We start from the raw sequence: 54809 nt of genomic DNA, 5'->3' as shown, positions 1-54809 counted from the left end.
CGACGGCGAGCCCCCGGTGGTCGAGGTCGCGGCCGGCGAGGGCTGGGAACGGTGGACGGTCGTCGAGCACTTCGGCGAGTCCTCGCCCACCGACCGGCACGTGGTGCTGGACGCCACCACCGGCGAGTTCCTCTTCCCGCCCGCGGTCCGCGAACCGGACGGCAGCCTGCGCGCCTTCGGTGCCGTCCCGCCCAAGGGCGCCCACCTGCGCGTCCCGCGCTACCGCACCGGCGGCGGGATCGCGGGCAACGTCGCCCGCGGCACCATCACGGTGCTGCGCAGCTCCGTCCCGTACATCGCCCGGGTCGACAACCGGGAGGCGGCCCGCGGCGGGGTCGACGGCGAGACCGTCGAGAACGCCAAGGCCCGCGCCCCGCACCAGCTGCGCCTGCAGGAACGTGCCGTCACCGCCGGGGACTTCGAGCTGATCGCCCGGCAGGCCGCGCCGTCCGCCGCCCGGATCAGCTGCGTGCCCGCCACCGGCGGGGAGGCGGGCGCGGTGCGGGTGCTGGTCGTCCCCGACGCCGTCGCGGACGAGGGCGACCGGCTGCGCTTCGAGCAGCTGATCCCCGACGACCAGGTGCTGGCCGCCGTCGCGACCGCCCTCGACGAGCGGCGGCTGATCGGCACCCGGCTGGTCGTCCAGCCGCCCGCCTACCAGGGCGTGACGGTGGTCGCCCGGCTCACCACCCGCGCCGCCGACCCCGACCGGGTCCGCGAGGAGGTGCTCGCCGCGCTGTACCGGTACCTCAACCCGCTGCGCGGCGGCGCCGACGGCACGGGCTGGCCGTTCGGCCGGGCGGTGCAGTACGGGGAGGTGTTCGCGGTGCTCCAGCGGGTGGCCGCGGTCGCGGGCGTCGACGAGCTGCGGCTGTTCCCGGCCGACCCGATCACCGGACGCCGGGGCGCGCCGACCGAGCGGGTCGAGGTCCCGCCGGACGCCCTGGTCTTCTCCCACCAGCACCAGGTCGTGGTCACCGCGCAGGCCGAGGACGGGCGGTCATGACCAGAGCCGCCGTCCCCGGGCTGCCCAGCCCGCACCCGATCGGCGAACTGCTGCCCGCGATGTTCGCCGAGGACGACTTCGCCCAGCGGTTCACGTCCGGCCTGGACACCGTCCTCGCCCCGGTCTTCGCCACCCTGGACAACCTGCCCGCCTACTTCCAACCCGGCCTCGCGCCCGCCGACTTCCTCGACTGGCTGGCCTCCTGGGTCGCGGTCGAGGTCGATCCGGCCTGGCCGGTGGAGGTGCGCCGCGCCGTGGTCGGGCGCGCGGTGGAACTGCACCGCTGGCGCGGCACCCGGCGCGGCCTCACCGAACGGCTGCGGCTGGTGCTCGGCGTCGGCGCCGAGATCGTGGACGGCGGCGGCGCCTCCTGGTCCGCCGACCCGGACGCCCCGCTGCCGCCCGCGCCGAGCGGCGAGCTGCTGGTCCGGGTCTGGCCGCTGCGCGGAGCGGAACCGGACGAGGACCAGGTGCGGTCCGTCGTCAGGGCCGGCTGTCCGGTCCATCTGACCTGCCGGGTGGAGATCCTGCCCGGCCCACCCGGGCGAGCGGAGGACTGACGGATGCCGGTGTGCCCCGAATGCGGAACGGCCAACGGGGAGGGGGACGACTTCTGCGGCAACTGCGGCGCCTACCTCGGCTGGTCGCGCACCGCCGGCGCCGCGTCGGCCGCGCCCGCGCCCGCGCAGGCCGAGTCGGTGCCTGCTCCCGCGCCGAAGCCGACGCCCGCGCCGACGCCCGAGCCGACGCCCGCGCCCGAGCCGAAGCCCGCCTCCGCGCCTGCCGAACCCGTACGGCGAAGCGCCTCGCGCCGGACGGCGCGCGCTGAACCGGAAGCGAAGAACGAGGCGAAGCAGGAGGCGAAGGACCGGGTCGAAGCATCGCAACCGCCCGTCCCGGCCGCCGAACCCCCGGCCGCCGCCGACCCCCCGCGCCCCGCGACCGCCCCCGTACGGCCGACCCCCGTACGCCCGGCCCCCGCGCGGACCCCGGCCCCCGACCCCGCAGCGCAGGTCCCCGGTGCGCAGCCCCCCGCAGCCCCGGCCGACCCGGCGGCCGTCCAGCCCGCCAAGCCCGTCGCGCCCCGCCCCGTCAGCCGGGCGACCGAGGCCGTCGAGACCCAGGACGGCCCGCCCTGCCCCAGCTGCGGCACGCCCAACCTGCCCGGGCGGAAGTTCTGCCGCCGCTGCGCCGCACCGCTGACCCCCACCGAAGCCGTCGCCGAACTGCCCTGGTGGCGCACCCGCTGGCCGTTCCGGCGCCGGGTGCGGATCGGCGGCTCGGGCAACGCGCTGCGCCGCACCATCGCCCTGCTCGCGCTCGTCGCGGTGGTCGTGGCCGGGGTCCTGCTCTTCCCGGCCGGTCAGCGGGTCTTCCAGGACGTCCTGGACAAGGTCCGCGGCACCGCGCCGATCGCCCCCGCCGCCACCTCGGCGAGCGCCGCCGTCGAGGGCCACCCGGCCACCCTGGCCGACGACGGCCTCAGCAACACCTACTGGGGGGCGCCCGAGATCGGGGACTCCGTCACCTTCTCCTTCCGCGGCCCGTTCCGACTGGTGGACCTGATCGTCCACACCGGGGCCTCCCCGGATCCCCAGCAGTTCCAGCAGCAGGCCCGCCCCGTCGTCCTCACCCTGGAGGTCACCGGGAAGGACGGCGAGGTCCACACCCAGCAGGTCCCGCTCAACGACCAGCCGGGCCCGCAGACCGTCCAGACCGGGATCAGCGACGTCACCCAGGTGAAGCTCACCGTCCGGGAGGCCGCCGGGACCGGCGCCGGCCGCGCCATCGCGCTCGCGGAGGTGGAGTTCTTCAAACGCACCTGACCCCGTCGCCCGCCACCGGAGGGAACCCATGGTCTACCGGATCCACTTCACCTCCCAGGACCTGGCCAGGACCCGGCCGGCGGGTCCGATGCCCTTCGCCGAACTCCTGGCCGCGGCGCGGGCCCTACAGGACCGGAGCCGTGCGGCGCGGCTGGACCCGTGGCGGCGGAGCGTCCTGGGGCGGCTGCCCGAGCGGGCCCGGATGGCGCTCTCCCTGGCGCCGGCGGACGGCTGGGGGCCGACCTTCCTGATGCCCGCGGTGGCAGGCCGGCCGGAGGAGCTGCTGGAGCGGGTACGGGCGACCCCGGGCCGGCTCGTCGCGGCGGAGCTGGCCGCGATCGCCGAGCACCAGCCCGTCCCCGGGTGGGCCCGCCGCCTGGCCGAGGACGGCGCGCTGCGCGAGGAACTCGCCCAGAGCCTCGGCCTCCTCTACGAGCACCTGGTCGGCCGCTACTGGTCGCGGATCACCGACTGCTACGCCGCGGATCGGGCGGTGCGGATGCGCCAGTTCCTCGGCGGGGGCGTCGAGCTGCTGCTCGCCGGCGCCAGCCCCCGGTGGATGCGCTGGAAGCCGCCGGTGCTGGAGGTCCGCAGCAGGGTCGACCACGACCTGCGGCTCCAGGGGCAGGGCGTCCTGCTGGCCCCCTCGGTGTTCGCCAAGCGGGCCATGGTCAGCGACGACTCGCACGGCCTGCCCCAGCCCGCGGTCACCTTCCCGATCGACGACAGCCGCCCCGCGGGCTGGCCGGACCTGCTCGGCCCCGACCCGGCCCCGGCGGGGTCGGGGCCCACCGTGACCGCCCTGCTCGGGCGCACCCGGGCCGCCGTGTTGCGGGTGATCGCCGACCACCCGGGCTGCTCGACGAAGGAGCTCGCCGCCCTCGCCGGGATCACCCCCTCCAGCGCCAGCGAGCACGCCACCGTGCTGCGCGAGGCCAGGCTGATCGGCACGTCCCGGTACCGCAACACCGCGCTGCACAGCCCGACCGCGCTCGGCCTCGGACTGCTCGGCGACGGGCCCGACGTTCCCGATGTGCCCGGTTCGTAGGGGAGTTGAGCGGTGCGTCCGTGATTCGGGCCAGGCCGAAACACGTCGAGCGGCGGTGCCCCGGACTCCGAGACTGAGGTGCGGGCGCCGAGCCAGGCCGCCCGCACCACGACGTCACTGCTCCCAGGAGGTCCCCCATGCGCTTCGTCCACAAGGCCGGCATCGTCCTCGCGGCCGGATTCGCCGCCGCCGCCACGCTCCTCGCCCCCGTGGCGAACGCCCAGCCGGCCGTCTCGGCGGCCCCGGCCGACTGCCCCAAGGGCTACATCTGCGGCTACAAGTACAGCAACTACCAGCACCTCATGTTCCGCTTCAGCGACTGCGGCATCCTCCAGGAGATCCCCGACGGCCTGAACAGCGGCGGGTCCTGGTACAACAACCAGTCCGCCGGCCTCAAGGCGAAGATGTACGGCAAGTCCAAGAACCTCGTCTACACCACGCCCGGCGCTCCCTACGGCGACCCCACCGCAGACTGGGGCCCGGTCTGGTACGTCAAGGCCTGCTGACCCCGCCCCACGGGCCTGCCGCCGGGTGCGCCGTCCGCGCCCGGCGGCGGGCCGGGCTTCCAAGGAGTTCCTCATCTGCGCCGCGTACGGTCACGCGTCATGGCGGAACTGCGGGTGGTGGCGGGCATACGGAAGCTGGGACACGGGACGCGGCTGGTCGCGGTCAGCGTGGTCGCCGGGGTGGTGGCGGCGGGGATGGTGCTGCCCGCGGTGGCGGCGGTCGGGCTCGGCGCGCAGTCGGCGGCGGACGACTTCCAGAGCCTGCCCGACGACTTCAAGACCCCTCCGCTGTCCCAGGCCACGACGATCCTCGACGCCCAGGGCGGCACGATCGCCACCGTGTACGACCGGGACCGCACGGTCGTCCCGGCGGACCGGATCTCCCCGCTGGTGAAGACCGCGCTGGTGGACACCGAGGACAACCGCTTCTACGAGCACGGCGCGATCGACCTCAAGGGCGTGCTGCGCGCCCTGGACAAGAACGCCTCCTCGGGCACCACCGCCCAGGGCGCCTCCACCCTCACCCAGCAGTACGTGAAGAACGTCTTCGTCGAGGAGGCGGGCGACGACCCGCAGAAGGTCGCCGAGGCGCAGCGGCAGACCGTCGGCCGCAAGATCCAGGAGCTGAAGTACGCGATCAAGGTCGAGGAGACCCTGAGCAAGGACCAGATCCTCACCAACTACCTGAACATCACCTTCTTCGGTGAGCAGGCCTACGGCATCGAGGCGGCCTCCCAGCGCTACTTCGGCGTGCACGCCGCGGACCTCACCCTGCCGCAGGCCGCGCTGCTGGCGGGCCTGGTGCAGTCGCCGACCGGCTACGACCCGACGGTCAACCCGACGGCGGCGAAGGAGCGGCGCGACACCGTGCTGCGCAAGATGGCCGGGTACGGGCACATCACCCAGGAGGAGGCCCGGCAGGCGATCGCCGCCCCGCTCGGGCTGAACGTCCAGGCGCCGCAGCAGGGGTGCATCCTGGCCAAGCAGGGCGAGGGCTTCTTCTGCGACTACGTGCGCGAGACGGTGCTCACCGACCCGGCCTTCGGCGCGTCGGCCGCCGAGCGGCAGGCGGTCTGGAAGCGCGGCGGCCTGCAGATCCGCACCACGCTCGACCCGAAGGCCCAGGCGGCGCTCCAGGCCTCGGTCACCGGCCACGTCGACGCGGGCGACCAGGCGGCGACCGCGATGAGCATCGTCCAGCCGGGCACCGGGAAGATCCTGGCGATGGGCCAGAGCCGCCCGTACGGCGTCGACGGCAAGCAGCACCAGACCCAGATCAACTACAACGCCGACAAGGCCATGGGCGGCGGGCTCGGGTTCCCGACCGGCTCGACCTTCAAGCCGGTCGTCGCGGCGGCGGCCCTGGAGAGCGGCATCCCGGCCGACCAGGCCTACACCACGGACTACAGCATCCCGTGGCCGGCCATGACGGACTGCTCGGGCGGGAGGTTCCCGTCCTCCGGGCAGGTGCACAACGACAGCCAGAGCCTCACCGGCCGGTTCGACATGAAGTCGGCCATGGCGCAGTCCGTCAACACCTACTTCGCGAAGCTGGAGGCCGACACCGGCCTGTGTAACGTCGCGCGGATGACGAACAAGCTGGGCATCACCCAGCAGGCGGGCGGCGAGAAGCTCCAGGTGGTCCCGTCGATGACGCTCGGCAGCAACGACCTGACCCCGCTGACGATGGCGGCCGTCTACGCGGCCTTCGCCGCCCACGGCACCTACTGCGCGCCGACCGCCATCGCCTCGGTGACCGGCCCCGACGGCAAGCCGCTCGCGGTGCCGCAGGCGAACTGCTCGGCGGTGATGTCGGCCGGCACCGCCGACACGGTCAGCGCGATGCTCAAGGGCGTGGTCGAGGACGGCACCGGGCAGACGGCCGGCCTCACCGGCCGGGACAGCGCGGGCAAGACCGGCACCACCAACGACAGCCGCCAGGTGTGGTTCGTCGGCTACACCCCGGAGATGGCGGGCGCGACCGTGGTCAGCGACACCGACAACCCCAAGCCGCTGGACGGCCAGCGGATCGGCGGCCAGGTGGTCGGCCAGGCCTTCGGCGGCACCCTGGCCGGCCCGATCTGGCGCGACGCCATGGACGGCGCGCTGGCGGGCACCCCGGCCGGCACCTTCACGCCGGTGCAGCTGCCCTGAGCCACCGGTGACCCAGGGCGGCCGGTGACTCAGCGGTAGAGCGCCACCCGGGGCTCGACCGTGCCCTGGAGCGGCGCCTTCCCGACCACGGTGACCCGGTAGTGCGCGGTGAGGGTCTGGTGGCCGTGCAGGACGGTCTTGGCCGGGACGAGCCGGGTGTACAGCGTGCCGGTCTGGCTGCCGAGCGGAATGGCGCGCCAGTGGCCGTCGGGGGAGAGCACCTCGATCCGGATGCCCGCCGGGTTGAGGAAGGGCCCGTTGTCCGGCGACTCGACGAGGATCTGCGGGGCCACCGTCCGGTCGGCCGAGGTGTCGTTGCGGTACGTGACGGTGATCGGCCGGGTCGCGTGGTCACGCGGCAGCGCGGTCTCGGGGAGCTCCACGAAGGACACCGGCGGGGCGGCGGTCGCGGTCCGGGCACCGGTCGCGGCCTGGGCCGGGGCGACGAGCGCGGCGGTCGGCAGGGCGGCGAGGGCCGCGGCCAGGGCCAGGCTCCGACGGGGGATCTTCAGGGTGCGCATGGCGCCTCCTTCGGCCGGCCGCCGGGTCACCGGTGGCGCCGCGTGGTTCGGGCAGGTCCGTACGGGACCACCCTGCCCCCTCACTCGGAAAGCCGCACGCGGTGGAGCGGTGGCGGGCCGGGCGGGGTGTCGCGAGCGGTGCTCCGACTGGGCCGAACGTGCGACCGCCGGACCCACCACGCCGCCGCACCGCCGCTGCCGTGACCGGGCCCCGTACCTTGGGCGCAACCTCCGCCGGGCGGCTTCGCGCCGGGCGGGGCGCCCGAACAGCGGGGGACGTCGCGAGAACGGGAGGGACGGCTTGCGGGCGCGTTCCGTCGAGGAGCCGGGGCCGCGGCTGCCGGTGCTGATCCGGTACGGCCACTGGTCCTGGCTGGTGCCGCTGGCGGTGCTGGCGGCGGTGGTGGGCGTGGACGCGGCCACCCCCGTCACGTTCGCGTCCGTCAGCTGGCTGGCGATGGTCCCGGTGGTGACCGCAGGGCTCTGCGGCCCGGCGGCCACCACGCTGTTCGCCCTCCTCGCCGTCGTCGCCTACCCGGCCCTGGACAGCATCTGGAGCAAGTCCCAGGGGATCGAGGACTTCCTGCTGGTGATCGCGGGGGCCGCCGTCTCGGTGCCGATCAGCATCTTCCGCGCCCGGGCCGCCGCTTACGTCCACCACCTCCAGGGCACGGCCGAGACCACCCGGCAGGTGGTGCTGCGCCCGGTGCCGCCGGGCTGGGGCGGGGTGGACTCGGCGGCGCGCTACCTGGCCGCGGACGTCGAGGCCCGGGTGGGCGGCGACTTCTACGACGTGCTGGCCACCCCGTTCGGGGCGCGGGTCATCCTCGGCGACGTCCAGGGCAAGGGCCTGCCGGCCGTCTCCGCGGCGGCGGCCCTGGTGGGCTGCTTCCGGGAGGCCGCCTTCCACGAGGCGGACCTGGCCACCGTCGCGTCCTGGCTGGAGGAGCGGCTGCACCGGCAGAACCTGCTGGCGGAGCGGCTGGGGGAGCAGGAGGAGCGGTTCGCCACGGCGGTGGTCGTCTGGTTCCCGGCCGACGCGCCGGGGGAGGTGGAGGTGGTCAACTTCGGCCACGACAGCCCCCACGTCCTCGGCCCCGCGGGGGTGCGCCAGCTGCCGCCGGGCAACGGCGCACCGCTCGGGCTGGCCCAGCTGGCCGGCGGGCTGCCGGAGGTCCGGCGGCTGAGCCTGGGCCCGGAGGAGACGGTCCTGATCGTCTCGGACGGGGTGACCGAGGCCCGCGACCGGACGGGCGCCTTCTTCGCCCTGCGCGACCACCTGGAGCGCCTGGCCGCCCTCCCCGGGGTGGTCGACCCCGGGCGCCTGGTCGACGAGGTGGCGGCCGAGGTCCTCCGGCACACCGGCGGCCGGTTGACGGACGACACCGCCCTGCTCGCCGTCCGGACGCCCCCGGTGGCGCCGGCGGCGTCGGCCGGGTCGGCGGACTGAGCCGGCCTCAGTCCTCGGCGTGGCTGACCGCGCAGGTCAGGACGCCCGGGAGGCGGGCCAGTTCGGCGGTGAGGGCGGACAGGTCCCCGCGGCCGTGCACGGTGATGTGCACCTCCGCGATCCGCTCGTCGACCCCGCCGCCGCCCTCGCCGGGCGGCCCGGCCCGGTCCACGGTCGCCAGTTCGGCCACGGCGAACCCCGCGGCGGTGATCCGGGCGAGCAGCAGCCGCAGCAGGCCGTTGCCCTCGGTGTAGGTGACGTGGCAGCTGACCGGCCGGGTGCGCAGCCTCGGCAGCCGGTGGGTGAGCGGCCGCAGCACGTAGCCGACGAAGAAGTAGGCGGCGGTGGCCGCGGTGGCGAGCAGCGGCAGTCCGGCGGCCGCCGCCGTGCCGATGGCGGCGGTCAGCCAGACGGTGGCGGCCGTGGTCAGCCCCCGGATCGAGCCGCGCTGGACGAAGATCACCCCGGCGCCGATGAAGCCCAGTCCGGAGACGATCTGGGCGGCCATCCTGGACGGGTCCAGGGTGACCACGCCGGACTGGACCACGCCGCTGAAGCCGTACTTGCTCACCAGGGTGAAGAGCGCCGCCCCGAGACCGACGACGGTGTACGTGCGCAGTCCGGCGGCCTTCTGTCTGATCTCCCGTTCCAGGCCGATCGCGCTGGCCAGCACCAGGGCGATGGCGAAGTCGGTGAAGTGGACCCATCCTTGCCCGAAGGGCTCGACGAACGCTCCCAGCGTCCTCAACTCCTCCTGCCGTCTCAATCGTCCCGCCCGCCCCCGGGAGGGCGGGCACCGATCCCGGTTCGGCGAAGCGGGTGCCGTCGAGCCTACGGTTCATCAGACGATCGGACCGGCGCTCGGACGGGCCGACTTGACGGTCAGGGGGTCGAGCGGAGGCGAACCGACGGCGCGCCGGCTCGGCGGCCCCGCCCGGTGCGCACTCACCGCGCTCCGTCGGCGCCGACGGGCGGGCCGCTCTCCCCGACTGTCGGGGGTACGGGCCGCAGCCGGTAGGCCTCCCCGTCGGCGAGGACATGGCCGGCGGTGGGCGGGGCGAAGTGGGTGCCGAGCAGCAGGGTGTCCGTGCCGGCGAGGGAGGCGAGCAGCGCCCGGCGGGTGGCGGCGGACCGCCGGGGGTCGATGTCGACGCAGGCGCCGATGGCGGGGTGGGCGAGCTGCACGGGGTGGTGGAGGCAGTCGCCGGTGATCAGCGCCGTCCGGCCCCGGCTGGTCAGTTCGACGGCGACGTGCCCCGGGGTGTGGCCGGGGGTGGGGAGCAGGCGCAGGCCGGGGACGATCCGCAGGCCCTCGGCCGGGACGTCGGCCAGGTCCAGCAGGCCGGCCCGCTCGACCGGGAGCACCGAGTCGCGGAACAGCTGGGCGCGCGCCTCGTCCATGGGGTACCCGGCCCAGAACTCCCGCTCGGCGCGGGTGGTGAGGTAGCGCGCGCCGGGGAAGGTGGGCTCCCACGCGCCGTCCACCTGCCGGGTGTTCCAGCCGACGTGGTCGGCGTGCAGGTGGGTGAGGACCACCAGGTCGACGGAGTCCGGCGGGAAGCCGGCGGCGGCCAGGCGTTCGGGGTAGTCGGTGCGCAGGTCGTGCCAGGCCGGGTTGGCCCGCTGCTTGCCGTTGCCGATGCCGGTGTCGACGAGGACGCGCAGCCCGTCCACGACGACGGCGAAGCTGTGGCTGTCCAGGCGCAGCACGCCGTCGGCGTCGGCGAAGTCGGGGCGCAGCCAGTCCTGGCCGGCCACCAGTTCGGGGGTGGCGTCGGGCAGCAGCCACGGCCCGGTGGCGGGCGGCAGCGGGACTTCGTCGACGCGGTGGACGGTGAGGTCGCCGACCGTCCAGGAGGGGGTAGGGGTGTTGGGCATGGGGCGGTTCCTCCGCTGCAAAAGCCATTCGTTTGCGTTAACGCGACCATAGAACCTACAGTCTCGCTAACGCAAACCCTTAGCTTTTGGCGGGGATGCCTCGTGGTGCCTCGCACCACCCCCGCCTCGCCCACGATCAGGAGCGCATCCATGTCCAATGCGGAGCTCACCCCGCCCGAGGCGGCCCGCCGGGCCGCCCGGGCCGGGCTTGACCTGCCGGCCGACCGGCACGCCGCGGTGGCGGCCACCGCCGGGCACATCCGGTCCGTCGTCGCCGTCCTGCGGGAGCTGGACCTCGGGGACACCCCGCCCGCCGCCGCCTTCCGCGCGGAAGGGGGGCGCCCCGATGCAGCCGTATGAGCTGACCATCGCCGCCGCCTCGGCGCGGATCCGGGAGCGGCGGCTGTCCCCCGTCGAGCTGGTCGACTCCGTCCTCGGCCGCATCGACCGGGTCGAGCCGCACCTCGGCGCGTACGTCGCCGTCGCCGCCGAACAGGCCCGGGACGCGGCGCGCGAGGCCGAGCGGGAGATCGCCCGGGGCCGGTACCGGGGGCCGCTGCACGGCGTCCCGGTCGGGCTCAAGGACCTGATCGACGTCGCCGGATCGCCCACCACCGCGAGCTCCCGGGTCCGGGACGGCCACCGCGCGGCCGCCGACAGCACCGTCGCCGCCCGGCTGCGCGCCGCCGGCGCGGTCCTGGCCGGCAAGACCCACACCCACGAGTTCGCCTACGGCCTGACCACCCCGCAGACCGCCAACGCCTGGGACCGCGAGCGGGTCGCCGGCGGCTCCAGCGGCGGGTCCGCCGTCGCGGTGGCCGCCGGGGCGGCGACCTTCGCCCTCGGCACCGACACCGGCGGCTCGATCCGGGTGCCCGCCGCGCTGAACGGGGTGGTCGGCCTCAAACCGACCTACGGGCTGGTGCCCCGCCACGGCGTCACCCCGCTGTCCTGGTCGCTCGACCACGTCGGCCCGATCACCCGCACCGTGGAGGACGCGGCGCTGGTCCTGGCCGCCCTCGCCGGGCACGACCCGCGCGACCCCGCCTCGGTGGCCGCCCCCGCCGTCGACTACCGGCCGGAGCGGGAGCCGGACCTGACGGGCGTGCGGATCGGCGTGCCGGTCAACCACTACGTCGACCACGTCGACCCGGAGGTGGCGGCCGCCGTCCACCACGCCATCGCGCGGCTGGAGGCGCTCGGTGCCCGGCCCGTCGAGGTGGAGGTCCCGCTGGCCCGCTACCTCCTGCCCACCCTGTGGGGCCTGGTGGCGCCGGAGGCCTCCGCCTACCACGCCCGCACCCTGCGCACCGTCCCCGAGCTGTACCAGGCGGACGTCCGGGTCCTGCTGGAGGCCGGCGAGCTGATCGACGCGGGCGACCACCTGCGCGCCCAGCGGGCCCGGACGCTGATCCGCGACGCGTGGACACGGGTCCTGGAGGAGGTCGACGTGATCGCCGCCCCGACGGTGCCGACCACGGCGGTCCGGGCCGGCCAGGAGACGGTCACCTGGCCGGACGGCACCTCCGAGGGCGTCGCCGACGCCTACGTCCGGCTCTGCGCCCCGGCCAACGTCACCGGCCTGCCCGCCCTGACCGTCCCGGCCGGCCACGACGCGGCGGGCCTGCCGATCGGCCTGCAACTGCTCGGGCGGCCCTTCGACGAGCGCACGCTGCTGCGGGTGGGCCACGCCTACGAGCGCACGCAGCCCGCGCGGGCGCTCGCGCCGGTGGTCTGACCGGGCCCGGCCCGCCTTAACGCAAAGGCGACGCTTTAAGATGGCGGTATGAGTCCTCGCCAGATGGCCCGCCCGGGCGGGCGCAGCGCCCGCGTCCAGGAGGCGGTGCACACCGCGGTCCGCGAGCTGCTCGCGGAGGTGGGCCGCGAGGCGCTCACCGTACCGATGGTCGCCCAGCGGGCCGGTGTCACCCCGTCCACGGTCTACCGCCGCTGGGGCGACCTCGCCGAGCTGCTGTCGGACGTCGCGGTGGAGCGGCTGCGCCCGGACACCGAACCGGAGGACCGTGGCGGCCTGCGCGCCGACCTCACCGCCTGGGCCGAACAGTTCCTCGACGAGATGGCCTCCGCCTCCGGCCGCGCCTACGTCCGCGACGCCCTCCTCGGCGACCCGGACGGGGGCAACGCCGGCCAGTGCTCGGCCTACGCCGCCGACCAGCTCGGCCTCGTCCTCGCCCGGGCCCGCGCCCGCGGCGAGGACGCCCCCGAGGTCGAGACCGCCATGGACCGCCTCGTCGCCCCCCTGATGTACCGCATCCTCTTCCGCCCCTCCGGCCTCACCCCCGCCTACGCCCGCCACCTGGTCACCGACCTCCTCGGCACCCCGGACGGGGCGTAGGGCCCGCCGACGGGCAGAGTCCGGCGCGGTGTGCCCGGCCCGTCCGCTGTGCCCGCCGGGGCGCGGACGGGTCCGGGCGGCCGCCGCGATCCGTCACGCCGTCCTCGCACGCCTCCCGGGCGGCGGTGTTCCGTGGCACCGTCAGTGTGCAAAGCAATTCGGGGTTCCCTCGTCGGAGGTTCGCATGAACGCTGTTCCGTCCCGAGTCGTCTTCTCCCGCCTCGCCGCCGCGGCCGGGGCCGTGGCGCTGGCCGGCGGGCTCCTCCTCGTCCCGGCGAGCGCGCCGGCCCGTGCCCAGGGGGTGGTGGACGTGCAGTGCACCGGCACGTTCACCGACGAGTTCACCCCCGCGCTGACCAACCAGCCGCAGAACGTCACCATCGCCACCCAGAACTCCTACGCGACGTGCGTGACCGGCCTCCCCGGGTCGAGCTCGGTCACCAACAGCGAGCCCGGCGAGACCTGCCTCAACGTGCTCCACACCCTCACCCCGTTCGACGAGACCATCACCTGGAGCGACCAGACCACGAGCACCGTGCACTGGGCCTCCGTGGAGGACACCGGCGGAGCCGCCACCTTCACCGGCACCGTCACCGCCGGCCGCTACCTGGGCGATGCCGCCGTGAAGGCCACGGAGGCCGCCGACATCACCGGGACCAACCCCGAACTGTGCCCGGTCGGGGGCGGCACCATCACCGGAGCCAGCGGCCCCGCCGACCTGACCCTGACCTCGGTGTGACGAAGTCCGGACCCGTCCGGCCCGTGGTCCGTCGGAGGTGTCCGACGGGCCGCGGGCCGGGGAGCGTCGGCGGCAACGCGTCCGAAATTCTGAAATGACATCAAGTCGCCGATGCCATCGACAGGTTGGCCTCGACAGGGCTGCCCTGGTCCACCGAGGGCGATAGCCCGGTGACGGTTGGTCATGGCAGGATCGGCGCGGGTCGACACCGTGTCGACCGGAAGGAGGAGACATGGCCGAGGACAGCAAGACGAAGCCGTCCGGCTCGTACGCGGGCACCGAGGTCACGATCGAAGGCGAGGAGCACCTCATCCTTCGGGAGGACGAGATCCAGGTGGTCGCCGACTCCGAGTGACACGCCCACGCTTCGGTGCAGGGGAAGGGCCCCGCCGGTCGCCACCGGAAGGGCCCTTTCTGCTGCGCCGCCGCAGGACGTAGGCGCGCCCTCCGCCGTCTCCGGGCCGGATGAAACCGGCCCGGCGGACGGCCGAAGCGGCCGCCTACGGCTGCGGGGGCCCCGCGAGGATGATCGGCCAGTCGCCGTCGGGGCCGAGGAGGTCGTCGAGCGGGGCGTCCGGCGGGCCGAGGAGGACGGCGGCGCCTTCGGCGAGCCGCTCGGCCACGTCCGGGGCGACGGCGGTCTCGGCGCGCAGCACGAGGACGGCCGCCGGGTCGGCGGCCGAGCGGAGCGGGAAGCCGGCCGGGTCGATCTCCGCCCGTTCCAGGACGGCCGGGTGGACGGCGACGGCGACGGTCAGCAGGCCCCCGTCGTAGCTGTGTTCGGCCCAGCCGTCGGTCTGCACCAGGTAGAGGACCTCGTCGCCCTCGTAGCAGTGCCCGCCGAGGCGTTCCAGGGCCCGTTCCCCCGGGGTGCCGTCGGGGTCGACGACCAGGGCGGCCGCCGGGGTGTCCGGCTCGTCGGGGTCGAGGCCGGAACGGACGTGGAGTCGGGCCATCGGGGCACCTCCGGGGTCGTGCGGGCGGGCGGCGGGTCGGGCACCAGTACACACCGCGCCACCGACAGTCCGGGCCGTCGGGCCGTCAGCGCCCGCCCATCAGGCGGTACATGCCGATCGAGTCGTGGGCGGCGGTGTCCGCGAAGCCGAACTTCTCGTAGAGGAAGCGCGCGGGGCCGTCCGCGATCAGTGAGACGTACGCGGTGGCGGGTGCCCGGCGCTCCAGTTCCCCGGTGAGCGCGGCCATGATGCGCTTGCCGAGGCCGTGGCCCTGGTGCGCGGGGTGGACGCAGATGTCGGTGGCCTGGAACGCGGTGCCGCCGTCGCCGATGATCCGCCCCATGCCGACGGGCTCGCCCTCGTGGTGGAGCACCACGCCGTACCAGGTGTTGGGGAGGGCGAGCGCGACCGCCTCGGGGGCCTTGTCGGAGAGGCCGGCGTCGGTGCGCAGGCGGCGGAAGACCTCGACGGTGGGCACGCCGGGGCGGATCTCGTAAGGGTCACTGCTCGGAGTCATGCCTTACATGCTACCCGCTCGGCCCCGCCGCCCGGCTCCGGCCGCTCGGGTGAACGCGCGGCGCGACATACCGGACGGGACGGGGCGTCACGGGGGCGGAAGCGATGATCGCCGGGTTCCCGGAACCTCACCCCGTCGGAGTCGTACATGCGGATTCTTCTCCTCGCCAGCGCGTTCAACAGCCTCAGCCAGCGGCTGCACGCCGAACTGCGCGACCGGCTCCACACCGTGGACGTCCAACTGGCCGGTGACGACGAGGAGTTGCTCGACGCGGTGCACCGCCTGAAACCCGACCTGGTGCTCGCGCCGATGCTGCGCACGGCGATCCCGCGCGAGCTCTGGTCACAGCTCACCTGCCTGGTCGTCCACCCCGGTCCGCCGGGCGACCGCGGCCCGTCCTCCCTCGACCGGGCCGTCCAGGAGGGCCGCACCGACTGGGGCGTCACGGTGCTCCAGGCCGAGGCGGAGCTGGACGCCGGGCCGGTCTGGGCCTGGGCGCCCTGCCGGCTGCCCGGGTACGGCAAGAGCGACCTGTACCGCAACGAGGTCGCCGACGCGGCGGTGGCGGCCGCGCTGCTCGCCGTCGAACGCTTCGCCTCCGGCGGGTACGCGCCGGAGCCGCAGTCCGGCCCCGGCTGGAGCGGCACCGTACGGACCCGGCCCGCGCTGCGCCAGGAGGAGCGCCGGATCGACTGGGCGGCCGACCCCACCGAGGCGGTGCTGCGCAGGCTTCGCGCGGCGGACTCGCGCCCCGGGGTGCTCGACGAGCTGTGCGGCGGTGCCTGGTACCTGCACGGCGGGCACCGCGAGCCGGTGCTGCGCGGCCGCCCGGGCGAGCTGATCGCCACCCGGGCCGGCGCCGTCTGCCGGGCCACCTCGGACGGCGCGGTCTGGATCCCCGAGCTCCGCCGCCGCACCCCCGGCGGCCCGGCGGGCGTCAAGCTCCCGGCGGCCACGGCCCTCGGCGGGCTGCTGCCGGCGCTGCCGGAGGTGGCGGCGCCGCTGATGCCGGGGGAGGGGGACGGCCCGGTCTGGTCGGACCTGCGCTACCGCGAGGACGGCCCGGTGGGCTTCCTGCGCTTCTCCTTCCCGGGCGGCGCGATGTCCACCGGCCACTGCCGCCGGCTGCTGGCCGCGTACCGCTTCGCCGCGGCCCGTCCGACCTCGGTGCTGGTGCTCGGCGGCGGCCGGGACTTCTTCTCCAACGGCATCCACCTCAACGTGATCGAGGCCGCGCCGGACCCGGCCGTCGAGTCCTGGGACAACATCACCGCGATGGACGAGCTGGTCGACGCGGTGCTCACCACCACGGACCGGCTGGTGGTCGCCGCCGTCGGCGGCAACGCGGCGGCCGGCGGGGTGATGCTGGCCCTGGCGGCGGACGAGGTGTGGTGCCGCGCCGGCTCCGTCCTCAACCCCCACTACCGGCTGATGGGGCTGCACGGCTCGGAGTACTGGACGTACACCCTGCCGCGCAGGGTCGGCGCGGCGGCGGCCGAGCGGCTGACCCGCCAGGCGCTCCCGGTCTCCGCGGCGACGGCCGAGCGGATCGGCCTGGTCGACCGGGTGCTGGCCTGCGGGCCCGAGGAGTTCGGGCCGTCCGCGGCCCACCTGGCCGGGCTGCTCGCCGCCTCGCCCACCGCCCAGCAGCGGATCGCGGCGAAGAAGGCCGCGCGCGAGGCCGACGAGCGGACGAAGCCGCTCGACGCGTACCGGGAGGAGGAGCTCGCGGTGATGCACCGGCAGTTCTTCACACCCGAATCGCCGTATCACGCGCTGCGTTCCGCGTTCGTCCACAAGCGCCCGGTGCCGACGGGGCCCGCCGCGCGAGCGTGACCCGAACGGCCCCGCCGGGCTTGCCTCCCCGGGCGCCGGCTCCCGCCGCGCGGACCGGCGCCCGGCCCGGACCGTTGCTAAGACTGGCTTCGAGCCATTCCCTCCGGCTCCCATCCCCGAGGAGGCATCCTCATGGGTGCTGCAACAGCTCCAACCGCTTCGACGGCCGGGACGGCCGAGGCCGCCGCGAAGCCCGACGCCGACGCGGTGCACATCCTCTGGATCAACGCGGGCCTCAGCTGCGACGGCGACTCCGTCTCGCTGACCGCCGCGATGCAGCCGAGCATCGAGGAGATCGTCACCGGCGCGCTGCCCGGCCTGCCCAAGGTCGCCGTGCACTGGCCGCTGATCGACTTCGAGTGCGGCCCGGTCCAGGGCGCGGACAACTTCGTCGAGTGGTTCTTCAAGGCCGAGCGCGGCGAGATCGAGCCGTTCGTGCTGGTCGTCGAGGGGTCCATCCCCAACGAGAAGATCAAGAAGGAGGGCTACTGGTGCGGCTTCGGCGACGACCCCGCCACCGGCCAGCCCATCACCACCAGCGAGTGGCTGGACCGGCTCGCCCCGAAGGCGACCGCCGTGGTGGCGATCGGCACCTGTGCCACGTACGGCGGCATCCATGCGATGGCCGGCAACCCGACCGGCGCGATGGGCGTGCCGGACTACCTGGGCTGGGACTGGAAGTCCAAGGCCGGACTGCCGATCGTCTGCGTGCCCGGCTGCCCGATCCAGCCCGACAACTTCGCCGAGACGCTCACCTACCTGCTGTACCAGCTGGCCGGCTCCGCGCCGATGATCCCGCTCGACGACAAGCTGCGGCCCGCCTGGCTGTTCGGCGCCACCGTGCACGAGGGCTGCGACCGCGGCGGCTACTACGAGCAGGGGCAGTTCGCCACCGACTACGGCACGCCCGAGTGCCTCGTCCGGCTCGGCTGCTGGGGCCCGGTCGTCAAGTGCAACGTCACCAAGCGCGGCTGGACCAACGGCATCGGCGGCTGCCCGAACGTGGGCGGCATCTGCATCGCCTGCACCATGCCGGGCTTCCCGGACAAGTTCATGCCCTTCATGGACCCGCCGCCCGGCTCGCACGTCTCCACCGCCGCCAGCAGCGCGTACGGCTCGGTGATCCGCCGGCTGCGCGCGATCACCCAGAGCACCCTCGACAAGGAACCCAAGTGGCGCCGCACCGGCAGCCGCCTGACCACGGGCTACCGCCCGCCCTGGTGACGCCGCGGGGCCGCACACCGTTCGGTGTGCGGCCGCCGCCTTCCCCCGCCCCGTCCGCCGGGATCCCCTCCGCGGGGACCCCGCTCCCACGGCCCCCGTCCGCACGGCCCCCGCTCGCCGAGGCCCCGCTCCCAGAGACAAGGACACGACAGACACGATGGCAACACCGACCACCAGGGCGGCCGGCGACGGCAGCGGCCTGACCGAGATGTCCTGGGACCCGATCACCCGGATCGTGGGCAGCCTGGGCATCCACACGAAGATCGACTTCAAGCAGAAGCGGGTCGCGGAGTGCTACAGCACCTCCTCGGTCTTCCGCGGCTACAGCGTCTTCATGCGCGGCAAGGACCCGCGCGACGCCCACTTCATCACCAGCCGGATCTGCGGGATCTGCGGCGACAACCACGCCACCTGCTCCGTCTACACGCAGAACATGGCGTACGGGGTGAAGCCCCCGCACCTGGGCGAGTGGATCATCAACCTCGGTGAGGCCGCCGAGTACATGTTCGACCACAACATCTTCCAGGAGAACCTGGTCGGGGTCGACTACTGCGAGCGGATGGTCCGCGAGACCAACCCCGGCGTGCTGGAGCTCGCCGAGCGCACCGAGGCCCCGCACGCCGGGGACCACGGCTACAAGACGATCGCCGACATCATGCGCTCGCTCAACCCGATCGAGGGCGAGTTCTACCGCGAGGCGCTCCAGGTCAGCCGGTACACCCGGGAGATGTTCTGCCTGATGGAGGGCCGCCACGTGCACCCCTCCACGCTCTACCCGGGCGGCGTCGGCACCGTCGCGACGGTGCAGCTGTTCACCGACTACCTGACCCGGCTGATGCGCTACGTCGAGTTCATGAAGAAGGTCGTGCCGCTGCACGACGACCTCTTCGACTTCTTCTACCAGGCCCTGCCCGGCTACGAGGAGGTCGGCCGGCGCCGGGTCCTGCTCGGCTGCTGGGGCAGCCTCAACGACCCGGACCACTGCGACTTCACGTACCGCAACATGACGGACTGGGGCCGGCGGATGTTCGTCACCCCCGGTGTCGTGGTGGACGGCAAGCTCGTCACCAACGACCTCACCGAGATCAACCTCGGCATCCGCATCCTGCTCGGCAGCTCCTACTACGAGGACTGGCAGGGCAAGGAGCTGTTCGTCACCCACGACCCGCTCGGCAACCCCGTCGACCCCCGGCACCCCTGGAACCAGCACACCATCCCGCAGCCGCAGAAGCGGAACTTCGACGACAAGTACAGCTGGGTGATGTCCCCGCGCTGGTTCGACGGCAAGGACCACCTCGCCCTCGACACCGGCGGCGGCCCGATCGCCCGGCTGTGGTCCACCGCGCTGTCCGGGCTGGTCGACATCGGCTACGTCAAGGCCACCGGCCACAGCGTGCAGATCAACCTGCCCCGCTCGATGACCAAGCCCGAGGTCACCTTCGAGTGGAAGATCCCGCAGTGGAGCAACGCCATCGAGCGCAACCGCGCCCGCACCTACTTCCAGGCGTACGCGGCCGCCGCCGCCCTGCACTTCGCCGAGAAGGCGCTCGACGAGGTCCGCGCCGGGCGCAGCCAGACCTGGGAGCGCTTCGAGGTGCCGGACGAGTCGATCGGCTGCGGCTTCACCGAGGCCGTGCGCGGCGTGCTCTCGCACCACATGGTGATCCGCGACGGCAAGATCGCCAACTACCACCCGTACCCGCCCACCCCGTGGAACGCCAGCGTCCGGGACAGCTACGGCACGCCCGGCCCGTACGAGGACGCGGTGCAGAACACCCCGATCTTCGAGGAGAACCCGCCGGACACCTTCAAGGGCATCGACATCATGCGCGCGGTCCGCAGCTTCGACCCCTGTCTGCCCTGCGGCGTGCACATGTACGTCGGCGGCGGGCGCACCGTGCAGACCATGCACGTGCCCACCGGCCTGAGCGGGCTCACCGCATGACGGCCGAGCAGACCGGGCTGCGGATCCAGCAGGCCCTGGACGCGCTGGCCGACAGCGGCGCCGACGCCGAGCGGGCCGGCGAGCAACTGGTCCGCGACCTCATGGAGTTCTACGGCCAGGGCCTGGCCCGGCTGGTGCCGGCACTGCCCCCGCCCGCCCTGGACCGGATGCTGGACGACCCGGTCGTGGCCGGGCTGCTGCTCCTGCACGACCTGCACCCCGAGGACCTCCCCGCCCGGATCGAGCGGGCGCTCGCGGCCCTGCCCGAGCGGGTCGAGGCGGCCGGCTTCGACCCGGCCACCGGCGTCCTGCGGCTGCGCCGCACGGCCACCGGCTGCGGCTGCGGCGAACAGGAGGCGCAGGCCGTCCTCGCCTGCCACGCGCCCGAGGTGACGGCCGTGGAACTGGAACGCGCCCCGCAGCTGCTCCAGATCGGCACCCGCCCGCCGCAGCCCGCGGAGGCGCGATGAACACCCGCCGGATCTCCCGCGACGGGACCGCCCTGCTGCACCGGCTGCGCGAACCGGCGCCGCCGCGTCCCGAGCAGTGCGCGTTCTGCGGCCGGGACCTGCCCGGCGGCCACCGCCACCTGGTGGACGTCGAGGACCGCGCCCTGGCCTGCGCCTGCACCGCCTGCGGCCTGCTGTTCCAGCAGCCGGGCGCGGCCGGCGGCCGCTACCGCACCGTGCCGGACCGCTACCTCGCCGACCCGGAAAGGGAGTTGGACCAGCAGGCCTGGACGGTGCTGGGCATCCCGGTGGGCACCGCCTTCCTGTTCCGCAGCACCGTGATGGACCAGCTGCTGGCCTTCTACCCCGGCCCGGCCGGCGCCACCGAGAGCGAACTGGACGAGCAGGCCTGGCACCGCGCCCTCGGCGGCAGCCGGCTGGCCGCCGCCCTGGAACCCGACGTGGAGGCGCTGCTGGTGCGCCGCACCGAGGAGCGCGTGGCGTGCTTCCTGGTGCCGATCGACATCTGCTACGAGCTGGTCGGCCGGCTGCGGCGGTGCTGGCACGGCTTCGACGGCGGTGCCGAGGCGCGGGCCGAACTCGACGCGTTCTTCGCGCGCCTGGCCGACCGGGCCCGCCCGCTGCCCGCGGAGGTGACGGCGTGACGGCGCTTGGCTTCGCCTGCACCGGCGTGCGGTCCGACCCGTACGCGGCCGGTCCGACCCTGGTGTTCCGGCTGCGGATCACGGCCCCGGCCGACACCCGGGTGCACGCCCTCGCCCTCCAGTGCCAGCTGCGGATCGAACCGGTCCGCCGGCCGTACGGCGAGGCCGAGGGCGGGCGGCTGGCCGACCTGTTCGGCGGACGGGAGCGCTGGGCGACCACGCTCAACCCGATCCAGTTCGCCACCGTGCCGCTGCTCGTGCCCGGCTTCACCGGCGGGACCGAGATCGACCTCGCGGTGCCCTGCACCTACGACCAGGACGTCGCCTCGGCCCGCTACTTCCGGGCACTGGACGGCGGCGAGGTCCCGCTGCTGCTGCTCTTCTCCGGCACCGCCTTCGCCGGCCCCGGCGGCTTCCAGGTCAGCCCGGTGCCGTGGGACCGGGAGGCCCGGGTGCGGATGCCGGTGCGGGTCTGGCGGGAGGCGATCGACCGGCACTTCCCCGGCAGCGGCTGGCTGCGGCTGCCGGAGGACGCCATGGCCGAGCTGCTGGCCTACCGCTCGCGGCGGGCCCTGCCCTCCTGGGAGGCGACGGTGCGCGAGCTGCTCACGGCCGCGGCGATCGGGGAGGGGGCCCGGTGAGCGGCCTCCCGGAGCGGATCGAACGCGGCTTCGCGGCCGCCCGGCAGATCGCCGACGCGGTGCTGCTGGAGGGCTACGTCCTCTACCCGTACCGCGCCTCGGCGGCCAAGAACCGGCTGCGCTGGCAGTTCGGCGTCCTGGTGCCGCCCGAGTACACCGCGCAGGGCGGCGAGCACTCCCACCAGCGCACCGAGTGCCTGATGGAGGCGCGCGACGGGGACCGGCTGGCGGTCGAGCTGCGCTTCCTGCGGGTCCAGCGGCGCACCGTCGAACAGGCCACCGCCGCCGGCTTCGAGTCCGTGGAACGGCTGGAGCTGGCCGACCGGGACCTCGTCGAATGGGACGAGGGCGTCGAGGAACGGATCGAACTCCTGGTACCGGTCGAGGAGTTGGCCGACGAGGGGGTGCAGCGGCCGTTCCGGCTGCCGGGCGTCGGCGAGACCGGGCTGGTGCACGAGCGGGACGCCGTCGTCGGCCGGGTGATACGGCGCCGCGAGCAGGTCGACGGGCTGCTCTGGCTGCGGGCTGAGGAGCTGCCCGGCCCGTACCGGGCGCAGCGGCTGACCGTGGAGGTGGAGAACAGCTCCGCCTGGCGGCCGTCCCGGCACGCCACCCGCGACCAGGCGCTGCCGCGCTCGCTGGTCTCCGCGCACCTGCTGCTCGGCCTGGAGCACGGCCGCTTCCTGTCCGTCACCGACCCGCCCGAGTGGGCCCGCCCGGCCGTCGAGCGGTGCCGCAACGAGCGCACCTGGCCGGTGCTGGCCGGGCCAGAGGGCGAGCGCGGGGTGGTGCTGTCCTCGCCGATCATCCTGGAGGACCACCCGCGGATCGCCCCGGAGAGCCTCGGCACCCTGTACGACGCCACCGAGATCGACGAGATCCTGGCGCTGCGGACGGCGGCCCTGACCGAGGAGGAGAAACGCGAGGCCCGGGGCACCGACGACCGGGCCGGCGCGGTGATCGACCTGGCCGACTCCATGCCGCCCGAGGTGCTGGACCGGCTGCACGGCGCGATCCGCGGGCTGCGCGAGGCCACCGGCGGCACCGCCCTCGACCGTCCCGAGCAGCCCTGGTGGGACCCGGGCGACGACCCCGGGGTCGACCCGGAGCGGGACCGGGTCCTGGTCGACGGCCACCAGGTGGGCGCCGGCAGCCGGGTGCTGCTGCGGCCCGGACGGCGGCGCACCGACGCCCAGGACCTCTTCCTGGACGGGCGGACCGGCATCGTGGAGGCGGTGCTGCACGACCTCGACGGCTCGGTGCACCTGGCCGTCACGGTGGAGGACGACCCGGGCGCCGACCTGTGGCGGGCCCAGGGGCGCTTCCGCTACTTCCAGCCCGACGAGGTCACGCCGCTGGACGGGACCGCCCCGGTGGACGGGACCGCTGCGCTGGACGGAGCCGCTCCGGTGGAGGGGCCATGACGGACCGCACGGTGCTGGTCGCCGGGGTGGGCAACATCTTCCTCGGCGACGACGGCTTCGGGGTCGAGACCGTACGGCGGCTGTCCGCCCACCCGCTGCCGGCGGGCGTCGAGGTGGTCGACGTCGGAGTGCGCGGCGTCGACCTGGCCTACCGGCTGCTCGACGGCCACCGCACCGCCGTCCTGGTGGACGCCGTCCACCGGGGCGGGGCGCCCGGCACCCTCTACCTGATCGAGGCGGCCGCCGAACAGCCGCCGGAACCGCCCGCCCTCGACGGGCACCGGATGGGGCCCGACGCCGTACTGGCCCTGCTCGCCACGCTCGCCGCCGGCACCGGCGGCGAGCCGCCCGAACGCGTCCTGGTGGTCGGCTGCGAGCCGGCCTCGCTGGAGGAGGGCATCGGGCTCAGCGAGCCCGTCGCCGCCGCCGTGGCGGAGGCGGTGCGAATGGTCCTGCGGGTCGTGGACGAGGCCACGCAGCCGGAGAAGCAGCCGGAGAAGGAGACAACACCATGCTGAGGAAACTGTTCTGCGCGGCCCTGCTGGCCGGGATCGGCGCACTGGTCTGGCAGAACCTGCCGGACCTCAAGCGGTACGTGCGCATCTCCCGGATGTGAGGCGCGCACTGCTGCGAACGGCGCAGCCCCGCGGACGGTGGCGGCGCGGCTGCGGGCCGCCGCCGCCACCGAGCCCTGTAATGGGGCGCGTTGCCGCCCGCTCCGGGAAGGGACCCATGCACGAGATGTCGATCGCCGAAGCCGTCGTCGAGCAGGTGGACACGGCCGCGCGCGAACACGGGGCCCCCGGGGTGGTACGGGTGCGGCTGCGGGTCGGCGAGCTGGCCGGCGTGGTGCCCGAGGCCCTCGACTTCTGCTTCGAACTCGCCTGCGCCGGAACGCTGGTGGCGGGCGCGGCGCTGGACACCGAGTCCGTCGCGGCCCGGGCCCGCTGCGCCCCCTGCGCGGTCGAGTGGGCGGTCGGCATGCCGCCGGACCTCGGCTGCCCGAGCTGCTCCGGCGGTGGCGGCGTGGAGCTGCTGTCCGGCCGCGAGCTGCAGATCCTCGACGTCGAGTGGGCCCAGGAGCTTTGACGTCCGGGCCGAACCAGAAAGGCTGATGCCGATGTGCCGCACGGTCGACCTCCGTCAGGCGGTCCTCGCCCGCAACGACGACAGCGCCCGCGGACTGCGGGCGGCGCTGGCCGCGCGGGGGACGGTCGCGGTGAACCTGCTGTCCAGCCCCGGCAGCGGCAAGACCGCGCTGCTGGAGGCCGAGTTGGGGCTCGCCCGGCGACGCGGGGTGCCCGTCGCCGCGCTGACCGCCGACCTCGCCACCGAGAACGACGCGCGCCGGCTGGCCCGCTCGGGCGCCCCGGTGAAGCAGGTGCTCACCGACGGGCTCTGCCACCTGGAGGCGCGGATGCTCGCCGGGCACCTGGACGGCTGGCTGCCGGACGACTGCCGGCTGCTGTTCGTGGAGAACGTCGGCAACCTGGTCTGCCCGGCCTCCTACGACCTAGGCGAGACGCTGCGGGTGGTGCTGGCCTCGGTGACCGAGGGCGAGGACAAGCCGCTCAAGTACCCGACGGCCTTCGGGCTGGCCAACCTGGTGCTGGTGACGAAGACGGACCTCGCGGCGGCGGCCGAGTTCGACGAGGCGGCGTTCCTGGCCAACGTCCAGCGGGTCAACCCCGGGGTGGAGGTGCTGAACACCTCGGCCCGGACGGGCGAGGGCGTCGGGGCGCTGCTGGACCGGGCGCTCGGCCTCCTGGCCGGGGCGCGGCCGCACCGGCCGGTGATGGCCGCGGCGGCGCCGCACGACCACGGGCACTCTCAGGATCACGACCATGGGCACTCTCAGGATCACGACCACGGCCACGACCACGGCCGCTCCGCCGTGGGGGAGCACGCGTGACGGCCGCCCACCCCGGGCTCGACCGCGAGCGGCGGCGGGTCGCCGTCCGCGGCCTGGTGCAGGGGGTCGGCTTCCGGCCGTTCGTCCACACCCTGGCCGGTGAACTCGGACTGGCCGGCACCGTCACCAACACCGGCGAGGGCGTCCTGGTCGAGGTCGAGGGCAGCCCGGACGCGCTGGACGCCTTCTGCCGGCGGGTGGCCGGCGACGCGCCGCCGCTCGCCCAGGTGCACGCGGTGGAGCACGCGCCGCTCGCCGCCACCGGCGCCACCGGCTTCCGCATCGTCCCCTCCCGCCCCGACGGCGCCCGCGCCACCCTGATCCCGCCCGACACCGCCGTCTGCGCCGACTGCCTGGCCGAACTCGCCGACCCGGCCGACCGCCGCCACCGGCACCCGTTCATCAGCTGCACCAACTGCGGCCCCCGGCACACCATCGTCACCGGCCTGCCGTACGACCGGGCCAACACCACCATGGCCGGCTTCCCGCTGTGCCCGGACTGCGCCCGCGAGTACGCGGACCCCGCCGACCGCCGCTTCCACGCCCAACCCGTCGCCTGCCACGCCTGCGGGCCCAGGCTCGCGCTGACCGTGCCCGGACGCCCCGACCTCGGCGGGGAGCAGGCCCTGGCGGAGGCCCGGCGGCTGCTGGCCGACGGCGCGGTCCTCGCCGTCAAGGGCATCGGCGGCTACCACCTCGCCTGCGACGCGCGCGACGCCGCGGCCGTCGCCCTGCTGCGCCGGCGCAAGCGGCGCGGCCGCAAGCCCTTCGCCCTGATGGCCCGCGACCTCGCCACCGTCGAGGGCCTGCTGCCCGTCGACCCGGTCGAGCGGGAACTGCTCACCGGGCCGGTCCGGCCGATCGTCCTGCTGCGCCGCACCGGCCTGCCGGTGCCCGAGGGCGTGGCCCCGGGCAGCCCCGACCTCGGGGTGATGCTCCCGTACACGCCGCTGCACCACCTGCTGCTCGCCGCCCCCGGGCCGGACCTGCTGGTGATGACCAGCGCCAACCTCTCCGGCGAGCCGATCGTGACCGAGGACCGGGAGGCGCTGGAGCGGCTCGCCCCGCTGGTCGACGGCTGGCTCGGCCACGACCGGCCGATCCACGTGCCCTGCGAGGACTCGGTGGTGCGGGTGGTGGACGGCGAGCAGCTGCCGCTGCGCCGCTCGCGCGGGTACGCGCCGCTGCCGATCCCGCTGCCGGTGCCCGTGCGCCCGGCGCTGGCGGTCGGTGGCGACCTGAAGAACACCTTCGCGCTGGCCCGGGACGGCTACGCCTGGCTGTCCGGCCACATCGGCGACATGGACGACCTGGCCACCCTGCGGGCCTTCGACCGGGCGGTCGAGCAGCTCGGCACGGTCAGCGGCGTACGGCCCGAACTGCTGGTCGCCGACCGGCACCCCGGCTACCGCTCGCTCCGGCACGCCGAACGGACCGCCGCCGGTCGGCCGGTGCACCGGGTCCAGCACCACCACGCCCACATCGCCGCGGTGATGGCCGAGCACGGACTGGACGGCAGCCGCCCGGTGCTCGGGGTGGCCTTCGACGGCACGGGCTACGGCGCGGACGGCGCGGTCTGGGGCGGCGAGGTGCTGCTGGCCGACTACGACGGGTTCCGCCGCCTCGCCCACCTCGGGTACGTGCCGCTGCCGGGCGGGGATGCGGCCGTCGAGCGCCCGTACCGGACGGCGCTCGCCCACCTGCGCGCGGCCGGGCTGCCCTGGCTGCCGGAGCTGCCGCCGGTCCGGGCCTGCGGAGCGGCGGAACGCGGGCTGCTGGACCGGCAGTTGGAGCGGCGACTGAACTGCCTGCCGAGCTCCAGCATGGGGCGGCTGTTCGACGCGGTCTCCTCGCTCGCCGGGGTCTGCCACCGAGCCGGGTACGAGGCCCAGGCGGCGATCGAACTGGAGGCGGCGGCCTGCGGGTCCGGCCGCGCGGACGGCCCCGGGGCCGGGTCGGCGGCGCGGGCGGACGAGGGCTACGCGTTCGGGTTGTCGGCGCGGGCCGGCGGCTGGACCGCCGACCCCGGGCCGGTGCTGGCCGCCGTGGTGGCCGACGTGACCGCGGGCGCCCCCGCGGGCCTGGTCGCCGTCCGCTTCCACCGCGCGGTGGCCGACCTGGTCCGGCGGAGCTGCGCGGCCGTCCGGGACCGGTACGGCATCACCACGGTGGCGCTCAGCGGCGGGGTCTTCGCCAACGCACTGCTCTCCTCGGCCTGCGCGAGCGGCCTCGGGGAGGACGGATTCACGGTACTGCGGCACCGCCGGGTGCCGCCCAACGACGGTGGTCTGGCGCTCGGCCAGCTGATGGTGGCCGCCCGGTCGACGGCCACCCGGGAGGAGTGAGAGCGGATGTGTCTGGCTGTGCCCGGCAGGGTGACGGAGATCGGGGAGCGGGACGGGGCGAGGATGGCGGTGATGGACTTCGGCGGAGTGGTCAAGGACGTGTGCCTGGAGTACCTGCCGGACCTGGCGGTGGGGGACTACGCGATCGTCCACGTGGGCTTCGCGCTGCAGCGCCTGGACGAGGAGTCGGCCCGGCGCACCCTCGCCCTCTTCGAGGAACTCGGGCTGTTGCAGGAGGAGTTCGGCGATCCCTGGGAGGCCGCCGGGGCGGCGGCGGGCTCTGGGACCGAGGCTGAGGAGGCCGGACGGTGAAGTACCTGGAGGAGTTCCGCAACCCCGAGCTGGCCGCCGGGCTGATCGCCGACATCAGGGCGACGGTCACCCGGCCGTGGGCGCTGATGGAGGTCTGCGGCGGCCAGACGCACAGCATCATCCGGCACGCCATCGACCAACTCCTGCCGGAGGAGGTCGAGTTGATCCACGGGCCGGGCTGCCCGGTGTGCGTCACCCCGCTGGAGACGATCGACCGGGCCCTGGTGATCGCGGCCCGGCCGGGGGTGGTCTTCTGCTCCTTCGGCGACATGCTGCGGGTGCCCGGCACCGACCGGGACCTGTTCCGGGTCCGCGGCGAGGGCGGCGACGTCCGGGTGGTGTACTCGCCGCTGGACGCCCTGCGGATCGCCCGGGAGAACCCGGACCGGGAGGTGGTCTTCTTCGGCATCGGCTTCGAGACCACCGCCCCGCCGAACGCCATGGCCGTCCACCTGGCCAGGAAGCAGGGGCTGCGCAACTTCAGCATGCTGGTCTCGCACGTCCGGGTGCCGCCCGCGATCGAGGCGATCATGGACTCGCCGGACTGCCGGGTCCAGGGCTTCCTCGCCGCCGGGCACGTGTGCAGCGTGATGGGCACCGCCGAGTACCCGGCGCTGGCCGAACGCCACCGGGTGCCGATCGTCGTCACCGGCTTCGAGCCGCTGGACATCCTGGAGGGAATCCGGCGCACCGTACGGCAGTTGGAGCGCGGCGAGCACACCGTCGACAACGCCTACCCGCGGGCCGTCCGCCCCGAGGGCAACCCGGCGGCCCGCGCCATGCTGGAGGACGTCTTCGAGGTCGCCGACCGTCCCTGGCGGGGCATCGGCGTGATCCCGCGCAGCGGGTGGCGGCTCTCCCCGCGCTACCGCGACCACGACGCCGAGCACCGCTTCGACGTCGGCGGGATCACCACCCGCGAACCCGCCGCCTGCCGCAGCGGCGAGGTGCTGCAGGGGCTGCTGAAGCCCCACCAGTGCGAGGCCTTCGGCACCGTCTGCACACCGCGCACGCCGCTCGGCGCCACGATGGTGTCCAGCGAGGGGGCGTGCGCGGCGTACTACCTGTACCGGCGGCTGGGTGTGCCGGGGACGTCCGTCCGGGCCCAGGAGCCGCAGGAACGTCGGGAGCTTCAGGCGCCTCAGGAGGCGGGTCGCGTTGGCTGACACCGAACTGCTCAGCGGGCCCGGCGCCGACCCGGGCACGGACCCGGGCACCGAGCGGCCCGACTTCTCCGGCTGGAGCTGCCCGCTGCCGCTGCGCGACCACCCCCGGGTGGTGATGGGCCACGGCGGCGGCGGGGTGATGTCCGCCGAGCTGGTGGATAACCTGTTCGCGCCGGCCTTCGGCGGCCCCGTGCTCGCCGGGCTCGGCGACTCCGCCGTGCTGGAGCTGGGCGGCGCCCGGCTCGCCTTCTCCACCGACTCCTACGTGGTGCGGCCGCTGTTCTTCCCCGGCGGCTGCATCGGCGACCTCGCCGTCAACGGCACGGTCAACGACCTCGCCATGAGCGGGGCCCGGGCGGCCTACCTGTCCTGCGGCTTCATCCTGGAGGAGGGGGTGGAGATGGCCGTGGTGGACCGGGTCGCCCGGGCGCTCGGCGCCGCCGCCCGTACCGCCGGGGTCGAGATCGCCACCGGGGACACCAAGGTGGTCGAGGCCGGGCACGGGGACGGTATCTACCTGAACACCGCCGGCATCGGGCTCGTCCCGGCCGGGGTCGACATCAGGCCGCAGCGCGCCCGCCCCGGCGACGTGGTGATCGTCAGCGGGCCGATCGGGCTGCACGGGGTCGCGATCATGAGCGTCCGGGAGGGCCTGGAGTTCGGGGTCGAGGTGCGCAGCGACAGCGCGGCGCTCGGCGGCCTGGTCGAGGCGATGCTCGCGGCCACCGCCGACCTGCACGTGCTGCGCGACCCCACCCGGGGCGGCCTGGCCGCGGCGCTCAACGAGATCGCCGTCGCGGCCGGGGTGGGCGTGGTGCTCAGCGAACGGGCCGTCCCCGTCCCGGAGCCGGTGGCCAACGCCTGCGCCGTGCTGGGACTGGACCCGATGTACATCGCCAACGAGGGCCGACTGGTCGCCTTCGTCCCGCGTCTCTCGGCGGACGTGGTGCTCGCCGCCATGCGCGCCCACCCGCTCGGCGCGGAGGCGGTGGTGATCGGCGAGTGCGTCGCGGAGCACCCGGGGATGGTCGTCGCCCGGACCGGCTTCGGCGGCACCCGGGTGGTCGACCTGCCGATGGGCGAGCAGCTGCCGCGGATCTGCTGAGGGCCCGACCGGTTACGCCGCCGCCCCGGGAGGCGATTCCCGGGGCGGCGGCGTACGCGGTCGGGGTCAGTCCAGGAAGCGGTGCAGCGAGTCCGCCATGGCCCGGACGAAGCCCTCCCGGACCTCCTCGGCGACCAGGTCGAGGGAGAGGTAGGGGTTGAGGTCCTCCAGCTCGACCAGGAGCAGGCGCCCGTCCGGCGCGCGGCAGGCGTCCACCCGCTGGATCCCGTGGGCGAGCGTGTTCCAGTCGACGAAGCCGCGGGCGAACGCGAGGTCGGCGGCGCTCGGCTCGTACGGCTCCAGGACCCAGCGCCGGGCCGGGTCGGGCGTGTGGAGGGCGTACTGGAAGGCGTCGTCCACGAAGTAGAACGAGACCTCGTACCGGAAGTCGATCCGCGGCTGGACCAGCACCTCGCCCCACTCGACGCCGTCCAGCTCCTCGCGGGTGAGGAAGCGCAGGCCTATGCTGTCGGCGCCCTCCTCGGGCTTGACCGCGTAGCGCTCGGCGGCGGGCAGCCGGTCGAGGTCCTGCGGCCGGTCGACGGTGGGGATGACCGGGTGGCCCGACGCGGTCAGGTCCAGCAGGTACCGCTTCCCGGCCATGTCGCCCCGCCCGGTCAGCGGGTTGTAGACGCGTACGCCGTCGGCCAGCGCCTGGGAGCGGAACCGGGCGTACTCCTCCCGGTAGTGCAGCACCGGGCCGCTGTTGCGCACCACGACCCCGTCGAAGCGGCCCATCAGGGACCGGGCGTCGAGCGGGTGGCACAGGGCCAGGTCGAAGTGCTCCCGCAGCCGGGAGGTGAGGAGGACGTCCTCGTCGCCGTAGCGCCGGCCGCGGGCGGGGTAGGCCAGGTCGGTCACGTACAGCAGGCTGGGCCGGTCGGGCACGGGGACTCCCTCGGTCGGTGGTGAGGGAGCGAATCTACCGGCCGACCGGAATCCCGCCGTCCCCGCCGCCTGTCCGTACGGCGTCCGCGCGTCGGCTCAGGCTTGGAAGGTCCATTCGTTCACCAGGTCGAGGTTGCGGAACACCGGCGGCCCGTCGCACAGGGCGGCGGCCCGCGCGGCGAACTCCGAGGTCTCAGGGCGGTCGGAGTTCCGCATCGCCGCCTCGTGCGAGGGGAACTCCACGATGTTCAGGTACACGTTCTCGCCGTCGCGGTCACGGGTCTGCAGCGAGCGGGTCGCCAGCCGGTGGCCCGCGTTCTTCTCGACCCAGCTGTCGAGCAGGGCGTTGAACTCGTCGATCCGACTCGTCCGGTACTCGATGATCTGGATGAACCTCACGGGTCAACCTCCTCGGCTCCGCGCGGGGCAGCCGGCCGCCCCCTCCAGGGTCCCCCCGGCGCGCGTGCCCTGTCACCTCCTGGGATGGACGGGCACCGGGGGAGCCGCTGGGACGAAGCCGCCGCTACAGGAGGGCCAGGTCGGGCTCGACGCCGGCCGCTTCGCAGCTGGCGTCCCACAGGCGTGCGGCGAGGGCCGGATCGGTCATGTGGGCGCGGACCGGCTCCAGCTCGGGTGCGCCGCGCAGGCCGAAGGCCCTGGGCCCCCACAGCTGTCCGCCCTGCACCCGCGGGTCCAGGACGGCCCGGACGATCGGCCAGGCCCCGCGGTCCTTGCCCTGGAGCAGCAGCCCGGCGGGCGCGCCCCGCAGCCGGCTGCCGCGGGTCGCCGCGTGCACCCCCGGGCGGGCCGGGGTCAGCGAGTCCAGGGCGCCGCCGGGATGCGCGACCAGGCTGAGCACGGTGCTGCCGCGGGCGTGCAGGCGGCGGTCGAGCTCGAAGGCGAAGGACATCTGCGCCAGCTTCGACCGGCCGTAGGCGCGCTTCGGGCGGTAGTCCCGGGCCGACTGGAGGTCGTCCGGGTCCAGCCGCTCGGAGCGCGCCGCGAAGCTGCCCACCGTCACGACCCGGGCGGCGGGCGCCGCGGACAGCAGCGGCGCCAGGGCCCGGGTCAGCGCGACGTGCCCCAGGTGGTTGACCCCGAACATCAGCTCGTGGCCGTCCTTCGTCGTGCACCGCGGCGGATCGTCGAGCGCTACACCGGCGTTGTGGACCACCGCGTCGAGGCGGTCGAGTCCGAGACCGTCCGCGGCGGTCCGCACGGACGCCAGGTCGGCGAGGTCCAGCCGGAGGTGGCGCAGCCGCGCGCCGGGGACGCGGGAGCGGATCGAGGCCATGGCGGCCGAGGCCTTCGCCCCGTCCCGGCTCCCGAGCACCACGACGGCCCCGGTCCCGGCGAGCTGCTCCGCGACGAAGTAGCCGATCCCGGCGTTGCCCCCGGTGACCAGGAAGGACCTGCCGGCGGCGGAGGGCAGCCGGTGGACGTCCCACGGCGGGCTGGGGTGGGTGGAGGACATGACGGGGGCTCCTTCGGCTCGGGCGGTGCGTCGTCGGCGACGCACCGCCCGGCCAATGAACAACGCGCCACCCACAGACCGCTGATGGATCACCGTCACCACCGGCAGACCGCCGGCACCGTGCCTAGTACAGGTCGGAGCTGCGGATCGTCGCCCAGCTGATGCTCCGGCCGCCGCTGGGGTTGACGAAGACGACCTTGAGGCCGCCGAGGGCGGAGACCGCGAGGCTGGCGTTCGCGAGGGAGCTGGGCTTGAAGGTGTCGGCGCTCCAGCAGGGGTGGCTGTTGACGTCGTAGACGACGAAGTTCCCGTCGCCCTGCATGATCGCCTTGTAGCCGCAGCCCCAGGTCTTGGGCGCCTGCCACACGGCGTGGACGAGACTCGGGTCCTGGTAGGCCCGGTAGAGGACGAGGTTGCCGTCGTTCTGCAGGACCAGCTGGGTGTCGCCCGCCTCGATGTGGCCGCCGCGGTAGAGGATGCCGGGCTCGTTCAGGTACGCGCTGGGCGGGCCGTCGGCGTGCGCGGTCCCCGCCGACGCCACCGTCCCGACCAGGGCCAGCATGCCGGCCGCGATCCCGAGCACGGTGTGCCGCAGCTTCTTCGTCGTCTTCATGTCCCCGTGTGCCTCTCTCGTCCGTTCGCGCCCGTGAGCGTGTGGGGCGCGCTCTGCGGGATCGATCGTGCGTGACGGCGGTAGACAGACGATCAACGCCCAGGTGGACCGGTGTCAGCCGAGGGCCCTGGGCGAGCGGATCCCGGCCATAGGCCTAAGCGGGTTCCACGTGGCTGTCCGCGGTGGGCGCGGTGGGGGTGGGGACCGTTCGGAGGGTGGGATCGCCGGGGCGGGACTGGGCGAGCAGCCAGTCGTAGACCTCGGGGTCGTCGTACGTCCGGGTCCAGGAGTCGTGGCCGACGCCCGGGTAGCGGGTGAACCGCACCGGGCCGCCCAGTGCGCGCAGCGCGTCGACCAGGCGCTCGGTGTGCGAGACCGGGATGACCTCGTCCTCCTCGCCGTGGAAGGTCCAGACGGGGACGGCGGTCAGGCGCGGTGCGGACTCCCGCAGCCAGGAGCCGCAGACCGGTACGGCGGCGGCGAACCGGCGCGGGTACCGGGCGGCGAGCGCCCACGAGCCGGTGCCGCCCATGCTGAGGCCGGTCACATACCGGCGGTCCGGATCGATCCGGACCTCCCGCTCCACCTCCGCCAGGAGGGCGGCGAGGCTGCTCAGCTCCGCCACCCAGGAACTGTGGGCCGGGCACTGGGGGGCCAGCACCACGAACGGCAGCCGCGCCCCCTCGGCGATCTGCCGGACCGGGCCGTGCGCGGCCAGGACCGCCGGGTCCTCGCCGCGCTCCAGGGCGCCGTGCAGGAAGAGCAGCAGCGGCCACTGCCCGGGCCCGTCCTGGTAACCGTCCGGCAGCGACAGCAGGTACCCCAGGTCGTTGCCGTCGTCGTCGACGGCGAACCGGCGGTGCTGGAACGGTGCGGACATGGGTTTCCTCCCGGACGCCGGGTCAGGGGCGGGGCCGCCCCCGTCACCTGTACCCGGTCGGCGCCCCGGTATCGCCCGGTGGCGGCCGCGTCAGGAGGTGGTCCGGGCGGTGCAGGTGCCGAGCTGGTCGCCGGGCCGGAGGGTGCCGTCGCCGAAGGTCTGGTTCATGACGGTGGCGAACTCGGGCAGGACGCTCATCCAGATGTCGGAGAGCGCGAGGTTGACGCGCGGCGGCAGGACGGACTGCACGTCCGGGCTGATCCGGGGCCGGGTGGGGATGTTGTACACCGGGAGGCGGGTGCCGGCGGGGTCGCTGCTGGTCTGCACGACGAAGGTGCTGTCGCCGGAGAGGCTGCCTTCGAGGTTCGAGACCTGCACGTAGCGGCCGGAGGCGTCGGTCAGGGTGAAGCCGCCCTTGGCCGCCGTCCGGATGTAGACGGAGTTCGCCAGGGTGACGGGGTTGCCGACGGAGGTGAGGTCGATGGTGACCGTCCCGGTTGCGTCGACGTCCCGGAAGGACGCGGCGTTGCCGCCGGGCGTCAGGGCCTTGAAGGTGATGCCGGGCTTCGCCCAGGTGAGCGTGCACTCGGCGCTGCCGGTGGCCATGTTCAGGGTGACGGGGGCGCCCGCGAAGGCGACGTGGGCGAGGGCTATGGTGCCGACGAGGCCCGCGGCGAGCGCGGCGACGGTTTTCGGGGACATCTGCGGGGACTCCTGGTGTGGCGGGTGGCTCCCCCCGGGCTCCCAGCGTTCCGGGCCCGCTGACGGGCGGCAAACCCGCTGCGCCGAGTAGCGTCATCACCCACCGTCACGGGTGGCGGGGTCCAGGAGCCCGGGGCGGGTGTCAGGCGACCAGGGCCGCCCGGTAGGCGGTGATCACCAGGTGGACGCGGTCGCGGGCGGCGAGCTTCGCCAGCAGGTGGCCGACGTGGGTCTTGACCGTGCCCGTGCTGACGCACAGCCGCTCGGCGATCTCGGTGTTGGTGAGCCCGCGGCCGATCAGCGTGAGCACCTCCAACTCCCGTCCGGTGACGGCCTGGAGGACCCGCTGCCGCTCGCCGTCGCGGTCCGCCGGCGGTTCGGCGGGGCCGGTGGAGGCGGCGGTGAACGCGCGGATCAGCCGGCGGGTGACGCTCGGGGCGAGCAGCGCCTCCCCGGCGGCGACCACCCGGATCGCGGTCAGCAGGTCCTCGGGCGGGGTGGACTTGAGCAGGAAGCCGGAGGCTCCGGCGCGCAGCGCGCCGTAGATGTACTCGTCCAGGTCGAAGGTGGTGAGGACGAGGATCCGTACGCCGCTCTCGGCGGTGATCCGCCGGGTGGCCGCGAGGCCGTCGGTGCCCGGCATCCGGATGTCCATCAGGGCCACGTCCGGGTGCTCGGTGCGGGCCAGCCGGACGGCCTGCGCGCCGTCGGCGGCCTCGCCCACCACGGTGAACCCGTCGGCGGCGGCCACGATCCCGGCCAGGCCGGCCCGGACCAGCGCCTGGTCGTCGGCGACCACGACCCGGACCGGCGGGGCGGGGCGCTCCCCGGCCGCCGTCATGACGCGGCCTCGACCGCGGCCTCGGCCAGCGGCAGGACGGCCCGGACCCGGAAGCCGCCGTCCGGGCCCGGCCCGGCCTCCAGGCGGCCCCGGTACAGGCCGACCCGTTCGGCGATCCCGGCCAGGCCGTGCCCCTCGCCTGTCCCGGCACCGTTCAGGGTGCCGCACCCGGGGTCGGTCACCTCCAGCACCAACCGGTCCTCCTCGTACGCCACGTCCACCCGGGCCGAGTCGGTGCCCGCGTGCCTCGCCACGTTGGTCAGCGCCTCCTGGACGATCCGGAACGCCGACAGCTCGACGCCGTCCGACAGCGTCCGGACCCGGCCGCCGACCCGCAGCTCGACCCGCACCCCGGCCTCCGCGCTGCTGGCCACCAGCCGTTCCAGGTCGGCGAGTCGGGGCGCGGGGGCGAACTCGGCGCCCGCTCCACGGTCGGCGCCTTCGGCCGGGGCCCCGCGCAGGACGGTGAGCAGACCGCGCATCTCCACCATCGCGTCCCGGCTCACCGCCTGGATGGCGTCCAGTGCCTGCTCGGCCTTCGCCGGATCCCGGCCGATCACGAAACGGCCGTACCCCGCCTGGACGTTGACCACGCTCATGCTGTGCGCGATCACGTCGTGCAGCTCCCGGGCCAGCCGGATCCGCTCCTCGGCGAGCTCCTCCGCGAGCTCGGCCCTGGCGAGGTCCAGCTGGTGGCGGCGCAGCTCCGCCCCGTACGCGCGGTAGCGGGCCGCCGCGCTGCCGAGCGCCCAGGCGGTGACGACCGCCAGCGCGGCGAACACCAGGTTGTTCCACAGCTCCCGCGAGCCGAACCCGCTCAGCCCGGCGCCCACCAGCCCGAACGCCAGCGCGGCCGCGCCGACCCGCGGCGCGCCGACCGCCGCGACCAGGTAGACCGTCATCGCGGCGGCGAGCACCACCTGGAACCCGGCCAGGTTGGCGATGGTCAGCCGTCCGGCCACCGCCACGACCACCACCCAGGCGGCGAACACCACCCCGGCGGCGGCCGCCGGCGCGAGCCGCCGCAGGCCCGCCGCCGCGCCGACGACGACCACGCACCCCAGCACCGTCACCAGCTCGGCCGTGGTCGGCTCGGCGTAGCCCCGGTGGTGCGGATCGAACACCCGGTAGGCGTCCAGCACCCGCAGCCAGGTGAGCACGGTCAGGGCCAGGGAGACCGCCAGGTCGACCAGAACCCAGTGGCCCGGGCGGAGCCTTCCGGTCACCGGCGGGCGCGGGATGTCGGACATCGCCCCAGGCTAGCGGCGGCCCGCCGCCGGGGCATCGCCCCCCAGGCCTACGACCACGGGCAGAGACCGGCCCCGTCCGATGCCGGGATTCCGCCCACGGTGGGAGGCCGGGCCCCCGGTGCGGACGGGAGCGTGGAGGCACGCCACAAGGAAAGGCAGCACGATGATCGAGGTACGCGACCTCAGCAAGCGCTACGGCGGCACCCTCGCCGTGGACGGACTCACCTTCACCGTCCGCCCCGGCCGGGTCACCGGCTTCCTCGGACCGAACGGCTCCGGCAAGTCCACCACCCTGCGGATGATCCTCGGCCTGGACGCCCCGACCGCGGGGCGGGCCACTGTCAACGGCCGCCCGTACGCCTCGCTGCGCCACCCGCTGCGCGAGGTCGGCGCGCTGCTGGACGCCGGTGCCGTCCACCCCGCCCGCTCCGCCCGCCACCACCTGCTCGGCCTCGCCGTCACCAACGGCATCGGCCCCCGCCGGGTCCGCGAGGTGCTGGAACTCACCGGTCTGGCGACGGCGGCCCGGCGCCGGGCCGGGCGCTTCTCGCTCGGCATGAAGCAGCGCCTGGGCATCGCCGCCGCCCTGCTCGGCGACCCGCCCGTCCTGCTGCTCGACGAACCCGTCAACGGACTGGACCCGGAAGGCGTCCAGTGGATCCGCACCCTCCTGCGCGACCTCGCCGCCGAAGGACGGACCGTCCTGCTCTCCTCGCACCTGATGAGCGAAACGGCCCTCACCGCCGACCACCTGGTGGTCATCGGGCGCGGACGGCTCGTCGCGGACCGCTCGACGGCCGACTTCCTCGCCGAGCACGCCCGCACCGACGTCCTGGTGCGCTGCGCCCGCCCGGCGGAGCTGGCCCGGCTGCTGCGCGCGGCCGGGGCGGCCTCCGTCGGCGAGGAGCCCGCCGGAGCGCTGGCCGTCGTCGGCCTGGAGCCGTCCGCCATCGGCGAGCTGGCCGCCGGGCACGGTATCGGTGTCCACGAACTCACCGTCCGGCAGGCCTCGTTGGAGCAGGCCTTCATGGACGCCGTCGGCGGCGCGGTCGACCACCGGGCCACCTCCACGTCTTCCGTCACGACTCCCGGAAAGAGGACCGCATGAGCACCGCACCGACCACCCGGGGCGCCCTGGCCGGGGAGTGGGTCAAGCTGCGCAGCGTCCGCGCGACCCGGCTCGCGGCGGCCGTGGCCCTGGCCGCCGCGCTGTTCATCGGCCTGATCGACTACGCGAGCGCGGCCGACAACTGGGCCTCCTGGAGCGCCGAGCAACGCGAGCGCTTCGACCCGGTCCGCTACGGCTTCTCCGGCGGCTTCTACGTCGCGGTGCTGGCCGTCGGCACCCTGGGCACGCTGGCCGCCTCCAGCGAGTACACCACCGGCCAGATCCGCACCACCCTCGCGGCCGTGCCCCGGCGCGGCCAGGTGCTCGTCGCCAAAGCCCTGGTGGTCGGCGGGGTTTCGGCGCTGCTCGGGCAGCTGCTCGCCTTCCTGACCTTCCTGCTCGGTCGGCGCGTCCTGAGCGGCCGGCACCTCGCCGTCCCGCTCGGCGCCCCCGGCGTGGCGCGCGCCGTGGTCGGCTGCGGCCTGTTCCTGTCCGCCTTCGCCCTGCTCGGCCTCGCGCTCGGCTTCGTCCTGCGCCACACGGCGGGCGCGGTCGCCGCCCTGTTCGGCCTGTTCTTCCTCTCCCCGATGCTGCTGGCACCGCTCGGCGACGGGGTGTCACGGTTCGGCCTGCAGAGCGTCTTCGAAGGCCTCGGCACCACGGTCGCGTCGGCGGGCGCCGACCGCCTCGGCCCGGTCGGCTGCTTCGCCGCCCTGGCCGGCTACCTCGCCGTCGCCTTCACCCTGGCCGCCCTCGGCCTGTCCCGCCGGGACGCCTGACGCCGGGGCCGGTACGGAGCGGGGGATCCGCCCGTACGCTGAACCCCGTCGTACGGTCGACAGCCTCACCCCGGACGGGCCGCCGTCCCGCCGGGCCGCCACCGACCCCGATCAGCAGGAGGCGACGTGAAAGCGTTCCACCCGACCTTCGGACAGCGGCCCTGGCCGGACGGCCTGCGCGCCCTCCAGGTGTACGCCCTGCCCGACCTGCCGGCGGGCTCGGCCCTGCACACGCTCCTCGCCGGCCTGCGCGAGGCCCTGGCCGGCTTTCCCGTCCTGCCGGTGCCGGACGAGCGGACGCACATCACCCTCGACATGCTCACCTCCGCCCCGGCGGACGCCGTCACCGACGCCGAACGCCGTGACCTCGCCGACCGGCTGCGGGCCGCGGTGGCCGGGAGCGGGCCGATCGCCCTCCAGGCCGGCTCGCCGCTCGCCTACCGCACCGGCGTCCGCCTCGACCTCCACCCCGACGGCGACCTCGCCGCCCTCCAGCACCGCGTCCGCGGCGCCGTCCACCGGGTCTTCGGCCCCGACTCCACCGCGTACCCGCTCGGCGTGCTCCACACCACCGCCGCCTACGCGGCCGCCGACACCGACAGCGACGAGCTGGCGCAGGCCATCCACCGGGTCCGGCCCGGCCACGCCCCGTTCACCGTGAACCGGATCATCGTCAACGAGGTGTTCTGGCGGCGCGTCCCGGTGCCCGGTACGGACCTGCCGGGGTGGCGGATCTGCTGGGACACCGTCGCCACCGTCCGGCTCGACCAGTAGGCCCTGGTGGTGCCGGCTCCCCTGTGCGGGGACGGGTGTCCTCGTACAGGGGAGCCGGTGGGGGCGGGCACCGTCAGGCGGCGGAGGGCGGGAGGAGGCCGGTGAGCAGCTCCCGCAGCTGCGCCGTCTCCTCCGGGGGCAGCGGCAGCAGCGGCGGCCGGGGCGGCCCGGCGGGGCGGTTCCGGATCTCCAGGCCCGCCTTGACGGTCCGGGGGAGGCCGTGCCGGACGATGAACCGCAGGAAGGGCAGCAGCTCCCGCAACAGCGCGTCCGCGCGCTCCTGCTGTCCGCCGACGGCCGCGGCGTGGAGCTCCAGCACCGGCTGCGGGACGAGGCAGGGGGCGGCCGTGCACCAGCCGGCGGCTCCGGCGCGGAAGGCGTCCAGGGCGAGCGGGTTGCTGCCGTTGTAGACGGACAGCTCTCCGTCGGACAGCTCCCGGATGGCGCGGAAGCGGGACACCTCGCCCGAACTCTCCTTGACCATGGTGAGGTTGGGGATCTTCCGGGCGAGCGCGACCACCGTCTCCGGACGCAGGTCCACGCCGCTGGTGCCGGGGTTGTTGTAGAGCATCATCGGCAGGTCGGTGGCGCGGGCCACCTCGTCGTAGTGCCGGGCGAGTTCGTCCTCGGTCAGCTTCCAGTACACCTGGGGCACCACCATGATCGCGGTGGCGCCGTGGCGGGCGGCCACCCGGGCGCGGCGGACGGTGCCCTCGGTGCTCCAGTGGGAGACGCCGACGAGGGTGGGCACCCGCCCGGCCACCGCGTCCAGGGTGGTCTCGCAGACCGCGTCCCACTCCTTCCCGGTCAGGTAGGCGCTCTCGCCGGTGCTGCCCAGCGGGGCGACGGCGTGGCTGCCGGCGGCGACCAGGTCGCCGGTGAGCCCGCGCAGTGCGGCCAGGTCGACCTCGCCGGTGGCGGCGTCGAAGGGGGTGACCGGGTAGGAGATGATGCCCTGCAGGGGCGGATTGGCCATCAGAGGTCCACCTGTCCGTTGACGCAGTCGGGGTGAGTGCGCAGTGCCTTGCGCGCGTAGTACGCGAAGTTCGCCCGGCTGCGCCGGTCGGTGGAGGTCCAGTCGTGGGCCTCGCGGGCGAGCGCCGGGTCCAGGGGCTGGATGGTCCCCGCCGACATCGCCAGCAGTTGCAGGCGGGCGGCCCGCTCGATGAGCAGCGCCAGGGTGCACGCCTCCTCGATCGTGGAGCCGGTCACCAGCTGGCCGTGGTGGGCCAGCAGGACGGCCCGCTTGTCGCCGAGGGCGGCGGTGATGATCTCGCCCTCCTCGTTGCCGACCGGCACGCCCGGCCAGTCCTTGAGGAAGGCGCAGTCGTCGTACAGCGGTGTGGTGTCCATGTGGGAGACCACCAGCGGGACTTCGAGCATGGCCAGTGCGGCGGTGTGCAGCGGGTGGGTGTGGATGACGCAGTTGACGTCCGGGCGCGCCCGGTAGATCCAGGAGTGGAAGCGGTTGGCGGGGTTGGGCATGCCCGTGCCCTCCAGGACCTCCAGGTCCTCGTTCACCAGGAGCAGGTTGTCCTCGGTGATCTCGTCGAAGCCCAGGCCCAGGCGCTGGGTGTAGTAGGTGCCCGGCTCGCGCCCGCGGGAGCTGATCTGCCCGGCGAGCCCCGAGTCGTGGCCGCCGTCGTACGCGATCCGGCAGGTGAGCGCCAGCTTCTGGCGCGTGGTCAGTGTCGAGTCCCCGAAGTGCCGGTCCATCTGCCGCGCGGCGCGGTCGACGAGGACGTCCTTCGAGTCCCGCAGGGTGTTCGCCATGTGTGTGCTCCGGTTCTCCGGCCTCGCCCCGGCGGCCAGGCCTGTGTCCGGAGCCGTGGCTCCGGAGGAAACATTGTTTACCATAGGACACAAGGTTTCCTGCGACAAGGGCGGCAAGGGCGACAGGGGCGGGGAGGGCGGCACGGGTCGCGAGGGTGGGCGGGGCGACGGCCGGCGGGCGGGGCCTCCCGGGCGCACCGGCGGCGCCGCGGCGTAGCATGGCCCGCCAGAGGACACGGTGTGTCATCGGAGGTGGATGGCACGGGAGAGGAAGAACTAGTGATCAACCGGGTGCGGCAGCTGCGCAAGGAACGGCTGATGACCCTGGAGGCGCTGGCCGAGCGGTCCGGCGTCACCAAGAGCTACCTGTCGAAGGTCGAACGCGGCCAGAGCGTTCCCTCGATCGCCGTGTGCGCCTCCCTCGCCAAGGCCCTCGAAGTCCCCCTGGACAGCCTCTTCGCCGAGGCCGAGGAGCTGAGCGAGGTCACCGTCACCCGGGCCGCGGAGCGCCAGGCCCTGACCGCCCCGGACGAGCCCGGCACCCGCTACGAGGGGATGGCGCTCGACGCCGGCGCCAAGGGCATGACCCCGTTCATGCTCTACCCGCCGCTCGACGACGGCCCCGCCCCGTTCCGGGACCACCCCGGCGAGGAGTTCGTCTTCGTCCACGAGGGACGGGTCGAACTGGTCCTCCCGTCGCGCGCGATCACGCTCGACCCGGGCGACTGCGTCTACCTCAAGGCCACCACGCCCCACCGGCTGCGCTCGCTGGGGGCCCGGCGCGCCACGGTGCTCCTGCTGGTCTCCAGCGACCACGGGGCTCCGGACGACGCCCGGCCCCCGTACTCCCGGCTGCCCTGAGCCGCGGCGGGCGCGCCTGTCCGGGCTCGCGCTCCGCCGCGGGCGGTGACGCCGAGGTCGCCGCCGGCGCCACCGCCCCGGGGGCTCGTCGTCCCGGGCGGGCGGGCCGACTACCCGGCGCTCATCCGACGCTCACCTGGCCGTCTTCGACAGCGGCATCGCCAGCTGCATGAGGTTGGGCAGCCGGCCGAGGATGTTGTCGCCGCTGAGGAACAGCAGCCGGTCGCCGAGCCGCGTCACCACGATCTCCTCGCTGTGGTACGGGCCTTGGGGCACCTTCCTGACGTCGACGGCCTCGTCGCCGAGCCCCGGCACCGGCTGCAGCGTCACGGTCAGCGGAATCGCCTTCCCGTCGATCCCCTTGCCGGTGAAGGACTTGCAGCGGTCCGCGTACGCCCGGATCTCGCCGAGCAGCTTGGCCGCGTCGCCGGCGTGGTAGGCGCCCAGGTAGACCTCGACCCTGTTCTCGCCGTCGTAGACCTCGTTCGTCGCGCCCGAGGCCCTGTAGTCCAGGGAGAGGACGCTTCCGGCGAGGCGCATCTGGGTGCACGGCTCCTGGGGCAGGACCGGCTTGGCCGGCTCCTCCAGGACGTAGGTGCCGGAGTCGTTCTCGCTGCCGTTGCCCTCGATCCGCCACCCGGCGGGCAGCGTGGCGGCGGTCGGCAGCAGCTCGCGCAGGGCGGCTCCGGTGGGGATCGGCGGGCCGGTCGGCGTACTGCTGGGCGAGCCGAACGCCGGGGCGCCGGACGCCTGGAGCGTCGGCGTGGACGTCGGGGCGGCACCCGGGGAGCCGGCGCCGCCCGAGGTCGCGGACGGTTTGTCGGGGACGGCTCCCGGGCCGGTTCCCGACCCCGCTCCGGGGTCGGAGGAGCACCCGGCGACGACGGCCGCGGCCATCGCGGCCGCGCCGACCACGAGGGGAATCCTGACGTTGTTTCGGACCATGGACACAAGAACCCTTCCGCACAAGCTCACTGACGGTGAGCATCGTGCCCGATCCAGTTGGCCCGGGACATGAGTATCCGTACTCAACTCCTGCCGCCCCACCCGCCTCAGGAGCCTGGCGGCGCGGCATCCCCTCGGGCGGCAGACCAGCCGAACGGGTGAATCCGGCGACGCCCGTCCGCCGCCCGTCCGCTTGGCATGTGCGCTGAACCATGCCCGGAACGTGCTCGAAAAGTCCCCGTTCGACCCGGGCTCGCCCGGAGGCGAATCCACTTGAACGCCGCGCTCGAACAGCACCATCATCGGACGCCCAGCCGCCCGTAACGACTCCGTCGGACCGGTCAACTCGGCCTGAGGAAAGGCCACTTGAGCTTTCCTGTCGGCCGGGACCGGTGAGTCCGCACGTCCGCGCACCGCTCCGCTCCTGGAGGATCTGTGGCCTGTTCCCCCGCCCCGTCGATCCACGTCCCACCCGTCCCCGGGGCCCTGGCGGCCCGCCTGCCGCTGGCCCCCGCCCCGCTCGAGGAGGCGAACGCTTGAGCACCACGACGGCGTCGGCCGAGGCCGCCGACGAGGAACTGCAGTGGCTCGCCGACGGACGCCGCATCGAGGCGATCGAGGCGATCAGCGTCAGCGCGATGGCCCGCCGCCTGCCCGCGCTCGTCGTCCGCGCCTTCCGCCTCGGCTGGCGCATCGACCGCACCTCCGTCGCGCTGCTCCTGACCTGCCAGGCCGTCTCCGCGGTGCTCGGCGCGGCCGGCCTGCTCGCGACCACCGGCACCATCTCGGCCCTGTTCGGCCCGGGGCAGGTCGGCGACAAGCTCACCCGCGCGGCGCCGTCGATCCTGGTCATCGCGGCGGCGGCCGGCGCCCGCTCCCTGCTGGGCATCACGATCCGGACCATCACCATCCACCTGTCGCCCCGCATCTCCCGGGAGGCGGAGGCCGCGGTGCTGCGCGCCACCGTGGCGGCCGAACTGACCGCCTACGACCACGCCGGCTACAACGACGAACTGGAGGCCGCCGACCGCGGCGCCGAGGTCTGCGTGGACATCGTCGGAGAGGCGCAGAACCTGCTCGCCTCCCTCGCCTCGCTCCTCGGCGCGGCCGGCGTGCTGACCGTGCTCCACCCCGCCCTCCTGCCGCTGCTGGTGCTGGCGGCGCTGCCCCAGGGCATCGCGTCGGTGCACGCCGCCCGGGTGCAGTTCCTGGCGAACCGGGCGGCCGTCGGCGACCGCCGGATCATGGCGAACCTGCGCTGGTACATCCACCTCAAGCGCAACGCCGACCAGGTCCGCTCCGACACCATGGGCGAGTTCCTGCTCGTCAAGTACGACCAGGTCGGCCGGCGGCTGGACGCCACGTCGCGCCGCGCGGCGATGCAGAGCGCCCGGGTGTCGGTGATCGGGGCCGCCGCCTCCGGCCTCGGCACCGCGGTGGTGTGGGCGGCGATGCTGTGGCTGGTCAGCACCGGCCGGATGAGCCTGCCGCGCGGCGGAGCGGCGGTGTTCGCCCTGACCGCTGTCAGTACCAGCCTGCGCGGCATCGTCGGCTACGGCGCGGACCTCTTCCGCACCGGCATGTACCTGGACGACTGGTCGAGCTTCCTCGACACCGCCGGCGGCCACCGGCCCAAGCGCGGCACCGGGACGCCCGAGGCCCCGCGCCGGATCGCGGTGGAGAACCTCGACTACGCCTACCCCGCCTCCGACCGCAAGGCGCTGGACGGGGTGAACCTGCACGTCGAACGCGGCGAGATCCTGGCCCTGGTGGGGGAGAACGGCTCCGGCAAGACCACCCTCTCCAAGCTCCTGGCAGGGCTCTACCTGCCCGACGCCGGAGCGGTGCGCTGGGACGCGGCCGACACCCGCGACCTCGACCCGCACGCCCTGTGGCGCCAGGTCGCCGTCGTCCCCCAGGACTACGCCCGCTGGCCGCTGACCTGCCGCGAGAACATCACCCTGGGCCAGCCCACCGCCGAGGGCGACGCGGCGGTGCTGCGCGCCGCCGACGCCTCCGGGGCGGCCGACGTCGTCGCCCGGCTCCGCCGGGGCCTGTCCACCCTGCTCGCGGTGGAGTGGATGGGCGGCGAGGAGCTGTCCGGCGGCCAGTGGCAGCGGCTGGCCATCGCCCGTGCGTTCCACCGCGAGGCCGGGCTGCTCGTCCTGGACGAGCCGACCGCCGCCCTCGACCCGCGCGCCGAGCACAGGATCTTCCAGAACCTGCGGGCGGTCGCGCGGGAGCGGGCGGTCGTCCTGGTCACCCACCGGCTCACCAACGTGGCCGTCGCCGACCGGATCGTCGTCCTGGAGGACGGAAAGGTCCTCCAGGAGGGCACGTTCGCGGAGCTGGTGGCCGAGGAGGGCGGCCGGTTCAGGGAACTGTGGGACCTGCAGAACGAGCGCACCGGCCTCCCAGCCCAGCGTGGAGGTGCCGCGGTCCGGTGCGCTGTGCCGGAGGAGGACGCGTCGTGAAGTCCCGCATCCGGTAACGGTAGTGGACCGACAGGCCCTGGACGTTCCGGCGGTGCCGAAACCGGGTTCAGCGGAACGCGGCGGCGTGCCGGGCGGCCCAGTCGGCGAAGCTGCGCGGGGCGGTGCCGAGGACCCGCCGCACGTCCGGGCTGACGCGCAGCTCGGCGGGGTTCGGAGAGCCGAGGATGTCCAGGGTGTCCTCGGCGAGCTCCACCGGCATGCTCCGGGCCATGGCGGCCCCGGCCTCCTCGCGGGTGAGGTCGTGGAACCGCACCGGCGTGCCCAGCGCGGCGGCGACGGCCTCCGCCTGCCGGCGCGGGGTGATCACCTCCGGACCGGTCAGCTCGTACACGGCGCCGGTGTGCCGGTCGTCCACCAGGCAGGCCGCCGCGACCTCGGCGATGTCCGCCGGGTCGACGATCGGCACACCGATGTCGCCGAAGGGGGCGGCGACGACCCGGTGCGCGCGGACGGACTCGGCCCACCACAGGGCGTTGGAGGCGAAGCCGCCCGGCCGCAGGATGCTCCAGTCCAGTCCGGAGTCCCGCAGCGCGTCCTCCACCGCGCGCATCGCGATCCGCGTCGGGCCGAAGGGCCTGGTCGCCACGCCCTGGGAGGAGAGCAGGACGATCCGGCGGACCCCGCCGGCCGCGGCTCGGCCGATGATGTCGGCCGGGCCGGCTCCGGCGGCGTGCAGGTCGCCGGACAGCAGCAGGAACAGCGCCTCCGCCCCGGCCAGCGCCGGTGCGAGGCCGGCCGGATCGGCCAGGTCGGCCGCCACGTGGCGGACACCGTCCGGCACGGGCGCCGCGTGCCGCGACACCGCCGTCACCGGCAGGCCCGCCTTCGCCAGCGCCCGCGTCAGCGGTCGGCCCACATTCCCGGTAGCCCCGGTCACCACGATCATGGTCAGCTCCTTTTGCCCGATGGACTCTGTGGCCTTCACGCTAGGAGCGGCGGCTAACCCTTGGTAAGGACGTACCTTGACGTAAGCTCAGGACATGGAGGTAGGTGCGCAGGACAAGCAGGCCGAAACCGGGCGGCGGTATGAGGTGTTTCACACCGACTGCCCCGCGCGCGACATGGTCGACCACGTGACCAGCAGGTGGGGCATCTGGGTGCTGATCTCCCTGCGGGCCAACGACCTCCGGTTCTACGAGCTGCGCGAGAGCATCCAGGGCATCAGCGAGAAGATGCTCGCCCAGACCCTGCGCGCGCTGGTCCAGGACGGCCTGGTCTGGCGGAAGGTCGAGCCGACGACGCCGCCCCAGGTCACCTACGGGCTGACCGAGTTCGGCCGGGACCTCGGCGAGCCGCTGGAGGACCTGTTCGGCCGGATCACCCGACGGCTGCCGCCGCGCGGCTGACGGTTCGCCCGGGTCGGGCTCGGCCGTCGGTGCTCGTCGGGACGGACGTGTTGCCCGTACGGGCAGTGCATCGTGCCCTCGCGCCCCTTACCCGCGACCGCCGCACCGGGTATGTAGGGGGAACACCACGAAACTGCCGTCCACACGAGCGGAGTTCCATGCACGCGCACGAGCCGACGAAGGACGAGAAGCAGCCGCAGCGCACCCCCAGGAGCGCGGCCACACGGTCCGGGGAGGCCCCGGGCAGCCAGGCGCCCGACGAGCTCCTCGGGCTGCAGCGCACCGTCGGCAACGCGGCCGTCGTCCGGATGCTCCAGCGGAGCGGGCACGGGCACCGGCACGGCGCGGGCTGCGGCCACCAGCCGCCCGTGGAGGAGCCGGTGCAGCGCTCCGCCGTGCACGACGTGCTGCGCATGCCGGGCAGGCCGCTGGACGAACCGCTGCGGCGGGACATGGAATCCCGCTTCGGCGCCGACTTCTCCGACGTCCGTCTGCACACCGGCTCCGCGGCCCGCGACTCCGCCGCCGAGGTGGGCGCCCGCGCCTACACCTCCGGCAGCCATGTCGTCATCGGCGACGGCGGCGCTGACAAGCACACCCTCGCCCATGAGTTGACGCACGTCATCCAGCAGCGCCAGGGTCCGGTGGCCGGTACGGACAACGGGTCCGGGCTGAGCGTCTCCGACCCCGGGGACCGCTTCGAGCGCGAGGCCGAGGCCAACGCGGTCCGGGTGATGAGCCGGATGCCCGAGCAGAGCGACCACGGCCTCGAAGAAGCCCCCCTCCAGCGGAAGGCGGACACCACGGCCAGGGGTACGGCGCGCGCCGCCGCCGGCGCGACGGCCGTCCAGCGCTACGCCCAGGTCACCACCGAGGAGTTGGGGCCCGCACGGGTCTCGCAGAACGGCCTCTACCTCCTGACCGCCGATCCCGGGGCGGACACCACCGTCATCTGGGTAGCGGAGGGCGCCCCGGCGCCCCGGTACTGCAAGGCCACCGGGCAGAGCGGGCAGATCGCGGGACGCACGTACGCGGAGTACGAGCCGAAGACGTCCTTCCTCGCGGACTGTGCCCACACCGCCGAGGAGATCATGCACCGGCAGCGGCTGGCCCTCGGGCAGGACGCCAGCGAATTCGCCCTGGGCGGCCACCAGTTCGGCCTGGGCGACGCGGAGAACGCGCAGGGAGCGACGGCCTACGCGAACGCCCGGCCCGGCGGCCCGAACGCGAACGGCGAGGAACGGCCGGGCACCGGCCAGGCGTTCGCCATCGTGGAGACCGCGTGGGACGAGGACTTCGAGCACCCCGACAACACCAGCGGGTGGCCCTACCACGTGGCGGCGGTCGTCGCCGAGGACGGCGACGACCGGATCACCGTGGAGCAGGCCGCAGACGGCAACGACGCCAAGGCCCGGCAAGGGTACGAGGGCATCGTCGACATGTATACGGCGGGCACGGACCCGACCAACGGGCAGGCGCTGCCGCACAGTTTCCATGGGCGGAACACCGGCGGCCCGGTGCAGCACTTCTCGGCCGGCGCGATCACCGTCATCCTCCAGCCGATCAACGTGGGTGCTCTGAACAAGGAGGGCGGCAGCCGGAAGCTCATGTGATCCGGCCTGTCTGCCCTGATCCTGATGGCGAACTCGCCTGCTGTTACAAGGAAGTGACGTTCCGTCCACAACCGACGTGCCGAGCGGGGCGTCCCTATAGGTGACAGAGCCCGAGTCACGTCGATCGCATCGATCGGGCCTCGGGCCGAACCCTCCTGTGAAAGGAGTGCACCCGTGATCATCTCCAAGCGGAACTCCCTGCGCCTGGCCGCCGTGGCCACCCTCAGCGCGCTCACCGTCGGGCTGGCGGGCACCGCCATGGCGGCCACCCCGGCCGTCCAGCCCGTGTCCGCCGCCCAGTCGGCCGCCGCGCAGGCCGGCATCACCGCCAAGCCGTCGGTCTCCTCCGTCCAGGCGTGGCAGCTCTTCCGGGTCACCGGCACGACCACCGGCCTCAAGGCCGGAAGCACGGTGACCCTCCAGCAGAAGCAGCACGGCGCGTGGGTCACCCTGCCCGCCTCCGTCCACACCAACAGCAAGGGTTCCTACTCGCTCGGCGTGAAGCTCGGCATCAAGGGCCTGAACGAGCTGCGCATCGTCAGCGGCAGCACCGCCTCGCCCGTGTTCACCGTCACGGTGCGCTGACCCGCACTCCACGACGCCGACCCGCACGGCGTGCCGAGGCGGCCCGGCCCTGAGGCCGGGTAGCCGGATCGGTGCCGTGCGGGTCCTGGCGTGCTCGTACGGCCCGGTATCGGGGGATGCCCGGGCCGTACAAGGCGGACGCCGCTCGAGCGGGAGGCGGTGGTGCCGCGCTGTCGCAGGTCCTCTGGATGGGTGTACCGAGTGCGTCGAACAGGCCGAGGGCCAGGCGCAGTTCGTTTCCGGCCCGGGGCGGGTGGCTCCTGGTGTGCCGCCCGTCCCGGGCCGCGAGTCGCGGAGAAGAGGGCCGTGACCGGTGTCAGCGCACGGTGACGGTGAAGACCGGGGAGGCGGCGTCCCCGCTGACGATGCGCAGCTCGTTCAGGCCCGTGATGCCGAGCTTCACACCGAGCGAGTAGGCGCCGCTGCTGGTCGTGGGCACCGAGGCGGGCAGGGTGACCCACGCGCCGTTCTGCTTCTGCTGCAGGGTCACCGTGCTCCCCGCCTTGAGCCCGGTGGTCGTGCCGGTGACCCGGAACAGTTCCCACGCCTGGACCGTGGTGACCGACGGCTTGGCGGTGATGGTGGCCTGCGTGGCCGCCGCCTGCGGGGTGGCGGGCTGGGGCGTGGCGGGCGGCGCGGTGACGGACGGCCCGGCGGGCGAGGGGTCGGTGGCGGTGGGGCCGGCCGCCAGGGCGGTGCCCGCCAGGCCGAGGGCGAGGGTGCTGAGGGTGGCCACGGCGGCCAGGCGCAGGCGGTTCCGCTTGGAGACGATCACGGGTACCCCTTTCCGGGGGAGGTGGTTGCTCGCCCGAAGGCGTGGATGCCGCGATTCGGGCTCTGCCATCTGTGGGGACGTCCTGGGCCGCCCATCGATCATGGGCGAATTGTCACCGGATAGTAACAGTCAGCGATCAAACCGGGTCGGAAGGCGACCGGGGCGCGCTCACTTCACAACAGTACGGAGCGCGGTCGGCGGCCATGACCGAAAGGTCGGAACTGCCCCGTAGTGAACCGCTGTTGACCACTTCTGATTGCTGATGGCCATGAATGCGCCGATCCGCCCGGAATCCCCGCAGGTGCCCCCGACGGCCCGGTCCACAGCGGGTCCGGTTCCCGTCCGGGTGAGCGGAGCCGCCCCTCCGAGGTTGCGCGGCCCGGGTGAACATCGCGTACGGGAGGCGCGGGCCGCCGTCCGGCAGGGCACGGGTGGGGGACCGAGACTCCCGTGAGAAAGGCCTGTGCCGTGGGGCGTGCACTGATCGTCGTCGATGTGCAGAAGGACTTCTGCGAGGGTGGGGCCGTTCCGGTCGGAGGCGGTGCCGGGCGGGCCCGCGCCATCGCCGAGCTCGTCGAACGCACCGCCGGCCGCGAGTACACGCACGTCGTCGCCACCCGCGACCACCACCTCGACCCGGGCGGCCACTTCTCCGACCACCCGGACTTCAAGGACTCCTTCCCCGTGCACTGCGTCGTCGGCACCGAAGGGGGCGAGTTCCACCCCGACTTCGCGCCCACGGCCGAGACGATCGTGGACGAGGTCTTCTACAAGGGCGCGCACTCCGCCTCCAAGAGCGGTTTCGAGGGCTTCACCTCGGACGGGACCGCCCTCGCGGACTGGCTGCGCGCACGGAACGTCACCGAGGTGGACGTGGTCGGCATCGCCACCGACCACTGCGTGAAGGCCACCGCGCTCGACGGCGTACGGGCCGACTTCGCCGTCCGGGTCCTGCTCGACTACACCGCGGGCGTCGCCGCCGACACCACCGCCCGGGCCGTCGCCGAACTCGGCCGGTCCGGTGTCGAGTTGACCGGTGAGCCGGTCGTCGTCGGCTGACGGTGGGGAGGCGGGTCCGCCGTGGAGCGCGCCCGCCCGATCCACGCGGACCGGGACGCCTGAAGGCGTCCACCAAAGCCGCTGACACGCCCTCGATCGGGTGAGTTGCGGTACCCCCGGGGCAGCGGGCGGCCAGGGTAACGGCCGTGATCAACATTCGAATCCGCACGGCCGCCGGCGCGGTCGCCCTCGCCTGCGCCGTCGTGCTCACCCCCGAGAGCCTGGCCGCCGCCGCCCCCGCTGCCCAGGCCGACGCCGCCCCGTTCCGCTGTCTCGACCCCAGCGGGGAGGCGCTCTGGAGCGGCCCCCAGTGCGACGGCGTCATCGTCCGTGAACTCGGCACCGAAGCCGTCGCCATCGTCCTGGACGGCCGGCGCATCGACTTCGCCGACGAAGCCGAACTGCGCGCCGACGACTGCGCCGACCGGCCCGCCGTCACCCTCCCCGCCAGCACCTTCGAGAGCATCCCGGAGGGCCCGGACCCGCTGTACGCCGCCGTGGACCGCCGGGTGGACGTACCCCGGATCACCCCCACACCGCACTGGCGCAAGAACTGCCACCCGCTCTTCCGCTCGGACGGCCGCGACCCGTCCGTCATCTTCGAGCAGGGCTTCGCGCCGAAGGACACCGTCAACGGCCAGTACGACATCACCAGTTACGTCCTGCAGAACCAGCCCTCGCCGTTCGTCAGCACCACCTACGACCCCGAGCTGTACAAGAAGTGGAAGAAGGTGCCCTGGGACTACTTCATCGACGCCCCCGGCGGCATCGACGTCAACGCGACCATCGGCGACCAGCACCAGTACGCCGACCAGGTGGAGGTCGCGTTCCCCGGCGGCGTGGACCGGCACTTCATCAGCCGGGCCTGCCCGGTCGACCGGGCCACCGCCTCCCTGGTCGAGTCCGGCTGCGTGGACAACCCGAACTACCAGCCCTGGCTGCACTGACCCGCCCGCAGTCCGCCGCCGACCGGCCGCCCGAGGGGTGTGGCGCGCCGCCACGGTACTCCCGGAAGTGGCCCCGGTGTCCCAGCTCGGACACCAGCCGCAAAGTAGCGGGGTGATCACATGCTCGCCGCCGTGGCGGCCTGCTCGTCGTGTTCGCGGAGCATCCGCATGACGGTGGCGGGTGAGGGGTGCCGGCCCTTCTTCGCCCCGATGGTGATGACGAGCCGCTTGGCGATATCGCGCAGGCTCATGTCCTGGTCGCGGAGGTGGAGGGCCATGGACAGTATGGAGCCGTCGGTGACGCCCGCACCGCCGATGGTCTTGCCGCGCTTGCGGGCGGACTCGTGGCCTTCGAGGGTGCGGTCGCGGATGTACTCGCGCTCCATGCCGGACATGGCCGCGAGCACGGTGAACACGATGCCGGAGGGGTCGTGTGAGCCCTTCAACTCCCCGGTGAGGAACTCCAGGCCGACGTTGCTGGCCTTGAGCTCTTCGGCGAGCATGGCGAGTTCGATGCCGCGGCCGAGCCGCTTGTGCTCGTGGACGACGAGGGTCACGGCGACGCCGGAGGAGCGGATCTCTCCGGCGAGCTTCACGGCGGCCTCCAGCTCGGGCCGGCGGGTGGCGCGGGTGGAGATCTTCTCCGAGAAGACCCGGGTCACCCCGGCCTCGGCGAGGGAGTCGAGCTGTGCGTCGAGGGACTGCCGGGCGGCGCGGTGTTTCACGAGCGACCACCTATGAAACACGCCCTGGCCACGGCCGCTGGCCTCCTCTGTGGAGCGCCGTGCGGTAGGCGGCTGGGGTGACGCCGTAGGTGCGGGTGAACCATCGGGTGAGGTGGGCCTGGTCCGCGAAGCCGGCCTCGGCGGCCACCGTCGCCGGCGCCGTGCCCTCGGCCAGGAGCGCACGGGCTCGGCGCAATCGCAGATCGCGCTGGTAGTCGCTGGGTGCGAAGCCGTACGCCGTGCGGAAGCCCCGGTAGAGCGCGAAACGGCTGCACCCGGCCGCCCGGGCCAGCTCGTCGGCGCCGACGTTCTCGGCGAAGCGCTGCCGCAGCAGATCGCGGGCCCGTGCCATCGCGGCCAGGTCCACCCGGCCCCGCTGGTCCGGAACCGGCGCGGACCGCGTCGCGGCACGGCGGGTCAGAGCCAGCACGGAGGCAGCGAGGCGTTCCTCGACGATCAGCCGGGATGCGTTCTCGGCGACCGCGGTATGGAGGCGGGCCACCGCTCGGGCGAGGGCCGGGTCGTCCACCACCGGAGTGTCGAAGAGTGGCAGCCCGGCGTCGCCGGGCGCCGCGTCGGCGAGGACCTCCCGGACAAGACCTTCGCCGAGGTGCAGCATCCGGTAGCGGTAGCCGTGCTGGACCGCCGACCGCCCGTCGTGGGGATCGTCCGGATTGAACGCCATGACCAGCCCGGCCGCGCTGACGTGCCGCCCTCCCCTGCACACGAACGACTGCGCGCCGTCGTCGGTGACGCCGAACGAGTACGTGTCGTGGGCGTGCATCGGATACGCGTACCGCTCGAAGCGGGCGTCCATGGCCTCCAGCGCAAGCCCGGGAACCCGCCAGTAGGCGGCGCGCTCCCCGGCAGACGTCATGTCCCCAGTGTGCCGCACGAGCGTTCAAGCCCCCGCGCGCTTCCACGGCGCACGCTGGACACCAGCACCTCGACCAGCGAAGGAACCAGGGGAATGACCGAGAACGCCTCAGCAGCACCGACGAGCCTTCACGCCACGGAGCGGGTCCGCCTGGCCGTCTACCACGGATTCGCCCGCACCGGACACGCTCCGAGCGTGCCGGAACTCGCCGCACTCACCGGAGTCGCCCCCGATCAGGTGCGCCAGGAACTGCGCGCCCTTCACGCAAGCCACGACGTGGTCCTGGACCCGCAGGACGACGACCAGGTCGTGATGGCCCACCCCTTCGCGTCCGTGCCGCTCGGCTTCTCCGTCATGGGGACACACACCCTGTGGTGGGGCGGCTGCGCCTGGGACTCGTTCGCCATGCCCCACCTGCTCAAGGACGAGCCCGACGTCCTGGTCGCCACGCGCTGCCCGGCCTGCGACACCCCGCACGCCTGGGTGGTCGGCCGGGAGGCACCCCCGAAGGGCGATCAGGTCGCCCATTTCCTCACCCCCATGCACCGGGCCTGGGACGACGTCGTGCACACCTGCGGCAACCAGCGCCTGTTCTGCTCCACCGACTGCGTCGACACCTGGCTGCGGAAGACGGGCCAGGAACGCGGCTATGTCATGGATCTGGGCACCCTGTGGCGCTTCGCCGGCGACTGGTACACCGGACGCCTGGACCCGGGCTACACCCGCCGCGACCCTGCTGCCGCCAGCGCCTACTTCGCCGAGGTCGGCCTGCACGGCTCCTTCTGGGGACTGCCCGACTGAGGCCTGGCTCCTCCTGCCGCCCCCCTGAAACGGGGCGACGAGCTGTGTGACCTCTCGCCGCCCGGTCCGACTCTGCTCGACACGGCTGCGTGCGGCGTCCGCACCCGTCGGATCGGTCAACCCGACAAGTGTGTCCGGGCGACCGATTGGTCGGCGGTGCCGGCCGGCAGGCGTTGTTCCGCTCGACGTGCCAGTAGATCATCACGCCGTCGCCGCCGTAGCGGGCGTGGTACTCGGTCATGAAGTTCGAGGACCAGGACCCGAACTTCTTCGAGTCCGACGCGCACGCGGTGCCTTGCCCCCACCATGCGGTGTCGCGGGCGGCGAAGGTGGAGTTCACCAGCCTGGTGACGGCGGCCCGCAGGTTGTCGACGGTGATGAAGTGCCGCAGTGCGGCCTCGCTCTCGCCATGCTCGCCGGTCGCCACGATCGCCCGGATGCCCATGTTCGTGCCCAGCGCGAAGAGGGCCAGCAGGAGGCGGCGCTGGAGGACGTCACGCTCGATGCGCTCGTACGCGGCTACCGAGGAAAACTCCTCGGTGAAACCGGTCAGGAAGTCGGCGCTCTTCAGCACGTCCAGCACGTCCAGGACGCCCCAGCGGCGTGCGAGCTCCTCCTTGAGGGCCGCCAGGCCGGTGGGCTCGGCCAGCGGCTCTCGTCCCGCTACCCACGACCTACTTCGCGGCTGGTGTCTGAGCTAGGGCCTGTGTGATGTTG

Annotated in this window: 58 protein-coding genes and 1 pseudogene (1 of these 59 running past the window's edge); 38 read left to right on the top strand and 21 right to left on the bottom strand. The window is 74.2% G+C overall.

What is annotated here, in order from left to right; all coding sequences use genetic code 11:
• The 6 genes from AMK13_RS15510 to AMK13_RS15485 form a co-directional block, all read left to right on the top strand.
• Window positions 1-1006, top strand: partial view of a putative baseplate assembly protein gene (locus AMK13_RS15510; protein WP_074002697.1) — the 3' portion only. Its footprint begins 956 nt before the window's first position; the window shows 1006 of its 1962 coding nt (coding positions 957-1962); its start codon lies off the left edge, out of view; it ends in the stop codon at window positions 1004-1006.
• Entirely contained in the window at window positions 1003-1566 is a 564-nt protein-coding gene (locus tag AMK13_RS15505) for a phage tail protein (protein ID WP_074002696.1), read from the top strand. The genes AMK13_RS15510 and AMK13_RS15505 overlap by 4 nt, the downstream gene beginning before the upstream one ends.
• Window positions 1567-1569: 3 nt before the next feature.
• On the top strand, window positions 1570-2832 hold the full coding sequence (locus tag AMK13_RS15500; protein WP_074002695.1) for an NADase-type glycan-binding domain-containing protein: 1263 nt from the start codon (window positions 1570-1572) through the stop codon (window positions 2830-2832).
• Between the two features lie 28 nt (window positions 2833-2860).
• On the top strand, window positions 2861-3880 hold the full coding sequence (locus AMK13_RS15495; protein WP_074002694.1) for a winged helix-turn-helix domain-containing protein: 1020 nt from the start codon (window positions 2861-2863) through the stop codon (window positions 3878-3880).
• A 137-nt stretch (window positions 3881-4017) separates the two neighbouring features.
• Window positions 4018-4386 carry a hypothetical protein gene (locus tag AMK13_RS15490; RefSeq protein ID WP_074002693.1) on the top strand — a complete coding sequence of 123 codons (369 nt, stop codon included), beginning with the start codon at window positions 4018-4020 and terminating at the stop codon, window positions 4384-4386.
• 99 nt (window positions 4387-4485) lie between these two features.
• Window positions 4486-6540, top strand: a complete 2055-nt coding sequence (locus AMK13_RS15485) for a transglycosylase domain-containing protein (protein WP_074002692.1) — start codon at window positions 4486-4488, stop codon at window positions 6538-6540.
• A 29-nt stretch (window positions 6541-6569) separates the two neighbouring features.
• Here the strand turns inward: AMK13_RS15485 and AMK13_RS15480 are convergent, their stop codons facing one another.
• The gene (locus AMK13_RS15480) at window positions 6570-7061 is read right to left on the bottom strand and encodes a hypothetical protein (RefSeq protein WP_158077704.1); all 492 of its coding nucleotides are present in this window, start codon (window positions 7059-7061) and stop codon (window positions 6570-6572) included.
• A 301-nt stretch (window positions 7062-7362) separates the two neighbouring features.
• Here AMK13_RS15480 and AMK13_RS15475 point away from each other — a divergent pair, with 301 nt between their 5' ends.
• The gene (locus AMK13_RS15475) at window positions 7363-8511 is read left to right on the top strand and encodes a PP2C family protein-serine/threonine phosphatase (protein ID WP_074002691.1); all 1149 of its coding nucleotides are present in this window, start codon (window positions 7363-7365) and stop codon (window positions 8509-8511) included.
• A gap of 7 nt (window positions 8512-8518) precedes the next feature.
• Here the strand turns inward: AMK13_RS15475 and AMK13_RS15470 are convergent, their stop codons facing one another.
• Both AMK13_RS15470 and AMK13_RS15465 read right to left on the bottom strand, forming a co-directional pair.
• A complete protein-coding gene (locus AMK13_RS15470) occupies window positions 8519-9259 on the bottom strand; it encodes an MgtC/SapB family protein (RefSeq protein ID WP_380786460.1) in 741 nt (246 codons plus the stop codon).
• A 197-nt stretch (window positions 9260-9456) separates the two neighbouring features.
• Window positions 9457-10389 carry an MBL fold metallo-hydrolase gene (locus AMK13_RS15465; protein WP_074002690.1) on the bottom strand — a complete coding sequence of 311 codons (933 nt, stop codon included), beginning with the start codon at window positions 10387-10389 and terminating at the stop codon, window positions 9457-9459.
• 150 nt (window positions 10390-10539) lie between these two features.
• Here AMK13_RS15465 and AMK13_RS15460 point away from each other — a divergent pair, with 150 nt between their 5' ends.
• The 5 genes from AMK13_RS15460 (at window position 10540) to AMK13_RS45895 (ending at window position 13839) form a co-directional block, all read left to right on the top strand.
• The gene (locus tag AMK13_RS15460) at window positions 10540-10749 is read left to right on the top strand and encodes a hypothetical protein (RefSeq protein WP_074002689.1); all 210 of its coding nucleotides are present in this window, start codon (window positions 10540-10542) and stop codon (window positions 10747-10749) included.
• The gene (locus AMK13_RS15455; RefSeq protein WP_074002688.1) at window positions 10736-12127 is read left to right on the top strand and encodes an Asp-tRNA(Asn)/Glu-tRNA(Gln) amidotransferase GatCAB subunit A; all 1392 of its coding nucleotides are present in this window, start codon (window positions 10736-10738) and stop codon (window positions 12125-12127) included. Before AMK13_RS15460 ends, AMK13_RS15455 begins: the two co-directional genes overlap by 14 nt.
• Before the next feature lie 48 nt (window positions 12128-12175).
• The gene (locus AMK13_RS15450; RefSeq protein ID WP_074002687.1) at window positions 12176-12745 is read left to right on the top strand and encodes a TetR/AcrR family transcriptional regulator; all 570 of its coding nucleotides are present in this window, start codon (window positions 12176-12178) and stop codon (window positions 12743-12745) included.
• Between the two features lie 184 nt (window positions 12746-12929).
• A complete protein-coding gene (locus tag AMK13_RS15445; protein WP_074002686.1) occupies window positions 12930-13484 on the top strand; it encodes a hypothetical protein in 555 nt (184 codons plus the stop codon).
• 232 nt (window positions 13485-13716) lie between these two features.
• Complete coding sequence (locus tag AMK13_RS45895; protein WP_274538685.1) at window positions 13717-13839, top strand: hypothetical protein; 123 nt, start codon at window positions 13717-13719, stop codon at window positions 13837-13839.
• Between the two features lie 145 nt (window positions 13840-13984).
• Here the strand turns inward: AMK13_RS45895 and AMK13_RS15440 are convergent, their stop codons facing one another.
• Together AMK13_RS15440 and AMK13_RS15435 are read right to left on the bottom strand one after the other, a co-directional pair.
• Window positions 13985-14440 carry a hypothetical protein gene (locus AMK13_RS15440; RefSeq protein ID WP_074002685.1) on the bottom strand — a complete coding sequence of 152 codons (456 nt, stop codon included), beginning with the start codon at window positions 14438-14440 and terminating at the stop codon, window positions 13985-13987.
• An 85-nt stretch (window positions 14441-14525) separates the two neighbouring features.
• Window positions 14526-14957 carry a GNAT family N-acetyltransferase gene (locus tag AMK13_RS15435; RefSeq protein ID WP_074002684.1) on the bottom strand — a complete coding sequence of 144 codons (432 nt, stop codon included), beginning with the start codon at window positions 14955-14957 and terminating at the stop codon, window positions 14526-14528.
• A 147-nt stretch (window positions 14958-15104) separates the two neighbouring features.
• Between AMK13_RS15435 and AMK13_RS15430 the strand changes: the two genes are divergently transcribed.
• The 15 genes from AMK13_RS15430 to hypE all read left to right on the top strand — a co-directional run bounded on the left by AMK13_RS15430 (window position 15105) and on the right by hypE (window position 29981).
• Window positions 15105-16793: an enoyl-CoA hydratase-related protein gene (locus AMK13_RS15430; RefSeq protein WP_074002683.1), complete on the top strand. Its 1689-nt coding sequence runs from the start codon at window positions 15105-15107 to the stop codon at window positions 16791-16793.
• A 132-nt stretch (window positions 16794-16925) separates the two neighbouring features.
• Complete coding sequence (locus AMK13_RS15425; RefSeq protein WP_049652595.1) at window positions 16926-18017, top strand: hydrogenase expression protein HypE; 1092 nt, start codon at window positions 16926-16928, stop codon at window positions 18015-18017.
• Window positions 18018-18174: 157 nt separating this feature from the next.
• Entirely contained in the window at window positions 18175-19962 is a 1788-nt protein-coding gene (locus tag AMK13_RS15420) for a nickel-dependent hydrogenase large subunit (protein WP_049652594.1), read from the top strand.
• Window positions 19959-20432: a hypothetical protein gene (locus AMK13_RS15415; RefSeq protein ID WP_049652591.1), complete on the top strand. Its 474-nt coding sequence runs from the start codon at window positions 19959-19961 to the stop codon at window positions 20430-20432. Before AMK13_RS15420 ends, AMK13_RS15415 begins: the two co-directional genes overlap by 4 nt.
• Window positions 20429-21076: a DUF5947 family protein gene (locus AMK13_RS15410; protein ID WP_241852897.1), complete on the top strand. Its 648-nt coding sequence runs from the start codon at window positions 20429-20431 to the stop codon at window positions 21074-21076. Before AMK13_RS15415 ends, AMK13_RS15410 begins: the two co-directional genes overlap by 4 nt.
• Window positions 21073-21717, top strand: coding sequence for a DUF6084 family protein (locus AMK13_RS15405; protein WP_074002682.1), 645 nt, complete (start codon window positions 21073-21075; stop codon window positions 21715-21717). Before AMK13_RS15410 ends, AMK13_RS15405 begins: the two co-directional genes overlap by 4 nt.
• A complete protein-coding gene (locus AMK13_RS15400) occupies window positions 21714-23141 on the top strand; it encodes a hypothetical protein (RefSeq protein ID WP_074002681.1) in 1428 nt (475 codons plus the stop codon). Before AMK13_RS15405 ends, AMK13_RS15400 begins: the two co-directional genes overlap by 4 nt.
• On the top strand, window positions 23138-23659 hold the full coding sequence (locus AMK13_RS15395) for a hydrogenase maturation protease (RefSeq protein WP_074002680.1): 522 nt from the start codon (window positions 23138-23140) through the stop codon (window positions 23657-23659). The genes AMK13_RS15400 and AMK13_RS15395 overlap by 4 nt, the downstream gene beginning before the upstream one ends.
• Entirely contained in the window at window positions 23653-23757 is a 105-nt protein-coding gene (locus AMK13_RS46415; RefSeq protein ID WP_375873132.1) for a DUF6893 family small protein, read from the top strand. Before AMK13_RS15395 ends, AMK13_RS46415 begins: the two co-directional genes overlap by 7 nt.
• A 116-nt stretch (window positions 23758-23873) precedes the next feature.
• Entirely contained in the window at window positions 23874-24230 is a 357-nt protein-coding gene (gene hypA, locus AMK13_RS15390) for a hydrogenase maturation nickel metallochaperone HypA (RefSeq protein WP_074002679.1), read from the top strand.
• A gap of 31 nt (window positions 24231-24261) precedes the next feature.
• Window positions 24262-25053 carry a hydrogenase nickel incorporation protein HypB gene (gene hypB / locus AMK13_RS15385; RefSeq protein WP_074002934.1) on the top strand — a complete coding sequence of 264 codons (792 nt, stop codon included), beginning with the start codon at window positions 24262-24264 and terminating at the stop codon, window positions 25051-25053.
• Window positions 25050-27398, top strand: a complete 2349-nt coding sequence (hypF, locus tag AMK13_RS15380) for a carbamoyltransferase HypF (protein ID WP_074002678.1) — start codon at window positions 25050-25052, stop codon at window positions 27396-27398. Before hypB ends, hypF begins: the two co-directional genes overlap by 4 nt.
• A gap of 6 nt (window positions 27399-27404) precedes the next feature.
• Window positions 27405-27710, top strand: coding sequence for a HypC/HybG/HupF family hydrogenase formation chaperone (locus tag AMK13_RS15375; protein ID WP_074002677.1), 306 nt, complete (start codon window positions 27405-27407; stop codon window positions 27708-27710).
• Entirely contained in the window at window positions 27707-28876 is a 1170-nt protein-coding gene (hypD, locus tag AMK13_RS15370) for a hydrogenase formation protein HypD (RefSeq protein ID WP_074002676.1), read from the top strand. The genes AMK13_RS15375 and hypD overlap by 4 nt, the downstream gene beginning before the upstream one ends.
• A gap of 7 nt (window positions 28877-28883) precedes the next feature.
• The gene (gene hypE / locus AMK13_RS15365) at window positions 28884-29981 is read left to right on the top strand and encodes a hydrogenase expression/formation protein HypE (protein ID WP_074002933.1); all 1098 of its coding nucleotides are present in this window, start codon (window positions 28884-28886) and stop codon (window positions 29979-29981) included.
• A gap of 66 nt (window positions 29982-30047) precedes the next feature.
• On the opposite strand, the gene AMK13_RS15360 is transcribed toward hypE, so the two are convergent.
• The 8 genes from AMK13_RS15360 to AMK13_RS15325 all read right to left on the bottom strand — a co-directional run bounded on the left by AMK13_RS15360 (window position 30048) and on the right by AMK13_RS15325 (window position 36629).
• A complete protein-coding gene (locus AMK13_RS15360) occupies window positions 30048-30869 on the bottom strand; it encodes a hypothetical protein (RefSeq protein ID WP_074002675.1) in 822 nt (273 codons plus the stop codon).
• A gap of 96 nt (window positions 30870-30965) precedes the next feature.
• Window positions 30966-31268, bottom strand: coding sequence for a hypothetical protein (locus AMK13_RS15355; RefSeq protein ID WP_049652574.1), 303 nt, complete (start codon window positions 31266-31268; stop codon window positions 30966-30968).
• 124 nt (window positions 31269-31392) lie between these two features.
• Window positions 31393-32343 (bottom strand): SDR family NAD(P)-dependent oxidoreductase, encoded by a 951-nt coding sequence (locus AMK13_RS15350; protein ID WP_074002674.1) that lies wholly within the window; start codon window positions 32341-32343, stop codon window positions 31393-31395.
• 124 nt (window positions 32344-32467) lie between these two features.
• Window positions 32468-32956, bottom strand: a complete 489-nt coding sequence (locus AMK13_RS15345) for a hypothetical protein (RefSeq protein ID WP_074002673.1) — start codon at window positions 32954-32956, stop codon at window positions 32468-32470.
• 154 nt (window positions 32957-33110) lie between these two features.
• Window positions 33111-33836 (bottom strand): prolyl oligopeptidase family serine peptidase, encoded by a 726-nt coding sequence (locus AMK13_RS15340; protein ID WP_074002672.1) that lies wholly within the window; start codon window positions 33834-33836, stop codon window positions 33111-33113.
• Between the two features lie 90 nt (window positions 33837-33926).
• Window positions 33927-34538 (bottom strand): hypothetical protein, encoded by a 612-nt coding sequence (locus AMK13_RS15335; protein WP_074002671.1) that lies wholly within the window; start codon window positions 34536-34538, stop codon window positions 33927-33929.
• A gap of 142 nt (window positions 34539-34680) precedes the next feature.
• Window positions 34681-35379, bottom strand: a complete 699-nt coding sequence (locus AMK13_RS15330; RefSeq protein WP_074002670.1) for a response regulator — start codon at window positions 35377-35379, stop codon at window positions 34681-34683.
• Complete coding sequence (locus tag AMK13_RS15325; RefSeq protein WP_074002669.1) at window positions 35376-36629, bottom strand: sensor histidine kinase; 1254 nt, start codon at window positions 36627-36629, stop codon at window positions 35376-35378. Before AMK13_RS15325 ends, AMK13_RS15330 begins: the two co-directional genes overlap by 4 nt.
• A 163-nt stretch (window positions 36630-36792) precedes the next feature.
• Between AMK13_RS15325 and AMK13_RS15320 the strand changes: the two genes are divergently transcribed.
• The 3 genes from AMK13_RS15320 to AMK13_RS15310 all read left to right on the top strand — a co-directional run bounded on the left by AMK13_RS15320 (window position 36793) and on the right by AMK13_RS15310 (window position 39290).
• Window positions 36793-37737: an ABC transporter ATP-binding protein gene (locus AMK13_RS15320; RefSeq protein WP_074002668.1), complete on the top strand. Its 945-nt coding sequence runs from the start codon at window positions 36793-36795 to the stop codon at window positions 37735-37737.
• The gene (locus tag AMK13_RS15315; RefSeq protein WP_074002667.1) at window positions 37734-38516 is read left to right on the top strand and encodes a hypothetical protein; all 783 of its coding nucleotides are present in this window, start codon (window positions 37734-37736) and stop codon (window positions 38514-38516) included. Before AMK13_RS15320 ends, AMK13_RS15315 begins: the two co-directional genes overlap by 4 nt.
• Window positions 38517-38642: 126 nt before the next feature.
• Window positions 38643-39290 carry a 2'-5' RNA ligase family protein gene (locus AMK13_RS15310; protein WP_074002666.1) on the top strand — a complete coding sequence of 216 codons (648 nt, stop codon included), beginning with the start codon at window positions 38643-38645 and terminating at the stop codon, window positions 39288-39290.
• A gap of 73 nt (window positions 39291-39363) precedes the next feature.
• Here AMK13_RS15310 and AMK13_RS15305 read toward each other — a convergent pair whose 3' ends face one another.
• Both AMK13_RS15305 and AMK13_RS15300 read right to left on the bottom strand, forming a co-directional pair.
• Complete coding sequence (locus AMK13_RS15305; RefSeq protein ID WP_074002665.1) at window positions 39364-40266, bottom strand: dihydrodipicolinate synthase family protein; 903 nt, start codon at window positions 40264-40266, stop codon at window positions 39364-39366.
• Window positions 40266-41063, bottom strand: a complete 798-nt coding sequence (locus AMK13_RS15300; protein ID WP_074002664.1) for an aldolase — start codon at window positions 41061-41063, stop codon at window positions 40266-40268. The genes AMK13_RS15305 and AMK13_RS15300 overlap by 1 nt, the downstream gene beginning before the upstream one ends.
• Window positions 41064-41342: 279 nt before the next feature.
• Between AMK13_RS15300 and AMK13_RS15295 the strand changes: the two genes are divergently transcribed.
• Window positions 41343-41924: a helix-turn-helix domain-containing protein gene (locus AMK13_RS15295; protein WP_074002663.1), complete on the top strand. Its 582-nt coding sequence runs from the start codon at window positions 41343-41345 to the stop codon at window positions 41922-41924.
• 132 nt (window positions 41925-42056) lie between these two features.
• On the opposite strand, the gene AMK13_RS15290 is transcribed toward AMK13_RS15295, so the two are convergent.
• Window positions 42057-42869 carry a hypothetical protein gene (locus tag AMK13_RS15290; protein ID WP_143204543.1) on the bottom strand — a complete coding sequence of 271 codons (813 nt, stop codon included), beginning with the start codon at window positions 42867-42869 and terminating at the stop codon, window positions 42057-42059.
• A gap of 536 nt (window positions 42870-43405) precedes the next feature.
• On the opposite strand from AMK13_RS15290, the gene AMK13_RS15285 reads away from it, so the two are divergent.
• Window positions 43406-45343 (top strand): ABC transporter ATP-binding protein, encoded by a 1938-nt coding sequence (locus AMK13_RS15285; RefSeq protein ID WP_074002661.1) that lies wholly within the window; start codon window positions 43406-43408, stop codon window positions 45341-45343.
• A 67-nt stretch (window positions 45344-45410) separates the two neighbouring features.
• Here AMK13_RS15285 and AMK13_RS15280 read toward each other — a convergent pair whose 3' ends face one another.
• Window positions 45411-46250, bottom strand: a complete 840-nt coding sequence (locus tag AMK13_RS15280) for an SDR family oxidoreductase (protein ID WP_074002660.1) — start codon at window positions 46248-46250, stop codon at window positions 45411-45413.
• 94 nt (window positions 46251-46344) lie between these two features.
• Here AMK13_RS15280 and AMK13_RS15275 point away from each other — a divergent pair, with 94 nt between their 5' ends.
• The 3 genes from AMK13_RS15275 (at window position 46345) to AMK13_RS15265 (ending at window position 48908) form a co-directional block, all read left to right on the top strand.
• A complete protein-coding gene (locus tag AMK13_RS15275; RefSeq protein ID WP_049649118.1) occupies window positions 46345-46710 on the top strand; it encodes a winged helix-turn-helix transcriptional regulator in 366 nt (121 codons plus the stop codon).
• Window positions 46711-46868: 158 nt separating this feature from the next.
• Window positions 46869-48323, top strand: coding sequence for an eCIS core domain-containing protein (locus tag AMK13_RS15270; RefSeq protein WP_074002659.1), 1455 nt, complete (start codon window positions 46869-46871; stop codon window positions 48321-48323).
• Window positions 48324-48497: 174 nt separating this feature from the next.
• Window positions 48498-48908, top strand: coding sequence for a hypothetical protein (locus AMK13_RS15265; RefSeq protein ID WP_074002658.1), 411 nt, complete (start codon window positions 48498-48500; stop codon window positions 48906-48908).
• Window positions 48909-49224: 316 nt separating this feature from the next.
• On the opposite strand, the gene AMK13_RS15260 is transcribed toward AMK13_RS15265, so the two are convergent.
• Window positions 49225-49683, bottom strand: coding sequence for a hypothetical protein (locus AMK13_RS15260; protein ID WP_074002657.1), 459 nt, complete (start codon window positions 49681-49683; stop codon window positions 49225-49227).
• Between the two features lie 468 nt (window positions 49684-50151).
• On the opposite strand from AMK13_RS15260, the gene AMK13_RS15255 reads away from it, so the two are divergent.
• Both AMK13_RS15255 and AMK13_RS46290 read left to right on the top strand, forming a co-directional pair.
• The gene (locus tag AMK13_RS15255) at window positions 50152-50742 is read left to right on the top strand and encodes an isochorismatase family protein (protein ID WP_049649126.1); all 591 of its coding nucleotides are present in this window, start codon (window positions 50152-50154) and stop codon (window positions 50740-50742) included.
• A 377-nt stretch (window positions 50743-51119) separates the two neighbouring features.
• The gene (locus tag AMK13_RS46290; protein WP_443333952.1) at window positions 51120-51689 is read left to right on the top strand and encodes an ADP-ribosyltransferase; all 570 of its coding nucleotides are present in this window, start codon (window positions 51120-51122) and stop codon (window positions 51687-51689) included.
• Between the two features lie 116 nt (window positions 51690-51805).
• Here the strand turns inward: AMK13_RS46290 and AMK13_RS15245 are convergent, their stop codons facing one another.
• Entirely contained in the window at window positions 51806-52414 is a 609-nt protein-coding gene (locus AMK13_RS15245) for a recombinase family protein (protein ID WP_241852896.1), read from the bottom strand.
• A gap of 10 nt (window positions 52415-52424) precedes the next feature.
• Window positions 52425-53231, bottom strand: coding sequence for an AraC family transcriptional regulator (locus tag AMK13_RS15240; protein WP_241852895.1), 807 nt, complete (start codon window positions 53229-53231; stop codon window positions 52425-52427).
• A 153-nt stretch (window positions 53232-53384) separates the two neighbouring features.
• On the opposite strand from AMK13_RS15240, the gene merB reads away from it, so the two are divergent.
• Window positions 53385-54092: an organomercurial lyase gene (merB, locus tag AMK13_RS15235; protein WP_074002655.1), complete on the top strand. Its 708-nt coding sequence runs from the start codon at window positions 53385-53387 to the stop codon at window positions 54090-54092.
• Between the two features lie 178 nt (window positions 54093-54270).
• On the opposite strand, the pseudogene AMK13_RS15230 reads toward merB, so the two are convergent.
• Window positions 54271-54666, bottom strand: a pseudogene (locus tag AMK13_RS15230) (Tn3 family transposase); the annotation flags it as partial.
• Window positions 54667-54809: the final 143 nt, after the last annotated feature.

Origin of the sequence: Streptomyces sp. CB02056 (assembly GCF_001905545.1) — a bacterium.
In the GTDB taxonomy this organism is placed as follows: Bacteria; Actinomycetota; Actinomycetes; order Streptomycetales; family Streptomycetaceae; genus Kitasatospora.
This window is presented reverse-complemented; position numbering and strand designations above follow the sequence as displayed.

Excerpts from the sequence above, each read along its gene's own strand:
- AMK13_RS15505 (WP_074002696.1), top strand. The coding sequence starts at position 1,003 with ATGACCAGAGCCGCCGTCCCCGGGCTGCCCAGCCCGCACCCGATCGGC.
- AMK13_RS15500 (WP_074002695.1), top strand. The coding sequence starts at position 1,570 with ATGCCGGTGTGCCCCGAATGCGGAACGGCCAACGGGGAGGGGGACGAC.
- AMK13_RS15495 (WP_074002694.1), top strand. The coding sequence starts at position 2,861 with ATGGTCTACCGGATCCACTTCACCTCCCAGGACCTGGCCAGGACCCGG.
- AMK13_RS15490 (WP_074002693.1), top strand. The coding sequence starts at position 4,018 with ATGCGCTTCGTCCACAAGGCCGGCATCGTCCTCGCGGCCGGATTCGCC.
- AMK13_RS15485 (WP_074002692.1), top strand. The coding sequence starts at position 4,486 with ATGGCGGAACTGCGGGTGGTGGCGGGCATACGGAAGCTGGGACACGGG.
- AMK13_RS15480 (WP_158077704.1), bottom strand. The coding sequence starts at position 7,061 with ATGCGCACCCTGAAGATCCCCCGTCGGAGCCTGGCCCTGGCCGCGGCC.
- AMK13_RS15465 (WP_074002690.1), bottom strand. The coding sequence starts at position 10,389 with ATGCCCAACACCCCTACCCCCTCCTGGACGGTCGGCGACCTCACCGTC.
- AMK13_RS15460 (WP_074002689.1), top strand. The coding sequence starts at position 10,540 with ATGTCCAATGCGGAGCTCACCCCGCCCGAGGCGGCCCGCCGGGCCGCC.
- AMK13_RS15455 (WP_074002688.1), top strand. The coding sequence starts at position 10,736 with ATGCAGCCGTATGAGCTGACCATCGCCGCCGCCTCGGCGCGGATCCGG.
- AMK13_RS15450 (WP_074002687.1), top strand. The coding sequence starts at position 12,176 with ATGAGTCCTCGCCAGATGGCCCGCCCGGGCGGGCGCAGCGCCCGCGTC.
- AMK13_RS15445 (WP_074002686.1), top strand. The coding sequence starts at position 12,930 with ATGAACGCTGTTCCGTCCCGAGTCGTCTTCTCCCGCCTCGCCGCCGCG.
- AMK13_RS45895 (WP_274538685.1), top strand. The coding sequence starts at position 13,717 with ATGGCCGAGGACAGCAAGACGAAGCCGTCCGGCTCGTACGCGGGCACC.
- AMK13_RS15440 (WP_074002685.1), bottom strand. The coding sequence starts at position 14,440 with ATGGCCCGACTCCACGTCCGTTCCGGCCTCGACCCCGACGAGCCGGAC.
- AMK13_RS15435 (WP_074002684.1), bottom strand. The coding sequence starts at position 14,957 with ATGACTCCGAGCAGTGACCCTTACGAGATCCGCCCCGGCGTGCCCACC.
- AMK13_RS15430 (WP_074002683.1), top strand. The coding sequence starts at position 15,105 with ATGCGGATTCTTCTCCTCGCCAGCGCGTTCAACAGCCTCAGCCAGCGG.
- AMK13_RS15425 (WP_049652595.1), top strand. The coding sequence starts at position 16,926 with ATGGGTGCTGCAACAGCTCCAACCGCTTCGACGGCCGGGACGGCCGAG.
- AMK13_RS15420 (WP_049652594.1), top strand. The coding sequence starts at position 18,175 with ATGGCAACACCGACCACCAGGGCGGCCGGCGACGGCAGCGGCCTGACC.
- AMK13_RS15415 (WP_049652591.1), top strand. The coding sequence starts at position 19,959 with ATGACGGCCGAGCAGACCGGGCTGCGGATCCAGCAGGCCCTGGACGCG.
- AMK13_RS15410 (WP_241852897.1), top strand. The coding sequence starts at position 20,429 with ATGAACACCCGCCGGATCTCCCGCGACGGGACCGCCCTGCTGCACCGG.
- AMK13_RS15395 (WP_074002680.1), top strand. The coding sequence starts at position 23,138 with ATGACGGACCGCACGGTGCTGGTCGCCGGGGTGGGCAACATCTTCCTC.
- AMK13_RS46415 (WP_375873132.1), top strand. The coding sequence starts at position 23,653 with ATGCTGAGGAAACTGTTCTGCGCGGCCCTGCTGGCCGGGATCGGCGCA.
- hypA (WP_074002679.1), top strand. The coding sequence starts at position 23,874 with ATGCACGAGATGTCGATCGCCGAAGCCGTCGTCGAGCAGGTGGACACG.
- hypB (WP_074002934.1), top strand. The coding sequence starts at position 24,262 with ATGTGCCGCACGGTCGACCTCCGTCAGGCGGTCCTCGCCCGCAACGAC.
- AMK13_RS15375 (WP_074002677.1), top strand. The coding sequence starts at position 27,405 with ATGTGTCTGGCTGTGCCCGGCAGGGTGACGGAGATCGGGGAGCGGGAC.
- AMK13_RS15350 (WP_074002674.1), bottom strand. The coding sequence starts at position 32,343 with ATGTCCTCCACCCACCCCAGCCCGCCGTGGGACGTCCACCGGCTGCCC.
- AMK13_RS15345 (WP_074002673.1), bottom strand. The coding sequence starts at position 32,956 with ATGAAGACGACGAAGAAGCTGCGGCACACCGTGCTCGGGATCGCGGCC.
- AMK13_RS15340 (WP_074002672.1), bottom strand. The coding sequence starts at position 33,836 with ATGTCCGCACCGTTCCAGCACCGCCGGTTCGCCGTCGACGACGACGGC.
- AMK13_RS15335 (WP_074002671.1), bottom strand. The coding sequence starts at position 34,538 with ATGTCCCCGAAAACCGTCGCCGCGCTCGCCGCGGGCCTCGTCGGCACC.
- AMK13_RS15330 (WP_074002670.1), bottom strand. The coding sequence starts at position 35,379 with ATGACGGCGGCCGGGGAGCGCCCCGCCCCGCCGGTCCGGGTCGTGGTC.
- AMK13_RS15325 (WP_074002669.1), bottom strand. The coding sequence starts at position 36,629 with ATGTCCGACATCCCGCGCCCGCCGGTGACCGGAAGGCTCCGCCCGGGC.
- AMK13_RS15320 (WP_074002668.1), top strand. The coding sequence starts at position 36,793 with ATGATCGAGGTACGCGACCTCAGCAAGCGCTACGGCGGCACCCTCGCC.
- AMK13_RS15315 (WP_074002667.1), top strand. The coding sequence starts at position 37,734 with ATGAGCACCGCACCGACCACCCGGGGCGCCCTGGCCGGGGAGTGGGTC.
- AMK13_RS15305 (WP_074002665.1), bottom strand. The coding sequence starts at position 40,266 with ATGGCCAATCCGCCCCTGCAGGGCATCATCTCCTACCCGGTCACCCCC.
- AMK13_RS15300 (WP_074002664.1), bottom strand. The coding sequence starts at position 41,063 with ATGGCGAACACCCTGCGGGACTCGAAGGACGTCCTCGTCGACCGCGCC.
- AMK13_RS15290 (WP_143204543.1), bottom strand. The coding sequence starts at position 42,869 with ATGGTCCGAAACAACGTCAGGATTCCCCTCGTGGTCGGCGCGGCCGCG.
- AMK13_RS15280 (WP_074002660.1), bottom strand. The coding sequence starts at position 46,250 with ATGATCGTGGTGACCGGGGCTACCGGGAATGTGGGCCGACCGCTGACG.
- AMK13_RS15275 (WP_049649118.1), top strand. The coding sequence starts at position 46,345 with ATGGAGGTAGGTGCGCAGGACAAGCAGGCCGAAACCGGGCGGCGGTAT.
- AMK13_RS15270 (WP_074002659.1), top strand. The coding sequence starts at position 46,869 with ATGCACGCGCACGAGCCGACGAAGGACGAGAAGCAGCCGCAGCGCACC.
- AMK13_RS15240 (WP_241852895.1), bottom strand. The coding sequence starts at position 53,231 with ATGGACGCCCGCTTCGAGCGGTACGCGTATCCGATGCACGCCCACGAC.
- merB (WP_074002655.1), top strand. The coding sequence starts at position 53,385 with ATGACCGAGAACGCCTCAGCAGCACCGACGAGCCTTCACGCCACGGAG.